At 68.6% G+C, this 57,671-nt stretch carries 50 protein-coding genes and 1 tRNA gene (1 of these 51 running past the window's edge); 26 read left to right on the top strand and 25 right to left on the bottom strand.

Annotation, left to right across the window (positions count from 1 at the left end; genetic code table 11):
• The 6 genes from L8H00_RS16350 to L8H00_RS16325 all read left to right on the top strand — a co-directional run.
• On the top strand, nucleotides 1–1,226 hold the 3' portion of the coding sequence (locus L8H00_RS16350) for an EAL domain-containing protein (RefSeq protein ID WP_242098372.1). Its footprint begins 1,066 nt before the window's first position; only the last 1,226 of its 2,292 coding nucleotides appear in the window; its start codon lies off the left edge, out of view; it ends in the stop codon at nucleotides 1,224–1,226.
• A gap of 351 nt (nucleotides 1,227–1,577) precedes the next feature.
• The gene (locus tag L8H00_RS16345; RefSeq protein ID WP_242098371.1) at nucleotides 1,578–2,069 is read left to right on the top strand and encodes a type VI secretion system tube protein Hcp; all 492 of its coding nucleotides are present in this window, start codon (nucleotides 1,578–1,580) and stop codon (nucleotides 2,067–2,069) included.
• Nucleotides 2,070–2,305: 236 nt separating this feature from the next.
• Nucleotides 2,306–3,472: a hypothetical protein gene (locus L8H00_RS16340; protein WP_242098370.1), complete on the top strand. Its 1,167-nt coding sequence runs from the start codon at nucleotides 2,306–2,308 to the stop codon at nucleotides 3,470–3,472.
• A 585-nt stretch (nucleotides 3,473–4,057) separates the two neighbouring features.
• Nucleotides 4,058–4,591, top strand: coding sequence for a DUF805 domain-containing protein (locus L8H00_RS16335; RefSeq protein ID WP_242098369.1), 534 nt, complete (start codon nucleotides 4,058–4,060; stop codon nucleotides 4,589–4,591).
• Nucleotides 4,592–4,794: 203 nt separating this feature from the next.
• Entirely contained in the window at nucleotides 4,795–5,574 is a 780-nt protein-coding gene (locus L8H00_RS16330; protein ID WP_242098368.1) for a hypothetical protein, read from the top strand.
• 57 nt (nucleotides 5,575–5,631) lie between these two features.
• Nucleotides 5,632–6,618: a hypothetical protein gene (locus L8H00_RS16325; RefSeq protein WP_242098367.1), complete on the top strand. Its 987-nt coding sequence runs from the start codon at nucleotides 5,632–5,634 to the stop codon at nucleotides 6,616–6,618.
• A gap of 136 nt (nucleotides 6,619–6,754) precedes the next feature.
• On the opposite strand, the gene L8H00_RS16320 is transcribed toward L8H00_RS16325, so the two are convergent.
• Nucleotides 6,755–6,831, bottom strand: a tRNA-Pro gene (locus tag L8H00_RS16320).
• A 214-nt stretch (nucleotides 6,832–7,045) separates the two neighbouring features.
• Between L8H00_RS16320 and yajC the strand changes: the two genes are divergently transcribed.
• From yajC to L8H00_RS16300, 4 genes are all read left to right on the top strand, one after another.
• Nucleotides 7,046–7,387, top strand: coding sequence for a preprotein translocase subunit YajC (gene yajC / locus L8H00_RS16315; RefSeq protein ID WP_242098366.1), 342 nt, complete (start codon nucleotides 7,046–7,048; stop codon nucleotides 7,385–7,387).
• Nucleotides 7,388–7,391: 4 nt separating this feature from the next.
• Nucleotides 7,392–8,990 (top strand): protein translocase subunit SecD, encoded by a 1,599-nt coding sequence (gene secD / locus L8H00_RS16310; RefSeq protein ID WP_242098365.1) that lies wholly within the window; start codon nucleotides 7,392–7,394, stop codon nucleotides 8,988–8,990.
• A 105-nt stretch (nucleotides 8,991–9,095) separates the two neighbouring features.
• Nucleotides 9,096–10,064: a protein translocase subunit SecF gene (gene secF / locus L8H00_RS16305; RefSeq protein ID WP_242098364.1), complete on the top strand. Its 969-nt coding sequence runs from the start codon at nucleotides 9,096–9,098 to the stop codon at nucleotides 10,062–10,064.
• A complete protein-coding gene (locus L8H00_RS16300; protein ID WP_242098363.1) occupies nucleotides 10,064–10,429 on the top strand; it encodes an Mth938-like domain-containing protein in 366 nt (121 codons plus the stop codon). Before secF ends, L8H00_RS16300 begins: the two co-directional genes overlap by 1 nt.
• Here the strand turns inward: L8H00_RS16300 and L8H00_RS16295 are convergent.
• The gene (locus L8H00_RS16295) at nucleotides 10,417–11,583 is read right to left on the bottom strand and encodes a glycosyltransferase (RefSeq protein ID WP_242098362.1); all 1,167 of its coding nucleotides are present in this window, start codon (nucleotides 11,581–11,583) and stop codon (nucleotides 10,417–10,419) included. The genes L8H00_RS16300 and L8H00_RS16295 overlap by 13 nt on opposite strands.
• An 84-nt stretch (nucleotides 11,584–11,667) precedes the next feature.
• Entirely contained in the window at nucleotides 11,668–12,492 is an 825-nt protein-coding gene (locus L8H00_RS16290; RefSeq protein WP_242098361.1) for a phosphoheptose isomerase, read from the bottom strand.
• Between the two features lie 173 nt (nucleotides 12,493–12,665).
• Between L8H00_RS16290 and bamD the strand changes: the two genes are divergently transcribed.
• The 4 genes from bamD to L8H00_RS16270 all read left to right on the top strand — a co-directional run bounded on the left by bamD (nucleotide 12,666) and on the right by L8H00_RS16270 (nucleotide 17,232).
• On the top strand, nucleotides 12,666–13,691 hold the full coding sequence (gene bamD / locus L8H00_RS16285) for an outer membrane protein assembly factor BamD (RefSeq protein ID WP_242098360.1): 1,026 nt from the start codon (nucleotides 12,666–12,668) through the stop codon (nucleotides 13,689–13,691).
• 265 nt (nucleotides 13,692–13,956) lie between these two features.
• The gene (recN, locus tag L8H00_RS16280; protein WP_242098359.1) at nucleotides 13,957–15,612 is read left to right on the top strand and encodes a DNA repair protein RecN; all 1,656 of its coding nucleotides are present in this window, start codon (nucleotides 13,957–13,959) and stop codon (nucleotides 15,610–15,612) included.
• Between the two features lie 246 nt (nucleotides 15,613–15,858).
• A complete protein-coding gene (locus L8H00_RS16275; RefSeq protein WP_242098358.1) occupies nucleotides 15,859–16,182 on the top strand; it encodes a hypothetical protein in 324 nt (107 codons plus the stop codon).
• 69 nt (nucleotides 16,183–16,251) lie between these two features.
• On the top strand, nucleotides 16,252–17,232 hold the full coding sequence (locus L8H00_RS16270) for a cation diffusion facilitator family transporter (RefSeq protein WP_242098357.1): 981 nt from the start codon (nucleotides 16,252–16,254) through the stop codon (nucleotides 17,230–17,232).
• 4 nt (nucleotides 17,233–17,236) lie between these two features.
• Here the strand turns inward: L8H00_RS16270 and L8H00_RS19015 are convergent, their stop codons facing one another.
• The 6 genes from L8H00_RS19015 to L8H00_RS16240 form a co-directional block, all read right to left on the bottom strand.
• Nucleotides 17,237–18,634, bottom strand: coding sequence for a sugar transferase (locus tag L8H00_RS19015; protein WP_242098356.1), 1,398 nt, complete (start codon nucleotides 18,632–18,634; stop codon nucleotides 17,237–17,239).
• Nucleotides 18,631–20,409, bottom strand: coding sequence for an alpha/beta fold hydrolase (locus L8H00_RS16260; protein WP_242098355.1), 1,779 nt, complete (start codon nucleotides 20,407–20,409; stop codon nucleotides 18,631–18,633). Before L8H00_RS16260 ends, L8H00_RS19015 begins: the two co-directional genes overlap by 4 nt.
• Before the next feature lie 25 nt (nucleotides 20,410–20,434).
• Nucleotides 20,435–21,346, bottom strand: a complete 912-nt coding sequence (locus L8H00_RS16255) for an amino acid--[acyl-carrier-protein] ligase (RefSeq protein WP_242098354.1) — start codon at nucleotides 21,344–21,346, stop codon at nucleotides 20,435–20,437.
• On the bottom strand, nucleotides 21,346–22,557 hold the full coding sequence (locus L8H00_RS16250; RefSeq protein ID WP_242098353.1) for an acyl-CoA dehydrogenase family protein: 1,212 nt from the start codon (nucleotides 22,555–22,557) through the stop codon (nucleotides 21,346–21,348). Before L8H00_RS16250 ends, L8H00_RS16255 begins: the two co-directional genes overlap by 1 nt.
• Complete coding sequence (locus L8H00_RS16245) at nucleotides 22,547–22,798, bottom strand: acyl carrier protein (protein ID WP_242098352.1); 252 nt, start codon at nucleotides 22,796–22,798, stop codon at nucleotides 22,547–22,549. Before L8H00_RS16245 ends, L8H00_RS16250 begins: the two co-directional genes overlap by 11 nt.
• Nucleotides 22,799–22,865: 67 nt before the next feature.
• Entirely contained in the window at nucleotides 22,866–23,648 is a 783-nt protein-coding gene (locus L8H00_RS16240) for a WecB/TagA/CpsF family glycosyltransferase (RefSeq protein ID WP_242098351.1), read from the bottom strand.
• 110 nt (nucleotides 23,649–23,758) lie between these two features.
• Between L8H00_RS16240 and L8H00_RS16235 the strand changes: the two genes are divergently transcribed.
• Nucleotides 23,759–25,411 (top strand): GMC family oxidoreductase, encoded by a 1,653-nt coding sequence (locus L8H00_RS16235; RefSeq protein WP_242098350.1) that lies wholly within the window; start codon nucleotides 23,759–23,761, stop codon nucleotides 25,409–25,411.
• The gene (locus L8H00_RS16230) at nucleotides 25,411–26,340 is read left to right on the top strand and encodes an NAD-dependent epimerase/dehydratase family protein (RefSeq protein ID WP_242098349.1); all 930 of its coding nucleotides are present in this window, start codon (nucleotides 25,411–25,413) and stop codon (nucleotides 26,338–26,340) included. The genes L8H00_RS16235 and L8H00_RS16230 overlap by 1 nt, the downstream gene beginning before the upstream one ends.
• Here the strand turns inward: L8H00_RS16230 and L8H00_RS16225 are convergent.
• Genes L8H00_RS16225 through L8H00_RS16210 form a run of 4 tightly spaced genes read right to left on the bottom strand, consistent with a single transcriptional unit; the run spans nucleotide 26,298 to nucleotide 31,265 of the window.
• Nucleotides 26,298–27,629, bottom strand: a complete 1,332-nt coding sequence (locus L8H00_RS16225) for an oligosaccharide flippase family protein (protein WP_242098348.1) — start codon at nucleotides 27,627–27,629, stop codon at nucleotides 26,298–26,300. The two genes, L8H00_RS16230 and L8H00_RS16225, sit on opposite strands and share 43 nt — an antisense overlap.
• Nucleotides 27,619–29,262, bottom strand: a complete 1,644-nt coding sequence (locus tag L8H00_RS16220) for a glycoside hydrolase family 44 protein (protein ID WP_242098347.1) — start codon at nucleotides 29,260–29,262, stop codon at nucleotides 27,619–27,621. The genes L8H00_RS16225 and L8H00_RS16220 overlap by 11 nt, the downstream gene beginning before the upstream one ends.
• Nucleotides 29,259–30,569, bottom strand: coding sequence for a hypothetical protein (locus L8H00_RS16215; protein ID WP_242098346.1), 1,311 nt, complete (start codon nucleotides 30,567–30,569; stop codon nucleotides 29,259–29,261). Before L8H00_RS16215 ends, L8H00_RS16220 begins: the two co-directional genes overlap by 4 nt.
• The gene (locus L8H00_RS16210) at nucleotides 30,570–31,265 is read right to left on the bottom strand and encodes a polysaccharide biosynthesis/export family protein (RefSeq protein WP_242098345.1); all 696 of its coding nucleotides are present in this window, start codon (nucleotides 31,263–31,265) and stop codon (nucleotides 30,570–30,572) included. It abuts the gene before it with no gap.
• A 129-nt stretch (nucleotides 31,266–31,394) separates the two neighbouring features.
• Between L8H00_RS16210 and L8H00_RS16205 the strand changes: the two genes are divergently transcribed.
• Complete coding sequence (locus tag L8H00_RS16205) at nucleotides 31,395–33,452, top strand: hypothetical protein (protein WP_242098344.1); 2,058 nt, start codon at nucleotides 31,395–31,397, stop codon at nucleotides 33,450–33,452.
• Nucleotides 33,453–33,455: 3 nt separating this feature from the next.
• Here L8H00_RS16205 and msrB read toward each other — a convergent pair whose 3' ends face one another.
• A complete protein-coding gene (gene msrB / locus L8H00_RS16200) occupies nucleotides 33,456–33,908 on the bottom strand; it encodes a peptide-methionine (R)-S-oxide reductase MsrB (RefSeq protein ID WP_242098343.1) in 453 nt (150 codons plus the stop codon).
• 244 nt (nucleotides 33,909–34,152) lie between these two features.
• Here msrB and L8H00_RS16195 point away from each other — a divergent pair, with 244 nt between their 5' ends.
• Both L8H00_RS16195 and L8H00_RS16190 read left to right on the top strand, forming a co-directional pair.
• Complete coding sequence (locus L8H00_RS16195) at nucleotides 34,153–34,974, top strand: ferredoxin--NADP reductase (RefSeq protein WP_242098342.1); 822 nt, start codon at nucleotides 34,153–34,155, stop codon at nucleotides 34,972–34,974.
• A 107-nt stretch (nucleotides 34,975–35,081) separates the two neighbouring features.
• Complete coding sequence (locus tag L8H00_RS16190; RefSeq protein WP_242098341.1) at nucleotides 35,082–36,839, top strand: aspartyl protease family protein; 1,758 nt, start codon at nucleotides 35,082–35,084, stop codon at nucleotides 36,837–36,839.
• Between the two features lie 321 nt (nucleotides 36,840–37,160).
• On the opposite strand, the gene L8H00_RS16185 is transcribed toward L8H00_RS16190, so the two are convergent.
• From L8H00_RS16185 to L8H00_RS16160, 6 genes are all read right to left on the bottom strand, one after another.
• A complete protein-coding gene (locus L8H00_RS16185; protein WP_242098340.1) occupies nucleotides 37,161–37,610 on the bottom strand; it encodes a PaaI family thioesterase in 450 nt (149 codons plus the stop codon).
• A 62-nt stretch (nucleotides 37,611–37,672) separates the two neighbouring features.
• On the bottom strand, nucleotides 37,673–39,469 hold the full coding sequence (locus tag L8H00_RS16180) for a YhjD/YihY/BrkB family envelope integrity protein (protein ID WP_242098339.1): 1,797 nt from the start codon (nucleotides 39,467–39,469) through the stop codon (nucleotides 37,673–37,675).
• 39 nt (nucleotides 39,470–39,508) lie between these two features.
• On the bottom strand, nucleotides 39,509–40,105 hold the full coding sequence (locus L8H00_RS16175) for a class I SAM-dependent methyltransferase (protein ID WP_242098338.1): 597 nt from the start codon (nucleotides 40,103–40,105) through the stop codon (nucleotides 39,509–39,511).
• Nucleotides 40,102–40,755, bottom strand: coding sequence for a PIG-L family deacetylase (locus L8H00_RS16170; protein WP_242098337.1), 654 nt, complete (start codon nucleotides 40,753–40,755; stop codon nucleotides 40,102–40,104). Before L8H00_RS16170 ends, L8H00_RS16175 begins: the two co-directional genes overlap by 4 nt.
• Nucleotides 40,752–41,744 carry an acyl-CoA dehydrogenase gene (locus tag L8H00_RS16165; protein ID WP_242098336.1) on the bottom strand — a complete coding sequence of 331 codons (993 nt, stop codon included), beginning with the start codon at nucleotides 41,742–41,744 and terminating at the stop codon, nucleotides 40,752–40,754. Before L8H00_RS16165 ends, L8H00_RS16170 begins: the two co-directional genes overlap by 4 nt.
• Nucleotides 41,741–42,751: a glycosyltransferase gene (locus L8H00_RS16160; protein WP_347340747.1), complete on the bottom strand. Its 1,011-nt coding sequence runs from the start codon at nucleotides 42,749–42,751 to the stop codon at nucleotides 41,741–41,743. The genes L8H00_RS16165 and L8H00_RS16160 overlap by 4 nt, the downstream gene beginning before the upstream one ends.
• Nucleotides 42,752–42,978: 227 nt before the next feature.
• Here L8H00_RS16160 and L8H00_RS16155 point away from each other — a divergent pair, with 227 nt between their 5' ends.
• Nucleotides 42,979–45,084 carry a M13-type metalloendopeptidase gene (locus tag L8H00_RS16155; protein WP_242098380.1) on the top strand — a complete coding sequence of 702 codons (2,106 nt, stop codon included), beginning with the start codon at nucleotides 42,979–42,981 and terminating at the stop codon, nucleotides 45,082–45,084.
• A 74-nt stretch (nucleotides 45,085–45,158) separates the two neighbouring features.
• A complete protein-coding gene (locus L8H00_RS16150; protein ID WP_242098379.1) occupies nucleotides 45,159–46,043 on the top strand; it encodes a TIGR00730 family Rossman fold protein in 885 nt (294 codons plus the stop codon).
• Nucleotides 46,044–46,091: 48 nt separating this feature from the next.
• Here L8H00_RS16150 and L8H00_RS16145 read toward each other — a convergent pair whose 3' ends face one another.
• On the bottom strand, nucleotides 46,092–46,805 hold the full coding sequence (locus L8H00_RS16145; RefSeq protein WP_242098334.1) for a cytochrome c family protein: 714 nt from the start codon (nucleotides 46,803–46,805) through the stop codon (nucleotides 46,092–46,094).
• Nucleotides 46,806–46,911: 106 nt separating this feature from the next.
• On the opposite strand from L8H00_RS16145, the gene L8H00_RS16140 reads away from it, so the two are divergent.
• On the top strand, nucleotides 46,912–47,802 hold the full coding sequence (locus L8H00_RS16140; protein WP_242098333.1) for a prephenate dehydratase: 891 nt from the start codon (nucleotides 46,912–46,914) through the stop codon (nucleotides 47,800–47,802).
• 100 nt (nucleotides 47,803–47,902) lie between these two features.
• Here the strand turns inward: L8H00_RS16140 and L8H00_RS16135 are convergent, their stop codons facing one another.
• From L8H00_RS16135 to L8H00_RS16120, 4 genes are all read right to left on the bottom strand, one after another.
• Nucleotides 47,903–51,073, bottom strand: a complete 3,171-nt coding sequence (locus tag L8H00_RS16135) for a TonB-dependent receptor (protein WP_242098332.1) — start codon at nucleotides 51,071–51,073, stop codon at nucleotides 47,903–47,905.
• A gap of 192 nt (nucleotides 51,074–51,265) precedes the next feature.
• Complete coding sequence (gene nudC / locus L8H00_RS16130; protein ID WP_242098331.1) at nucleotides 51,266–52,141, bottom strand: NAD(+) diphosphatase; 876 nt, start codon at nucleotides 52,139–52,141, stop codon at nucleotides 51,266–51,268.
• Nucleotides 52,138–53,463: a serine hydrolase domain-containing protein gene (locus L8H00_RS16125; protein WP_242098330.1), complete on the bottom strand. Its 1,326-nt coding sequence runs from the start codon at nucleotides 53,461–53,463 to the stop codon at nucleotides 52,138–52,140. The genes nudC and L8H00_RS16125 overlap by 4 nt, the downstream gene beginning before the upstream one ends.
• Nucleotides 53,460–54,497 carry an A/G-specific adenine glycosylase gene (locus tag L8H00_RS16120; RefSeq protein WP_242098329.1) on the bottom strand — a complete coding sequence of 346 codons (1,038 nt, stop codon included), beginning with the start codon at nucleotides 54,495–54,497 and terminating at the stop codon, nucleotides 53,460–53,462. The genes L8H00_RS16125 and L8H00_RS16120 overlap by 4 nt, the downstream gene beginning before the upstream one ends.
• Nucleotides 54,498–54,511: 14 nt before the next feature.
• On the opposite strand from L8H00_RS16120, the gene L8H00_RS16115 reads away from it, so the two are divergent.
• From L8H00_RS16115 to L8H00_RS16100, 4 genes are all read left to right on the top strand, one after another.
• The gene (locus L8H00_RS16115; RefSeq protein WP_242098328.1) at nucleotides 54,512–55,033 is read left to right on the top strand and encodes a DciA family protein; all 522 of its coding nucleotides are present in this window, start codon (nucleotides 54,512–54,514) and stop codon (nucleotides 55,031–55,033) included.
• 8 nt (nucleotides 55,034–55,041) lie between these two features.
• Nucleotides 55,042–55,710 (top strand): thioredoxin domain-containing protein, encoded by a 669-nt coding sequence (locus L8H00_RS16110; protein WP_242098327.1) that lies wholly within the window; start codon nucleotides 55,042–55,044, stop codon nucleotides 55,708–55,710.
• 20 nt (nucleotides 55,711–55,730) lie between these two features.
• A complete protein-coding gene (locus L8H00_RS16105) occupies nucleotides 55,731–56,462 on the top strand; it encodes a thioredoxin domain-containing protein (RefSeq protein WP_242098326.1) in 732 nt (243 codons plus the stop codon).
• A gap of 96 nt (nucleotides 56,463–56,558) precedes the next feature.
• The coding region (locus tag L8H00_RS16100; RefSeq protein WP_242098378.1) for an AAA family ATPase at nucleotides 56,559–57,671 on the top strand (1,113 nt) is incomplete at its 3' end.

Here is a 57,671-nt window from a genome sequence, read left to right as displayed (position 1 = left end):
TCGAGCAGGCGCTGGGCCGCGGAACAGGCCGGCGCAACCCGGTGGCAGTCCTGTGCCTCGACCTCGACGGGTTCAAGGGCGTCAATGATACGCTGGGCCATCCGGTCGGCGACGCGCTGCTGCGCGAGATCGGCGACATTCTGACCGCGCTGACGCCCGACTGCCTCGTCTCGCGGCTGGGCGGCGACGAATATGCGATTATCCTTTCGGGCGGGTTCGATGCCGATCGCCCCCGCATGCTTGCCCAGGCCATCATTGACCGCGTCGCCAAGCCGATGCAGGCCGAGGGCCACCAAGTCGCCACCGGGTTCAGCATTGGCATCGCGATCGGCCCCGACGACGGCCTCGATTCGGACCAGCTGCTGAAGAATGCCGATTTGGCGCTGTACCGCGCCAAGCGCGACGGGCGCGGCGTGTTTCGTTTCTTCGAACCCGCACTCGACGCGGCCGCGCGCCGCCGTCGCCAGCTGGAACTGGACTTACGCGAGGCGTTGCAGACCGGACAGTTCCGCCTGAATTTTCAGCCGATCTTCGACCTGAAGGCGGACCGGATCGGTGGATTTGAGGCGCTGCTGCGTTGGAACCACCCGACCCGCGGCGAGGTCGGCCCGACCGAATTCATCCCCGTCGCCGAGGATACCGGGCTGATCGTGGCGATCGGCGAATGGGTGATGCATGAGGCGTGCCGCCAGGCGACGGCGTGGCCCGAGCATATTCGCGTCGCGGTCAACGTCTCGCCGCTGCAATTCCGCAGTTCGGGGTTTCAGGCAGTGATTCTTCAGGCGCTGGCGCGGAGCGGCCTGCCCCCCAACCGGCTGGAAGTCGAGATCACCGAATCGGTGTTTCTAGACGGCGAGGCACCCGTCATCGCACTGCTCCATGGGCTGCGCGCTATGGGCGTGCGCGTGGCGCTCGACGATTTCGGCACGGGCTATTCCTCGCTCAGCTATCTCCGCAGCTTCCCGTTCGACAAGATCAAGATAGACCGATCGTTCGTCACGCACGTCGCAGAAGACAGCAGCAGCGCCGCGATTGTCCGCGCGATCGTCGACCTGGCGCATGCGCTGAACATGGAAACCACCGCGGAAGGCGTCGAAGACGGCGACCAGTTGGAACGGCTGCGCGGGCAAGGGTGCAGCAGCATCCAAGGCTATTTTTTCAGCCCCCCGGTCGAAGGATCGATAGTCGCGGCGCTGCTGGCTATGAACATGGCGAAAGCGGCCTGACGCCGACGCTGGGGCGGACCGCTCCCATGTTCCGTATCATTTCCCAGGGGTTCAGCGGCGATAGGCGGCGACGCCGAACGATGCGACGGGGCTGGAGGGGGTGATGTGACGCACTCGCAATCGACCGGCAGCTAACGCCCAGTTTTCGCCATTGTGGGCGCTCGGCGGCTTGCCCCGAAGCCGCCGCTCGTTCAGCTTGCTGTAGATAAAACGAGCGCTGCTGATCCTTTGATAATCGGTAGCAAGCGGTGTCGGGACAAACTAGTCGGCAGTGGCTTCATGTCCGCGCCGGTACGGCTCGTCGCCGAACGGCTGCTGGGTCTGATTGCATGATGTAAGGGAACCAGCGCCATGCCAGTGAACGTTTATCTGAAACTCACCGGACCGAACATCATCGGTGAATCGACCAGCCCGGAACATGTCGGCGAGATTCAGGTGCTGTCCTGGACTCATAGCTTCAACCAGCCGACCAAGGTGGCGCGTAGCAGCATCGGCGGCGGGGCAACCGACGAGGCGGTTCACGGCGATTTCAGTTTTTCCAAGTACCTCGACACCGCGACCGATGACCTGCTTAGATACTGCTGGAACGGCAAGCAGATAAGCAAGGGAACACTGACGTGCTACCGCTCTGACGGCGATGATGCCTCGATCCTCTATCTTCAGATCGATATGGAGGGAATTATCGTCTCCAACGTGAGTATTGGCGGGGGGCAAGGGGATCTCCCGACCGAGAACATCTCGCTGGCTTATGGCAAGGTGACCTACAGTTATAAGTCGCAGAAGCCCGACGCCGGCGGGGTGCAGCCCGTCTCGCACGACCTCATCAAGCAGGTGGTGACCTGAGCCGACCGTGACCGCCGGTAGCGGCAGCTAGGCTGGCCTTCCGCCGAAAGCTGCCCTTCCGCTTTCCACCACGTCGCGCCGTTCGTTATGGCTGAGGATGGTGGAAGCCGACATTCGGCAGCGGCGTCACCGACCTCACAAACGCGGAGCTAACGATAGCCGCTAGCCAAGATCAAAAAGCGGGACCAAGCTAGTCGTTGTGCAGCCCAAGGCACCGCCGATCGATGGAGAGAGAGATGCGCTGGCTCGTCGCCCTAGGGGCGATACTTCTGGTAAACGTAGGTGGAGCAGCGCGCGCAGACAGCTGGATACCACCAACGAGGCAGTCGTTCTTATCGCCGGGCAAGACGGCGCGCCTCACCGTTATCCCACGCGAGATCGCGAGCCCGCTCGCCTACTTCGACGATAAGGTGAAGGGTCGCGAGCCGGCCGGACAGGCTAGCGGCGGCGAGCGCCGAGCCCGAGGCATTGTCGAACGTCGCACATCCTCAGGATGGCTGACAGTTTGGCAAGGCCCGCTCGCTAATGAAGTGTCACCCGTCTCGGCGCTCGTGAGCGACGACGGCACCCACGTCGTCACCTTCGACAATTGGCACAGCATGGGTTTCGGTGTGAACGTGGTGGTGATCTACGGCGCGGACGGAACGGTGGTGCGGTCGCTCAGATTGGAGGATTTCCTGCCGGCGACGTACATCAGCGCGCTTCCCCGCTCGGTCAGCTCTCTCGAGTGGCACCGCGCGGACCGGCTAACACTTGATGGCCGACAAGTGCTGGTTGCAGTTGTGGTTCCAGCGGTAGGCCGAGCGCCGTTCGGCCCATCGGCAACGGTGGAGATGGCAGTTGATCTCGCGACGGGGGCGGTGACCCCGCCAGCTGGCCCTGCGTGGACGCGCGCACTCGCATCCGCCGCGCAGGTGAACGCGACCGACGCTGCGTATGAAGCCCATCGCAAGGCTGCCTTCGTTGCGCCTCTGCGCGCCCCAACTGGCACCAGCGAACCCGAGTGGCATGAATATTTGCGCGAGGCATTCCTCCGACTCGATCCCGATTGGAAGTCGCGCTCCGCTTCCACAACCGTGCTGCGGACGCCGGGTGCGAACGACTATGCTCCATCGGAAGGCTGGGTTCGCGACGACCTTAACCGCGGGTGGGAAGACGACGTAATGATGATGGCTGCGCCGGCGGCCCCCGGACGGCTGGCCGCGATTATAGTCGAAACGGCTCGGCAGCTAAAACCGGGAAGCCGGCACACGGTTCGCGTCTATGTCGCGGTGCCGGAGGTCCAGGCCGCCGCGATTCGCGCGGCTTTGGTCCCCAGCGGGGCAACCGTGGTGCGGATCGACACGGCAACTCCGATACCGCAGCGCCTAGCGCGGTTGCACGGTGAGGTGCCAGACGACTAAATGAACGTCCTAGAGGACAAGTGAGTTTCTCCTTTGCGTTGCCGGTAGTAGCCACAGTGGCGGCGCAATGTCCGTATCTGGGCGATTGCCGACAGGCAGCTTTGAGAAACAAAGGTGCGAGCGGCGGCGCCGGGAACGGCAGCTAACCGCTCGTTCGTCCTTAAACCTGCCGGTCCGCTAACGGCCAAAACACGCCACAGCGGCGGCAGACAATCAACGCCGCCTCGCTCCGATGAACCGCCGGATTAATGGCCTCGCGCTGGGCACAATTGCTCCCAGCGCCCATCTAGCCTATAATGGCGGCGCGCCGTGTGAAAGCCACGGCGTGGGGCTTAGTAACCTCTTTCGATGAACTCGGTCGCTGATCTCAGGGGCCGGGTGGCATGCGCGCATGTCCAGCCGGTTTCACCGGTAAAGGCGTATGCGCCTGCTCATCGAACAGGTTACTAACATCCGGCTTCGGCCGCTGCCCCGAGTGGACATAAGGGCGGCGTAGAGCGAAGCTTCCATCGTCGCCCCTCAATGCGGGGGACGTGCCATCGACATCGTTACGCGACCCCCGACCATGAACAGGGGGATCTACCGATGTTTCGAACGCTAACGCATATCTTCGACTATTCAAGCCGCTCAACGCGACGAGAATACTGGTCGTTCTTCGTCGGTCTAGCTATCCTCATCATCATAGCCGGCGCTTGGGTTGCCAATTATCAGAAGACTCACTTTGGCCTCTCGCCGCAGTTCAGCGATGATGACGCGGCAGGGTGGGGCTTCGCGCTGTTTATCTTTGTCGCGTTGCCTGGCCTTTCGCTGAAAGTACGCCGCTTTCACGACTTTGGCTGGTCGGGCTGGTCCGTGCTCTGGATCTTCGTACCGGTCGCGAACATCGTTTTTGAGCTGATGCTCCTATTTCGCGGCTCGGCCGGGACCACAGCGATCGACAGCCGCGCCGAGCCATCACAGATCACGATCTACAACACCCCCAGCGCCGGTGTCACCGACGCTAGCAGGGCCGCTACGTCGCACGTCGACGAGATCACGCGTCTGGCGGACCTTCATAGCCGGGGCATGCTGACGTCAACCGAGTTCGCGGCGGCCAAAGCTCAAGTTTTGCGCCGATAGTCGCGCCAGTCGTGGAAGACCCATCTTCCACGCCTACCCGCCTAACCCATCGCCGTAACAAGCCCTTCAAACATCATTGGAGACGTACCATGAGGTCACGACCGACATCGCGCACCTGTGCATTATCAACGCTTACGCTGATCACAGCGTCACTTGCGTTGGCCGGGTGCGACAAGCTGACGCCTAACGGTCAATCCGATACCATGACCCTCCTGAAGGCCGGCTCTGAGCGGGTTTGCATCGCACCGGACGTACAGAAAACGCTGCGGGGCCTCATCCTGCCCAAACCGGACACGAACAGCAGCGCTGACGATGCAAAAATGGTTGCCGACGCAGCGGCCTCCTTCGACATCACCTTCGAGCTGACGACACTGCAATCCGCCGACAAAAACGTTAACCGCGTCACGTGCAACACGAGCGCCAAGATGTCGGAGATGAATGGCGACACTCGCTCGTTCGCGATCACTTACGATATCAGTCCGTCCGCCGAACGCCCCGGCAGTTTCGTCATTACGGGCAATGTGGAGGAGGCACGGACATTCGCCAACAACGCCATCAATAACATCGTCGCACATCAACTCGCGGCAGAGCAGCAGGGGAAGGAAGCGGAAGAAGCTGAGCGGGCGCACCAGCAGCTTTTGGCGGTACTCACGCCTAAGTGGTTGGTGGGAACTTGGATCGGGATCGAGGCCGCCCCAACCGCTTGCGCGAACGGAATGGGCCTGACCCTTGCGGCAAATCATACGGCGCAGACTCGCATCCTAAACGCGCGGTGGGCGCTGACCAGCGACAAGCTTCACCTAATTGGCTCAACGCCTAGCGGCCCCTTCGATAAAACACTGACTATCACCGAGGCTGATGCCGATTCCTTCAAACATGAAGGTGACGAGCAGGGTGCCTTCCGTCGCTGCACGCGCGAGGAGATCAGCGATACCGGGCTTCCCGACGTGATCGCCCCGCCGCCCGAGACGCCGCCGAACTGAAGGCAGCCGTCTGCTCAGACAACCTCACTCGCTCGGAGACGATCGATGCGCCTTATCATGACCACAGCTGCCGTGCTCGCCGCTGCGCCCGTAATTGCCCAAGTCACTTCGCCCTTCGTTGGTCCCCTGCCGAACACCGTCATCCTAGACGGCGGCTGGCAGATGACGCCCCAAGCTAATCGCTGCATGCTGACGCATCGTGGATCTGGCCCTGGTCAGGACATGGCGATCATCGCGCCCCTACATAGCGACAAGATCGTCCTGGCGCTCGTGCTGCCAACCCGGGGCGCGTTCACCGCCCCGGTCCAAGTGACCGTGGTCGCGCAAGGTGACAGCGCAGAGCAGATCGGGAGGGTGACGTTCGACGCGACGAGCGGTGCGCTTGGCACGTTGCTCATGGCCGATTGGCCTGCCGACAGCCTGCTCCCACGCGTCGTTCAGGCGAAGCGGCTCAACTTCTACACGCCGGACCATCGTCTCATTCGATCAGTCATGCTGGATGGCAGTGCTGCGGCCGTTGACACGCTAAACGCGTGCCGCGGCGTGACCGCAAAACCTCAGAGCACAGCGCCCAACCCAAACCAACACCACGTCATCGATCTCGGCTGGGTGCCCGAGTTCGATCACGATGGCTGCGGCATCAGACGCATGACGCGTGACGGCAACGAATTTGGTCTGCGCTATACACGCCGTGACGGGATGGTGGCCGTGTACCGGATGCACAAGGGGCCACGCTACGATCAAGGCGAAGCCGTGCCGATCCGCTTCGGTTTCTGGCAGTCTGGCGGCAACGGTTCGCCGGTCGAGATCGCTGGTGCCACCTTGTCCGTCACCATGCACAGCACCAACCCAGGAGATGGCCCCGTGCTGTTTGCACCCGGCTCGAACCCGCTTCTTGGCAAGCTCCGGCTGCCCGACCTGAGCACACTCACCATCAGCAGTGCCCCTGCGCCGGCCGGTCGCGTCGATGATATCGTGAACCTCAGCGGATCGGTGAGCGCGACGCAGGGACTGGCGGTCTGCATGCGGATGCTGCCTAAGTGAATGACGCTCGACCCAGCTGCCCGACGCCACATGCGGCAAAGTGACATCCACCGACACGGTGCTTGCCCGGTGATTGCTGCTTGAAAGCAATCACCGGCACAGCTGTTGATTCATCACGCTAACATATTGATTTTGTTGGTCGGGGCGACAGGATTCGAACCTGCGACCCCCACACCCCCAGTGTGATGCGCTACCAGGCTGCGCTACGCCCCGACCGAGGGCAGGCCGACGCCGTCGAACCTGCCCGAGCGGCGCGCACTACGCGCAGGCACCGCGCGATGCAAGCCGTTCCGTTCGTCGGCGATCCCGTCCTCTTTCGCCCGATGCCCACGTCGCGGCAAACATTGCGCAGGCGACCAACCGATGATAGCGGGCGAGCCATCCGCGCGGGCGTAGGCCGTCCGCCGACCAGACACGTCGGGATCCCATGCTCATTTCCCCCGCCTACGCCCAAGCCACGGGCAGCACCGCCGCCGGCGGCGCCGCCGGCATGATCCAGTTGTTCGCGCCCTTCGCGCTGATCTTCGTGGTGTTCTATTTCCTGATGATCCGCCCGCAGCAGAAGCGGCAAAAGGCGTTCCAGGCGATGCTCGCCGCGGTGAAGAAGAACGACACGGTCGTCACCGCCGGCGGCATCGTCGGCAAGGTCACGCGCGTCGAGGATGCGCATGTCGAGGTGGAGATCGCCCCCAACACGCGCGTCCGCGTGGTGAAGGCGACGCTGACCGACATCGTCGGCGCCAATTCCGCCAAGCCGGCGAACGACTGAACCGATGCTCGATTTCCCCCGCTGGAAGGTCGCGTCCATCATCGGCCTGCTGGCCGTGCTGTGCGCGCTTGCGATCCCGAGCTTCCTGCCCGAATCGGTCACGAACCGCTGGCCGGTCCACCCGCGGATCAACCTGGGGCTCGATCTGGCGGGCGGCAGCTATCTGCTGCTCGAGGCGGATACGAACGATCTCGCCAACGCGCGGATCGAGACTATGCGCGAGCAGATCGCGACCGAGATGCACCGCGGCACGCCCGACATCGCGATCGGCGACATCTCGACGCGCGGCGGCCAGCTCTCTTTCCTGCTGCGTGACCCCGGCCAGGTGGATGCGGCGCGCGAGCGGTTGCTGACGATCACCGGCAGCGGCGCGGGCATGTCGGGCCAGCGCGAATGGGACATCAGCGTCGTCGACAGCTCGCGCTTCGTGCTGCGCCCCACCGCGGTGGGGCTGACCCAGGCGATCGAGACCGCGATGAAGGACGCGACCGAGGTCGTCCGCCGCCGCATCGACGAACTCGGCACGCGCGAGCCGACGATCGTCCAGCAGGGCACCGACCGGATCGTCGTCCAGGTGCCGGGCCTGCAGAACCCGCAGGCGCTGAAGGACCTGCTCGGCAAGACCGCGAAGCTCGAATTCAAGCTGGTCGACCAGAGCGCCGATCCCGCGCAGCTCGCCAAGGGCATCGCCCCGATCGGCAGCCAGGTGCTGCCTTATCCCGGCAACCCGCAGGGCATTCCCTTCATCGCGGTGAAGCGCGCGACGATCATCTCGGGCGACCAGTTGACCGATGCGCGGCAGGAGTTCGAGCCGCAGACCAATGCGCCGCAAGTGTCGATCACCTTCAACAGCCAGGGCGGCAGCCGCTTCGCGCGGGTGACGCAGGCGAATACGGGCAAGCCGTTCGCGATCATCCTCGACAACAAGGTGATCTCGGCGCCCAACATCAACGAGCCCATCCTCGGCGGCCGCGCCTCGATCTCGGGCAACTTCACGGTCGAGAGCGCGAACCAGCTCGCGATCGCGCTTCGCTCGGGCAAGCTGCCGATCGCGCTGAAGGTGATCGAGGAATCGACCGTCGGCCCCGATCTCGGCGCGGATTCGATCCATGCCGGCATCCTCGCCTCCGCGGTCGCGGTGGCGCTGGTGGTGGCGTTCATGCTCGTCACCTATGGCCGGTTCGGCGTCTATGCGAACCTCGCGGTCGTCATCAACGTCTTCGTGATCCTGGGCGTGCTGGCGCTGCTGAACGGCACGCTGACGCTGCCGGGCATAGCCGGCTTCGTGCTGACGATCGGCACCGCGGTGGACGCCAACGTGCTCATCAACGAGCGCATCCGCGAGGAACGGCGCCGCGGGCGCAGCGTGATCCAGGCGGTGGAGCTGGGCTACAAGGAGGCGTCGCGCACGATCTTCGAGGCGAACGTCACGCATGCGATCTCGGGCGTCATCATGCTGGTGCTCGGCTCGGGGCCGGTGAAGGGCTTCGCGGTCGTGCTGCTGATCGGCATCGCCACCAGCGTGTTCACGGCCGTCACCTTCACGCGCATGATGGTCGTGCTGTGGATCCGCAAGAACAAGCCGAAGACGATCAACATATGACCGTCTTCTCCCCCGTCATTCCCGCGCACGCGGGAATCCCGCTTCTCTCCATCCGCGCGAACAGCGGGACCCCCGCCTGCGCGGGGGTGACGGAAGGCTAGACCGATGCGCCTGCTCAAACTCGTTCCCGACGACACCAACATCGATTTCGTCCGCCTGCGGAAAATGGCGTTCGCGCTCACGCTCGCGCTGTCGATCGCGGCGATCGCGCTGGTGTTCGCGCGCGGCCTGAACTTCGGCGTCGATTTCGCCGGCGGCCTGATGATCGAGGAAAAATTCGCCAGCCCGCCCTCGGTGGACGCGGTGCGCAGCGCGGTCGACCGGCTGGGCGTGGGCGAGGCCTCGCTCCAGCAGCTCGGCGGCAACAATTCGGTCACCATCCGCCTGCCGACGCAGAAGAGCGCGGACGAGGGCGCGACCAACGCCGTCGTCAAGAAGGTGGAGACCGCGCTCGCGCAGCAATTCCCCGGCGCCACCTTCTCGCGCTATTCGACCGTATCGGGCAAGGTTTCGGGCGAGCTGGTGCAGCACGGCCTGCTTGCGGTGTTCCTCGCGATCCTGGGCATCGGCCTGTTCGCGATCTTCCGCTTCGAATGGCAGTTCGGCGTGTCGACCATCGTCGCGATCATCCACGATCTGCTGATGACGCTCGGCTTCTTTGCGCTGACGCACCTCGAATTCGACCTCAACATCGTGGCCGCGGTGCTGACGATCATCGGCTATTCGATCAACGACAAGATCGTGATCGACGACCGGATCCGCGAGAATATGCGCCGCTATCGCAAGATGGACATGCGCCAGATCATCAACCTGTCGGTGAACGAGACGCTGCCGCGTACCGTCATGACCTCGGCGACGATCCTGCTGGCGCTGGTCGCGCTGCTGCTGCTCGGCGGCCATGTGCTGCGCGGGTTCACCGCGGCGATGATCCTGGGCATCTTCGTCGGCACCTATTCGTCGATCTACGTCTCGTCGTCGCTGCTCATCACCCTGGGCCTGCGCGCCGAGCCGAACCGTGCCAAGCCGGGCACGCTCGACAATGCGGAGCGCGTGGGGCCGCGCGAGAAGCGCTGATGCGGATGGAGCGGGGCCCCCGCACCGACGGCCCGATGATCCAGGCGATCGGGCCGCAGGGGTTCAAGGTGGACGAGGGCTATTATCCCGCGCTGCTGCTGACGCCGACGCGCGCCGACGGGTGGACGCCGCCGCCGATCGCCGCGCTCGAGATCGCCGCGCTCGAACCGATCCTCGGCGCATCGCCCGAATTCGTCCTGCTCGGCACCGGGCGCACGCTCGTCCAGCCGGCACCCGCGCTCCGCCGGGCGCTGGAGGCGCGCGGGATCGGGATCGAGGCGATGGACAGCCGCGCCGCCGCGCGCGCCTGGGGCGTGTTGCGCAGCGAAGGCCGCGGGATCGCGGCGGCGCTCTACCCGCTCTGACGCGCGGCCATCAGGCCGGCGAGATGCGCGTGGAGCCCGGCCGCATTCGCCGCCCAGGAATAACCCGCCGCTGCCGCCTTCACGGCCTCGGTGCGGGGCGGCGCGCGTAGCAGATCGGCGATCGCCGCGGCGAAGGCCGCCGGGTCGCGCGCGACCACGCGCCCCGCCTGCTCGTCGCTCAGCAGCTCGCGTGCGCCGCCGGCATCGGTGACGACGATCGGCGTCCCCGCCGCCAGCGCCTCGACCCAGGCATTGGCCAACCCCTCCGAGGCCGACGCCAGCGCCATCACATCCGCCGCCGCCAGCAGTCGCGGCAGATCGTCATGCGCGACGCCGCCGAGCAGCTGCACCCGGTCGCCGATCCCGGCGCGGGCGATGTGAGCCTCAAAACGGCCGCGCTCCGGCCCCTCGCCCGCTATCCACAGGGCGACGCCCGGCAGCCGCGCCACCGCGTCGATCACCACATCATGCCCCTTGCGCGGGATCAGCGCGCCGACCGCGACGATCAGCGGCCCCGTCACGCCGAGCGCCGCGCGCGCCGCCGTGCGGTCGACCGCGCCGAACCGCGCATGATCCACCCCGGTGCGGTGAACCCGGATCGCGTCGGCGGGCATGCCCAGCGCGATCATGTCGCCCCGCATCGCCGCCGACACCGCGAGCAGCCCGTCCGCGCCCTGCCCCGCCTGCGCCACCTGCCGCGCGGTGGCCGGTGCGCGGCCCCAATGATGGACATCCGCGCCGCGCGCCTTGATCGACACCGGCACGCCGTAGCGCCGGCCCAGCCGCACCGCCGCCACGCCGTCCGGGAAGAAAAAGGAGGCGTCGATCACGTCGAACGCCAGCGCATCGAGCACGGGCACGATCGCACGTTCCATTGCCCGCGCGTGGAAGCGACCGCCGGTGAACGGCAGCGCGGCGAAGCGCGGCCGATAGACGTCGAGGCCATGCCACCGCTCGCGCAACGGCAATCGCCCGAGTGCGGCATGACGGTCGCCGCGCGACAGCGGCCAGGGCGGCATGCCGATCGGGGCGACCATCGTGACGGCAACGCCCGGCAGCGCGGCGAGCGCCGCCGTCTGCCGCTCGACGAAGACGCCGAAATTGGGCCGCGTCGCGTCGGGAAACAGCGTCGAGAGGGTCAGCACGCGGAGCATGATGCGCGGGGCTAGCGGGAAAGGGTAAAGGACGCGCCTATTTCACCCCTCCCCGACTATTATCCGCGCGCCCGCATGACCGATTTAGATCCGCTTCGTGCCGAGATAAGCGAACAGCATGTCCGCGTCGTCGCTGGCGCTCACCGTTTCGCGGCCCGTCACGGTCGCGCATTCGCCGGCTTTCACGCTCACGCCGGCGACCTCGCCCGATCCCTTGATCGGCACGATCCAGCCCGTATTGCCCTCGGGCAGGCTTACCGCGTGGCTGCCGCCCGTCCAGCGTTCCAGCACGAACTTGGGCCCTTCCACCAGCACAGTGCGCTCGGCATCCACCCGGCCGGGCGACACGATCGGTACATAGGGCACCGGGTTCGCCACCGCGATGCCGTCGTCGAGGTGAAGCTCGCGGTCACTGCCGTAATCGTAGAGGCGGTACGTCGTCTCGGAATTCTGCTGCACCTCGATGCAGGTGATGCCGCCGCCGATCGCGTGGATCGTGCCGCTGGCGCAGTACATGAAATCGCCCGCCTTCACCGGGTGCCAGTCCAGCAGATCCTCGATGCTGCCATCCTCGGCCGCCTTGCGCAGCGCGTCGCGTTCCACCGGCTGCTTGGTGCCCACCGCGATCTTCGCATCGGGCGTGGCGGCCAGGATCGTCCAGCATTCGTCCTTGCCGCGCGGCAGGCCGCGGGCATGCGCCTGGTCGTCGTCGGGATGGACCTGCACCGACAGCTTCTCGCCGGTGAACAGATATTTGATGAGCAGATCGGGCGTGGTGTCGCCCGGCTCCTGGAACCACACCTCGCCCACGGGCGGCGCGTCCTTCGCCGGATCGGGGAAGCCCGGCCACAGATCGTGGCGGCCCCAGGGTTTTTCGACGCGGTGGGTGTGGAGCAGCGTGGCGGGCATGCGGGATCCTCGGAAAATGGGTGATGGCGAACAACGCCAACGCCCCACCCTGCCCCCGCGATCCCTCCGGCGTAAAGGGGCCGACGCCTGTTTGAAGGGGCCAAGGCGGGTGAGGCGCCAAGCTGCGTAAGGGGATTGTTCGTGGGCGGGCGCTTACGCTAAGGAGCGATCCGATGCGTATCCCCCAGTCTCGCGCGATCACCCTCGCGCTCCTCGCCGCGCTTGCGCTCCCCGTCGCCGGCTGTGCGCGCAACAAGGCGAAGGGCGACACGCCCTACATCGCGCGCGATGTGGGAACGCTCTATTCCACCGCCAAGAAGCGGCTGGATCAGGGGCGTTACAAGGAGGCAGCGGTGCTGTTCGACGAGGTCGAGCGCCAGCACCCCTATTCGATCTGGGCGCGCCGCGCGCAGCTCATGAGCGCGTACAGCTATTATCTCGATCGCAGCTACAGCGAATCGATTCAGTCGGCGCAGCGCTTCCTGGCGGTTCACCCCGGCAACCACGACGCGCCCTATGCCTATTATCTGATCGCGCTCGGCTATTACGAGCAGATCAAGGACGTGACACGCGACCAGAAGATCACCCGCCAGGCGCTCGACGCGCTGGGCGAGCTGACGCGCCGCTATCCCGACACGCGCTATGCGGCGGATGCGCGGCTCAAGATCGATCTGGTCAACGATCACCTCGCGGGCAAGGAGATGGAGGTCGGCCGTTTCTACGAACGGCGCGGGCAGTGGCTCGCCGCGACGCTGCGCTTCCGCACCGTGATCGACACCTATCAGCAGACGACGCACACGCCCGAGGCGCTGATGCGGCTGACCGAGACCTATCTGTCGCTGGGCGTGCCCGGCGAGGCGGAGAAGGCGGCGGCGGTGCTGGCGCGCAACTATCCGGGCAGCGACTGGTACGGCCGCGCCTACAAGCTGATGCAGGCGCATCCGTTCAAGCCGGTGCCGCCGCTCGCGCCGGGCCAGCTGATCGTGCCGCCGGGAACGCCGGGGTCAGTCGCCGCGGGCGCGCCGGGCTCGACGCCCGCCACTCCCACCCCGGCCAAGGCCGATGCGCCGGCCACGCCCAAGGCGGAAGCGCCGGGCACGCCGACGCCCGCCTCGCCGGGATCGGCCGTGCCGGGTTCGCCGGGTGGCGGCACGACGGGCACGCCGACGCCGACCACGACGGGATCGACGCCGGGCTGATCCGACCTTTCAAAAGGTATAGGTTCCCGCACCGGTGGCAGGCGTGATCTCCGCGCTTCCCACCTGTCGCTCCCCGGCGGAGGCCGGGGTCCAGTTGGGGAATGATGGCAAGGAGCGCTGCGCGTCGTCACATGGGTTCTCCCAACCGAGCCCCGACCTTCGCCGGGGAACGGGAAGTGGGTAATCTGCGCGAGCTTCCCGCCGATCGGCGAACACCACCCGCTACCCATTTGAGCCGGACCGGTTTTGTTCTAAGGGAACGGCCATGCTGACCGCTCTCTCCATTCGCGACGTGGTGCTGATCGAGGCGCTGGATCTCGATTTCCGCGCCGGGCTGGGCGTGTTGACCGGGGAGACGGGCGCGGGCAAGTCGATCCTGCTCGACGCGCTGGGACTGGCGCTGGGCGCGCGCGGGGACAGCGGGCTGGTGCGGCACGGCGCGGCACAGGCCGCGGTGACGGCCACCTTCGATCCGCCGCCGCCGCCGCTCGCCGCGCTGCTCGACGAGAATGGTTATGAGGTGGAGCCCGGCGAGCCGCTGATCGTGCGCCGCATCGTGAAGGCCGATGGCGGTAGCCGCGGCTTCGTGAACAGCCAGCCGGCATCCGCCGCGCTGCTGCGCGAGATCGCGCCACAACTGGTGGAGATCCACGGCCAGCACGACGATCGCGGCCTGCTGGCGCCCGCCGGCCACCGCGCGCTGCTCGACATGTTCGGGCGCATCGACTCGGCCGAGGCGGCGCGCGCCTGGGCGGTGCTGCGCGAGGCGGAGGCGGCGCTGGCGGCGGCGCGTGCGGAGATCGACGCCGCCGCGCGCGACCGCGAATGGCTCGAACACACCGTCGGCGAACTCACCGCGCTAGCCCCCCAGCCGGGCGAGGAGGAGACGCTCGCCGACACGCGCCGGTCGATGCAGCGCGCCGAAAAGGTGGCATCCGAGCTGACCGCGATCGACGATTATCTCGACGGCTCCGACGGCGGTCTCGCGCGGCTGCGCCAGGCGGCGCGCGTGCTCGAGCGGATCGCCGGGGAGCATGACGGGCTGGCAGAGGCGCTCGCCGCGATCGATCGCGCGGTGATCGAGGCGGCGGTCGCCGAGGAGCGGCTGCGCGATGCACGCGCCGCGCTCGCTTATGATCCCCGCGCGCTGGAAGAGGACGAGGCGCGGCTGTTCGAGCTGCGCGCCATGGCCCGCAAGCACCGCGTCCAGCCCGACGATCTCGCCGCGCTCGCGCAGGAGCTGCAGGAGCGGCTGGAGCGGCTCGAGGCGGGCGAAGGCGGCATCGCGCTGATCGAGGCGCGCGTCGCCGCTGCACGCGCCGATTACGACGCCGCTGCCGGGATGCTGAGCGAACGCCGCCGCGCCGCCGCCGCGCGGCTCGACGCCGCCGTGGCGGACGAACTCGCGCCGCTGAAGCTCGATGCGGCCCGCTTCCGCACCGATATCGGCCCGCTTGGCGCGGAAGGCTGGTCGGGCGCGGGCAAGGACCGGGTCGAGTTCGCGATCTCCACCAATCCCGGCGCGCCGTTCGCGCCGCTCGCCAAGATCGCCAGCGGCGGCGAGCTGTCGCGCTTCATCCTCGCGCTGAAGGTGGCGCTCGCCGAGACCGGCGGCGCGGCGACGATGATCTTCGACGAGATCGATCGCGGCGTGGGCGGCGCGGTGGCCAGCGCGATCGGCGACCGGCTCGCGCGGCTGGCCGATCGCACGCAGTTGCTGGTCGTCACGCACAGCCCGCAAGTGGCCGCGCGCGGGCGGCAGCATCTGCTGATCGCCAAGGCGCATGACGGCATCGTGACCCGCACCGGCGTCCGCACGCTGGACGAGGCGGAGCGGCGCGAGGAGATCGCGCGCATGCTGTCCGGCGCCACCGTGACCGACGAGGCGCGCGCGCAGGCGGCCCGGCTGCTGGTGGACTGAGCGAGACGACGTTGGTTCGTCCGATCTTCGAAGCCGTTCGCGCCCGACCCTGCCGAAGCACGCTCGCCGCAGTCGACCTTGGCGGCGGAAAAGGCCCTTCGACAAGCTCAGGGCGAACGGAGCGACCTAAGGTCATAAGCCTTTAAACCCGCGTGCATCCCGCCCAAAGCCGAGCGACAAGCGGCCTGGGCGCGGCTATGCTGGGGGCGCCCGTTCGGATCGGGCGCGGAACACAGGAGAGCGACGATGGGCTTGTTCGACGGATTGCTCGGCCAGATCGCCGGAAGCACGGACGTGGCGAATCTCGCGGCCAAGGTGGGGCTCACCCCCGAACAGGTCGAACAGGCGATCGCCGCACTCGGCCAGCAGCACACCGCCCCCGGCGACACGGTCGCGGGTGCGGCGGATCAGACCGGATTGCCCACCGATACGCTGCAACAGATCCTCGGCCATCTCGGTGGCGAGGGTGCGCTCGGCAAGGTCGCGGCCATTCTCGGCGGCGGCGAACGGGGTGGCGCGGAACAGGGCGGCATCGGCGGGATCCTGGGCGGGCTGTTCGGCAAATCCTGAGCCGTCCGCGTCCTAGTATCTCACGCGCAGGCCGGTGTAGGCGGCGCGGATGATTCGAAGGAACGCGCGATGACCGGCCACGCCCACCATCATGGCCATCAGCATGACGGTCACGACCACGCCCATGGCCATGGGCATTCGCACGGGCATGGCCATTCGCACGGCCACGGCCATGTCCATGCCCCCGCCAATTTCGATCGCGCCTTCCTGATCGGGATCTCGCTCAACATCGCCTATGTGCTGGGCGAGACGATCGTCGGCCTGCACGTCTCGTCGGTCGCGCTGCTGGCGGATGCGGGGCACAATCTGTCCGACGTGCTGGGGCTCGCGGTCGCCTGGGCGGGCGCGACGCTGGCGCGCTCGGCGCCGTCCAAGCGCTTCACCTATGGGCTGAAGGGTTCGACGATCCTCGCCGCGCTGATGAACGGGCTGCTCCTGCTGGTTGCGCTGGGCGCGATCGTGCTGGAGGCGGCGCAGCGGATCGGCGACCCGCATCCGACGGCGGGGCTCACCGTCTCGGTGGTCGCTGCGGTGGGCATCGCGGTCAATCTGGGCACCGCGCTGCTGTTCGCGCGCGGGCGCAAGGGCGATGTGAACGTGCGCGCGGCGTTCCTCCACATGGCGGGCGATGCCGCGGTGTCGGCGGGCGTGGTGATCGCCGGCATCGTCATCTGGCGGACGGGGCTCGGCTGGATCGATCCGGTCGTCAGCATCGTCATCGCGGTGCTGATCTTCTGGCAGACCTGGGGGCTGCTGCGCGAGACGGTGGAGATGACGCTGGCCGCGGTGCCGCGCGGCATCGATTTCGACCGCGTCGAGGGCGCGCTTGCTGCCCTGGCGGGCGTGGACCGCGTCCACGATCTCCACATCTGGCCGATGAGCACCACCGAACCCGTGCTCACCGCGCATCTGGTGATGCCCGCCGGCCATCCCGGCGACGATTTCCTGCGCGCGGCCGAGGCGCTGCTGCACGATCGCTTCGGGATCGGCCATGCGACGATCCAGGTCGAATGCGGCGACTGCGCGCTGGCGGCGCCCGGCACCGTCTGAGCCGTCAGAAGGCGTTGCGGTGGAACACGACCCCCGCCGTGCCGATCAGGATCCGGATGTCGCGCCAGATCGACCAGCCGCGCATATAGGCGACGTCGGCGCGCAGGCGGTTCTGCAGATCGCGTTCGGCGACGGTGGCGCCGCGAAAGCCGTGGACCTGCGCGAGGCCGGTGATGCCGGGCTTGATGGCGTGCCGATCCCAGTAATGCGGATCGACCTCCCAGAACAACCGATCGCCCGCCAGGCTGCCCAGCGCATGCGGCCGGGGGCCGACGATGCTCATGTCGCCGATCACGACGTTCAGCAACTGCGGCAGTTCGTCGATGCTGGTCGCGCGGATGATCCGGCCGACGCGGGTGATCCGCGGGTCGCCGCGCTCGGTCGATCGGTCGCCCGCGCGGTCGCACAGATCGTCGCGCATGCTTCGGAATTTCAGGATCGCGAACAGCCCGTTGCCGCGGCCCATGCGCGGCTGGCGGAAGAGGATCGGCCCCGGGCTGTCGATCCGGATCGCGACGGCGACCACGAGCAGCAGCGGCCACAGCAGCGCCAGCGCGGCAAGCGCGACGGTCAAGTCGAACGCGCGCTTCAGCAGGCGGTTCATCGTGTCGAGCGGGCCGAGCGATACCACCGCCGTCGCGCATTCGCCGAAGCGCGAGGCGCGCAGCATGCCGATCGCGGCGAGTTCGGGCAGCACGATCTCGCCCTGCACGTTCGCGCCCTTCAGCGCCGCGGCCCAGGCTTCGCGCCGCGCGGGCGGGCATGCCACCACCACGCGCTCGGCGCCGCCGATCGCCGCGCACAGCCGGTCGAGCGCATGAGGATCCTTCAGATCGGCGCGCAGATCGTAGAGCGCGGCGTCGATCACCGGCGATCCCGCGGGCGCGTCGATCGCGACGCCATCGACGAGCATCATGGTGGCGATCGGCGGCCCGCTGGCGATCGCCTCGGCCAGTCGGCGGAGGGCCCAACGGCTGGCCACGAGCAGGACGCAACCGAACGGACCGGCAAGCGGCACCACGCTGCGCGAGATCGGCGTTTCGGCATGGATGTACACCGCCACGAACATCGCGACCGCGATGGCGGTCACGAACGCGGTGATCGAATCGCGTGCGGTGCGGCGCCAGTCGAGAAAGAAGCGCGCGCTGTACGGCTTTCGCTGGACGACGATGCCGTAATAGATCGGCAGCATCACCACCAGGCTGATGAGCGCCGAGGGGTCGACCACCGGACCGAACCGAACAAGATCGCCGAGCAGAAAGGCGAGCGCGAGCGCGAACCCGTCGCCGAGTGCGAGCAGCGCGTAGATCGCGATGCGCCGCGTTCGCGGCGCGGAGCCGCGCCTGGTGGGATAGGACAACGCCACCGCATCGACGGTGGTAGGCGGCCGATCGGGTCTCACGCGGCGGCCCGGCACGACGGTGCGACGCGGGGCGGCAGCGGGCTCGGCGCGCAGGCGCGCTCGCCATGCGCGTCGATCGCGGCCTTCATCACGGCGACGCTGAGATCGGCATGGCGGCGACGCACCGACACGCCGTTGAAATGATGATCCGCGCAGTCGAGCAGCACCATTCGCGCGGGCGCGAACGCCGCCAGCCGACGCGCCTTGCGGCCGAACTTCATGCTCATCTCAGGGAGGCCCGGATCCTCGTCGCTGAAGACGAGCGTGGAATGCACGCCACGCTCGGCCAGCGTGCGCATCTGCGCGCGGACGATCGCGATCTCCGAGTCGGGCGCAGGCGGCAACAGGCTGCGGAGCGCGTGCGCCGCCCGCAGAGCACCGCGCTTGGCGAGCACGCGCGCGATTCCCTTCAGGTCCGCCTCGCCCGACAGCGCGCGGCGCCATTCGCCGGGATTGCGCATCGCGCGCAGATACGCCTTCAACGAGCGCTTGTTGTCGCGCACCGCGACGCGGATGTCATCGCCATAATGCCAGACGAACTTCTGGAGGTTGACCACGAAATTGCCGACGACGCGGCGGTCCGCCAGCGTCACCTGCAAGGCGGTGTGCGCACCCGAGCACAGCCCGAACGCCACCACGCCGGCAAAGCCCGCCTCCGCCAGCCGGTCGATCCCGGCGACGCCCTCGGCGATCCGCTCGGGGTCGTAATGGGGGTGGCGGGCATTGTCGCCGGCCGGGCTGTCGCCCATCCCTGTCAGGTCCATGCGCAGCGAGGCGGTCCCCTCCCCTGCCATCCGCCGCGCGAGCGCGACATAGGCGCCGCCATTGCCGATATGATGCGTGCTGCCCTCGTGCAGCAGCAGCGCGGCGATCGAGGCCGCCGGCGCGGCGCGCGGCCGGCACAGGATGCCGAACAGCACGCCGTCCGCACCGAAACGCACCGGCTCCTCGACGAAGTCATCCGCCTCGAGCACCGGGGTGACGGCGACGGGCGCAGCGCTGCGGCCGGACGACACCGGCAGGGCATGCTCCACCAGCCACGCCGCGATCGCGGCGAAGCTCGCCTGCGGGATCTGGCTGGTGGTGGGATCCTGCATCCAGCCTTCGTAATCGGCGAACGGCCGCTCGGTGACGGCCGTGCCCGCCGCGCGCCATGATTCGGCGAGCCTGGCGGTACGGCGGTCGCCGCGTGCCGGGTTCATCATCACCGGGCAGGCGGGCGGGGCCTGAAGGTCGATCGCGGCGACCGCGCGCTGGAACGCGGCGGGCCAGTGAAAGCCGTTGGTGTTGAGCGCGTGGTCGCTTTCGATCGGCATCACCGGATCGAGCCCCGACAGGCTCGCGACCGCGGCCGCCGCGCGCGTCTCGCGCAGAAAGGCCTGGCCCGACAGCACCGGCGCCATCAGCACCAGCGCGCTCGCCTCGCCCATCCGCTCCGCCGCCAGCGTCGCCACTGCCGCACCGAGGCGCAGGCCGACCATCGCGACCGCCTCCACGCCGCAGCGCTGGCGCAGGCAATCGGCCGCGCGGACCGCGTCGTCCACCAGCCCGTCGAGCGTCGCTTCGGCCGCCACGCTGTCGCCGGTGCCGCGCGGATCGAAGCGGAGCGTGGGGAAACCCGCCGCCGCCAGCCGTTCGGCCAGCGCCATCATCCCGTAATGGGTGCACACCTCTTCCTGCGCGAAGGCGGGGCACAGCACCACGCCGGGACGCGCGGCACCGCCCTGCGCTTCGTGCAGCCAGCCGAAACAGCCGTCGAAATAGATCGGGGTCACAGCGCCACGCCCGCGCCGGCCCGGATCAGTCGAGCCCAAGCGTCGCGCGGACGCTTGCGGGCCAGTCGGACAGGTCGAAGCCATGATGGCGCAGCATCGCGAGCACCAGCCGCTCCATCCCGAACGCGCAGCAGGCGGTCTGCGCCGGCTGCCCGTCGAGCGTGCGGATATCCCAGGTGTCGCCGAAATAGCTCATATGATAGTTGAAGCTGAGGCACGCGGTCGGCCCCGCGCCGTCGTTCACCGGCACCAGCAGCTCGAATTTCAGGTTCTGCATGCGCTGGCTGTCGGCCATCAGCTTGCCCGCGCGGCCGAAGAACGGATCGTTCGCCACGTCCACCTCGAACGGCAGCCCCAGCGAGCGCGCGAACGCCTGACCGCGCTCCATCCAGTCCTCGCGAAAGGCGAGCACCTGTTCGGGCGTGCCGATGCGGACATATTCGCGCATCCGGAAAAGCTGGAGCCGGGTCGGCTCCAGCGACGGTTCGTGGCGGAAGCAATAGGAGGCGACATCGACCAGATGCCCCTCCGTCGCCAGCACGCCGCGCTGCGCCACGATCGGATAGACCGAGTAGCAGGCGGCCGGCGTCAGCACGAGATCGGCGGGCTGCTGATTGCCCATCCAGTCCTCGCCGCGCTCCATCTGGCCGAGCAGCGCGTGGTGCGCGCGGTCGTCGCCGCAGAAGCAATGCACCGTCCCCGCGAAATGCGGGAAATTCTTCATATAGCCGCTCTTCTCGAACGTCTTCTGCGCCATGGCGGGCGGAAAACGCATCACCTCGGGCGCATCGGCGAGCCCCGCGCGCGTGATCGCGCGATCGATCCCGTCATGGATCGCCTCGAAGACGCCGTTGCGCCCCCACAGCCCGTCCACCCCGGTCGGAAACAGGATACCCGCCGCGACCAGCCGCGATCGGAAACTCGTCTGCATATCCATCACAAGGTCCCCAATTCGGTGCGTTGCGCGAGCAGCAGCGTGCCGGTGTTCGCGGCAATCCGGTCGTTCGAGATCATGAGCTGCGCCGACAGGATGTCGCGCAGCATGCGGCCGATGCTGAATTCGGTGCCGTTCTTGTACCCGGCCATGCCGCAGATCAGCAGCGCCTGGAGCACCACCTGGTGGCACATCTCCGACACGTCGTGCTTCAGCGTGTTGAGCGTGGCGGCGCGCGCCATGCCGGCCGGCCATCCCGCCTCGTCCGCGCCGACGACCGTGCGCTCGCTGCCGAGCGTATGACAGGCATCGAAGCGGCCGATCAGATCGTGGAGCCGCGCCTGCATCAGATCGAGCTGCCCTGCCGCGCGCATCAGCCGCGCCGCACCCGGCAGGACGACGCCCGGCTGGCGCCGCGCCTGCGCGCGCAGGAACTGGCGCGCGCGCGACAGCGCCTCGACCGCGATCCCGGTCCACACCGCGCCCCAGAGCAGATGCGAGACGGGCACCATCGAATCGGCGGCGATCTCGGCAAACGGCACGGGCAGGATCTGCGCCGCCACGCCGTCGCCGGCGAAGGTGAAGGCCGTGCTGCATGTGCCGCGCATACCGAGCGCATCCCAGTTGCCGGTCGCCTCGACGCGGCTCTGCGCCTTGAGGATGGTGACGAGCACCTGATCCGAGGCGGGCGCCTCCGCATCGCGGCGTGCGGTGACCAGATAGGCATCGGCCTGCTCGCCATAGGAGACGGTCGGCGCCTGTTTGACGATCGCCACGCGGCCATCGACGGCGGGCGCCGCGCACAGGCTAGAGCGCATGTCGCCGCCGATCCCCACTTCGGAGGTGATCGAAGCCAGCAGCAATCCCTCGGCGGCGATCCGGCCGGCGAAGTCGCGGTGCCAGGGCTGGTCCAGACCGTGCGCGACGATGCACGCCACCTGGATCTGGTGCATCGCATAGATCATCGCACTGGACGAACAGGCGCGGCCGAGCCGCTGCGCCTGATGCGCGATCGTCGCGAGCGTGGCGCCATGGCCGCCCAGATGCACCGGCACCATCGCGCCGAGCAGCCCCTCCTCGCGCAACGCCGCGATCGCCTCGGCCGGGAAGCGCCCTTCGCGATCCACCGCATCGGCATGGTCCGCGGCGATCCGCGCCACGCGCTCGATCCCCGTCAGCGGCACTTGCCCGGGCAGACGCGTGTCATGCAGCACGCGACTGGGCTCCCAGACCCGCGATCACGGCAGAGAGCGAAGCGATGCTCTGAAAGGTGGAGCGCACCAGCAGCGCATCGGGAAAGGCGACATCGAATTCATCCTCGATCGCCAGCATCACGCCCACCGTCGCGAACGAGGTGAGCCCCGCGGCGAACAGGTCGTCGCGCGGCGCGAGATCGGCCGCCGGCCTCGACAATCCCGCCACTTCGTCGAGGATCGTGCGCAGTTGCTGTTCCAATGGACTATCCTCAAGGCTCGGTCGGCGCCCGGATTAGGGGCGTCGGGGTTAAGATCGGGTAAGGAGGTCAGCGGCCGCGCAAATCGGCGACCGCCGCGCGCAGGAAGCCGAAGGCGCTGGGGCCGTAGCGGCGCAGCATCCGCTTGGGCTCCAGCGCGATGCGCCACAGCCATTCGAGGTTCAGCCGCACCATCAGCGCGGGCGGCGGGGTCGTCTGGCCAAGGATCAGCCGGAACGACTGGCCGACGCACAGCGCCCAGCAGGGCGGCAGCAGCGCGCGGTGGCGGTGCACGAACAACTCGCTCTTGGGCGCGCCGATGCACAGGAACAACAGGCTGGCGTCGAAGCTGCGGATCGCGTCGGCGAGACCGATGCCATAGGCCAAGTCGCGGTCGAAGCCGAACGGCGGCACATGAGTCTCGCACGCAAAGCCCGGCAGCGTTTCGGCCGCCCAGGCGGCGATCGCCGCCGCGCTATCGGCGCTGTCGACCACGAAGAAGCCGCGATGCCCGATTAGCGCGGCGGGATTGGCGAACATCGCCTCCACCACCTCGCGCCCCGTCACCCGGCCGGGCAGATCGAGCCCGCGCAGCCGGGCGAAGCGATAGACCGGAAAGCCGTCGGCCACGACGATCTGCGCCCCGCGCAGCGCGGCGGAGAATTCGGGATCGGCGTTCGCCAGCGCGACGTGCTGGATATTGGGGGTGGCGAACAGCCCGACGCCCTCGGCCGCGCTGCGCCGGACGGACAGCATGCGCTGTGCGCTCTGCGCGACGTCGAGATCGCCGATCCGCATCCCGAACACGGGCTTGCGCCGCCGCCGTTCGAGGCCGCCGTGCTGGAGGTCCATGCCGTTTCGTCTCCTCAGCCGCCGGCTACCCGCTCGGCGTTAACATCCCCTCACCGCGAAACTGCGCGTGCGTTAACCGACGTGAAGCGCTTGGCCGCTATGCCCGGCGCGTGATCCTGAGCGCGCAAGACCTAACCGGCCCCGAGCCCCTGTCCGCCGACATCTGCATCGTGGGCGCGGGCGCGGCGGGCATCGCGCTCGCGCTCGCGCTCGGTGATGCAGGCCGCGACGTGCTGCTGGTGGAGGCGGGCGGCACGCGGCACGACGCCGCGGTGCAGGACGCCTATCGCGGCACCGTGACCGATCCCGCGCTTCACCCGCCGCTCGACGAATATCGCGAACGCCGGCTTGGCGGCAGCACCACGATCTGGGGCGGGCGCTGCATGCCGCTCGACCCGATCGATTTCGAACCGCGCAACTGGATTCCCGAAAGCGGTTGGCCGATCGGGCCCGAGGCGCTGGCGCCCTATTACCCGAAAGCCAACGCGCTGTGCGAGGCGGGCGCGTTCGATTATCGCGCCGACACCGCGCTGCGCCCTGGCGCACGGCCGATGATCGCAGGCTTTCGCGGCACGCATTTCTCGACCGACCGGCTCGAACGCTTCAGTTGCCCGACCGATTTCGGCACGCGCTACCGCGACCGACTCGCCGCATCGCCGCGCATCCGCCTGCTGCTGGATGCCGCGGTCGCCGATATCCGGCTCGATCCGGACGGCACTTGGGTGGAAGCGCTCGACCTGCACCGCCGCGACGGCACGCCGATCGCCGTATCGGCACGGCAGTTCGTGCTCTGCGCCGGCGGACTGGAGACCGCGCGGCTGCTGCTCGCCAGCCGCACCGTTCACCCGAACGGAATCGGCAACCATCATGACGTGCTAGGCCGCTATTATATGAGCCATCTGGCGGGCACGATCGGCAGCTTCGCGCCCGCGGGCGGCCGCGATGCGGTCTGGCACGGCTATGACGTGGCCGAGGACGGCACCTATTGCCGCCGCCGCCTTGCGCTCGCCGAGAATGCGCAGCGCGCGCACCGCATCGGCAATTTCGTCGCGCGCCTCCACCATCCGCGCATCGCCGATCCGTCGCACGGCACCGGGCCGCTGTCGGCGCTGATGCTTGGGAAGGCACTCGTGCCCCGCCGCTACCGCGCGCGGCTGGCAGACGATGACGGGGACGCAGGCCTCGGCCGGCTGCTGCACCACGCGCTCAACGTCGCTCGCCAGCCGCTGGCGGTGGCGCGCTTCGCGACCACCATGCTCGTCGGCCGCCGGTTCGCGACTCGCAAATATCCGTCCGTTGTGGTGGTGCCGCGCAACGGGCGCTACAGCCTCGACTTCCATGCCGAACAACAGCCGAACCGCGACAGCCGGGTGTATCTGGGCACCGATCGCGACGCATGGGGCATGCCGCGGCTCGTCGCCGACTGGCGCCATGCGCCGGGCGATATCGAGACCGTGCGCGTGGCGCTCGCACTGCTCGCCGAGGATCTCGAACGCTCGGGCTGCGGGCGCTTCACCTATGATCCCGATAGCGTCGCGGCGGAGGTGATGCGGTACGGCGCCTATCCCGGCCACCATATCGGCACCGCACGGATGGGCACCGATCCGCGCACGAGCATGGTGGACGGCGACGGCCGGGTCCACGGGATCGCCAATCTCCACCTCGCCGGCGCAGCGGTCTTCCCCACCTCGAGCCAGGCCAATCCGACGCTCACCGCGGTCGCGCTGGCGCTGCGGCTGGCGGATCGACTGGCGGCGGCGTGATGCGCGTGCTGGTGCTGGGTGCGGACGGATTCGTCGGGCGCCGCGTCGTCGCCGCGCTGGCGCTGGCGGACTGGGCGACGCCGATCGCGGGCGTGCGCCGCGACGGATCCGCCACCCGCCGCGTGCTCGACGCCACCGACGAAGCCGCGATCGCGGGCGTGCTGCCGGGGATCGATGCGGTGGTGAACTGCGTCACCGGCGACCGCCGCACGATCGTCCGCAACGCCGCCGCGCTGTTCGCCGCGGCGCGCGATCGCCGGATCGTGCATCTCAGTTCGATGGCGGTCTATGGCGCGGCGACCGGCCGGATCGACGAAGACACCCCGCTTTGCGGCCGATCGGACGGCTATGCCGCGGCCAAGATCGCGGCGGAACGGCTGGCGCGCGGCGTACCCGACACCGTCCTGCTGCGCCCCGGCTGCATCTATGGCGCGGGCAGCACACAATGGTCGCTGCGCATCGCGCGGCTGCTCGCCGCGGGGCGGATCGGCGATCTGGGCGCGGGTGGCGACGGCTGCAGCAACATCGTCCATGTCAACGACGTGGTGGCCGCGATCCTCGCGGCGCTGGCCGACGCCGAGCAGCGCGGGCCGTTCAACCTGGCGATGCCCGACGCGCCGCGCTGGAACGGCTATTTCCGCGCCTTCGCGCACGCGCTCGGCACGGTGCCGATCCGCCGCATCCCGGCGTGGCGGCTCGATGTGGAGGCCAGAGCGCTCGCGGTGCCGCTGAAGCTCGCCGAGTCGCTCACCCGCCGCGCCCCGCCCCCCATCCCGCCCTCGCTGGTGCGGTTCTGGCGGCGCGACGCGACGCTCGATTCCGCCCGCGCCACGCGCGCGCTGGGGATCGGCTGGACGCCGCTCGACACCGGCGTCGCGGAGGCGGCCTATTGGTGCGCGACGCGGCTCGGGCGGCGCCACGCACCGTAGAGCGCGCCGAGCGGCACGAACCCCAGCTCGCGGCGGCACACGAGGGTCACGCCGATCGCGTTCACCACCATCGTCGCCGCAGTCGCCAGCGCGGCGCCGTTCGCTCCCAGCGGCCGTGCGAAGCAGACCAGCCCCGCGATCAACGTGAAGAGCGCCAGCGCGTTGATCCGCAACAGCGATCGCGCATAGCCGGTCATGCCGAGCAGTTCGGGCGTGGTGGTCGTCAGCGTCGCGGCGAGCTGCCCCACCAGCAGGATGCGCAAGGCGGGCGCGGCCGGCTCGAACTGGCTGCCGAACAGCATGAGGATGCGCGCGGGCTCCAGCGTGACGAGCAGGATGGGGACGATCGCCAGCGTCAGCGCAAAGCCGATCGCGCGGCCCGCCTCGCGCACCAGCCCGGCGCGATCCTCCAGCACATAGAGGCGGGCGAAACGCGGCGACACCATCGAGGCCACGCCGCTGACGAACATGTAGATCACCAGCACCACGCGCCACGCGATCGCATACAGGCCCACCTGCTCGGCCGACGACAACGCGCCGAGCACGAAGGGCGGCGCCGCGCTGATCGCGAGCTGCACCAGCTCCAGGCTGAACAGCGACAGGCCGGTGGCGAGCAGCGGCGTCGGAGCGGGCTCGGCCTGCCCGGCCACGCCGTTGCGCCGTGGCAGATCGCGGACGAGCATGATGCCGCCGATCAGCGTCGCCAGCGTCATTGCGACCGCCACCGCCGCCAGCGCGTGCGCCGCGCTCAGCGGCAGCAGGAAGGCGGTGACGCAGAACAGGCCGGGCCACAGCCAGGTATAGACAATCTGGCTCTGCGTGACGCGGTGCAGCCCCGCCAGCGCGCCGGCGATCGCATTGCCCATGTTCTGCGGCACGATCAGCAGCGCGCCGATCAGGAACAGCGGAACCATGTCGGGCTTGTGCATCACCCACATCGCCAGCGGCCAGGCGGCGGCGGCGGCGATCGCGGTCAGCCCCAGCGACAGCGCCAGCACCACCGCGAACGCACGGATCATCGACGCGCGGGCGGAGGCGGCATCGCCGCCCGCCAGCACGCGTGCCATCTCGCGGGTGAGCGCGCGGTCGATGCCCAGCCGCCCCAGTCCCGACAGCAGCAGCATCGTGCCGAAGACGATGTAGAAGGCCCCGACCTGCGCCAGCGGCAGGCGCAACGCGATCATCAGGTGCATGCCGTATCGGCACGGCACGTCGATCAGCCGCGTGCCGGTGGTGACGAGCGACCCGCCATATTGGCGGCGCAGCCGGCCCAGACGATCAGCGCGCATCGGGGTTCAACGCGAACAGCGTGACGCTCTGCGGCGGCAGGACCGCATCGGCATGGCCGCCGGCATAACGGGCCGGTGCGAGCGGAGCGAGCCGCCCGGCGGCGAGCCGCGTCCCCGACAGCGTGCCGGACGCGCCCAGATGGGTCAGCGCCAGCGTCACCGGCGCCGCCGCATCCGCGCGCTTGTTGATCGCGATCACCGTCAGCACCCGGCCGCGCAACGCGGCGAAGGCGGAGACGGTGTCGGGATCGGGCACCCGCGCCGCGACGCTCGTGTCACCGAAGCCGCCGCCGCGTCCGTCCGGATTGCGGAAGAGCTTCATCGCCAGATAGACGGGACTGCCCGGCGGCGGCGTCATCCAGCGCGCCGCCATATCGAGCCCCTCGCGCCCGAAGATGCCCAGGATATCGGCTTCCGCCGTCGCGCCGTTCATGTGGTTCGGCGCCCCCCAGTCGTATTCGGTAATCGCGATCGGCGTGCCCGGATCATAATAGCGCGTCACCCATCCGCGCAGCCGCGGGATCAGCGCGACGCGATCCTTGATCCAGCTTTCGTCGACATAATCGGGGTCCCAGAGCGACCGGGTCGAGCGGTTGCGCCGCGCCTGCATCGCGGGCGACACATCGTCGTCGCCACCACCGCGAAACTCGCCGCCCTGCGGATAGACATGCACGCTGACCACGTCGACCGGGTGACCGGCGCGCTTCCACTGCATCAGCAGCCACGGGATCAGGTCCATGCCGCCGGTCTCGCGCGTCCGGTCGGGCAGGTTCGCATAGCCATGCGCGTCGCCCGCCTGCTGGTCGAAGCCGCTATAGCGATAGCCGCCCCAGCCCCAGGCCTCGGGTGCGACCGTCTTCGCGGACGGGTCGATCGCCTTCACCATCCGCGCATAGTCGATCGTCAGTCGCGCCTGCTCGCTGGCGTGCAGCCCCACGGGATGAACGTCGCGGTGGATGTCATGCCAGCGCGTCGGCTCGTTATCCATCAGGTAGAAGGGAATGCCGCCCCGCGAGGCGGGGCCGAAGCGGGCGACGAGGCCGCGCACCCATTCGCGCCGTTCGTCGATCCCGGCCGGGCGTGCGGCGTCGCGCGGATCGTTGCCGGCGACGGGCGTTCCGTCCGCGCGCACGCCATTGCCCGCATCGGACAAGCCCGCCGCGTCATGGTCCGCCTGCGCGCCGTAACGCGAGACCGCGAACGCCGCCTGCTTGCCGCCGCGGGGCGCGAGCGCCGCGGCCCAGCCGATCATCGGCACGCTGACCATCGGCGCGGCGCCGCCTGCCCGCGCGACCTCGACGAAGCGCGCACCATATTGGGCGGGTTCGTCGGCGCCGATCGGCATGCTTTCGAAATACCAGTCGCGCCCGGCGCCCCGCGCCTCGGTGCGCGGATCGTAGAGCGAGGCGCTGTTGCCGCCCGATCGGTCGAGCGCGAGGCGCAGGTCGCGCGCCGCCGCCGGGCCGGCGAAGCTCGCGCCATAGATCAGCGGACTGATCGGGTGACGGTCCGCGCCGGCGTCGATCGCGATCCGGACGACCCCGTCGCCAGGCGCGGGCGAACCCGCCAGCGCTGCCAGCGACAGCGCGCCCGCACCCACGACGGCGATGCCGAGAAGAAGCGCGTGCCTCACCACCGGACTGCCCGCGATGCGGTGGCCTCTAGCCGCAGATCGGCCAGCCGGTGGGCACCGACCGCCAGGATCAGCGCGAGTTCGCCCGGCGCCATTGTCATGGGAAACATCTCCGAGATCAGGATCGCATAGACCAGATAATCCTGCAGCGCGGCGACGAAGGGGTCGTCGCGCATCCGTCGCAGCACCGCGAAGATCAGGATCCCGCGCACCGGGATCGCGAGGATCAGAAGCGCCCCCACCAGCCCGAATTCGAATAGGATCCCCATCCAGGTGATGTCGGCCAGGAAGAAGAAATGGTTGAAATAGGTCATCATGCCCGCCGGATCGACCGGGCTGATCGAGCCCACGCCGAAGATCCAGCGGAGCGGATCGGTGCCGAGGAACGCGATCGCCTTGACGGTGGATATCCAGCGCACGTCGAAGGCGAATGCCTTGTCGGTGCTGAAGATCGACGCCATGAACGGCACCGAAAACACCGCGGCGACGGCAAACGGCAGCAAGCCGACCAGGATGATCTTCATCCGCGGGCTCGCCGCCAGGAAGATGTTGATCGTCGCCATCAGCATCAGCCCGAAGATGATCGACCGCATCCGCACCAGCGCGAAGATCAGGCCGAACCCCGCGCCCCAGGCCGCCAGCCAGCCCGGCCGCCAGTGCGCGAGGAAGCGGCGATAGGCGTAGAGCAGCCCGACGATCCCGAAGAACATCGGCAGGCGGATGCGGTTGCCGCGATTGTCGGCGCCGAGCAGGGGCGCGTCGCCCGCCACGTAATGCGCGGCATAGGCCGATTGCGGCGCGAGCGCCCAGATCACCAGCAACAGGACGAAGCTGACGACCGCGCAGACCAGGAAGCCGGCGGCGAGTTCGCGCATCGTCGGCCGCAGCCAGCGCAGCAGCCCCAGGAACGAGAAGAAATATAGCAGAGGCAGCAGCTTCACCTGCGAGGTGAGCGCGACGAAGAAGGTCTGCTGAAACGTGCCGAGCGCGATGAACGTCGGCACCAGCGCCAGCCACAGGAAGCTCAGCAGCATCTGCCGCGCGCCCACCGGCCGCGCGCCGGTGAACAGGAACAGCGCGAGCGGCAGCGAGATGATCGGAAACGCCTTGGACATCGCCCACAGCGCCGGCACCGTCTTCACATAATGGAAGCTCTGCCCGAACAGCGGCAGCAGCAGCGTGAACACCAGCACCCGCATCCAGCGCAACTCGCGTAGCGCCTGCCACGCGCGGCGTACCGGCGCGGACGCGAGGTCAGGCGCGGCGGCGGCGGGTCGCAGCGGACCGGACGCGATCCGCGTTGCCACCTAGCGCCCGATGACCGCGTTGGTGCCGAGGCTGTAGTTGAGGCTGCGGCTGAACGGCAGCAGCTTGTTGATATGCTGGTCGATCCACAGATCGGCCTCGGCGATCGAGGAGCGCGGCACGAACACGATGTCCTGCGGCCGAAGCGCGATCCCGGTCCCTACGCCGCCATGCGCATAGGCGCGCAGATCGGCATAGGATTGGACGATCGTGCCGTCGGAGTTGCGATGGATGACGACGATCCGCTTCGACTTGGCGGTCTCGAGCGCACCGCCCGCGCTGATGACCGCCTGCAGCGGATCGAGCGAGCCATTGAGCTTCACCGCGCCCGGCGTCTTCACCTCGCCACCGACATAGACCACCGCGCCATATTGGCGGATCGCGACGGTCGGCCGCGCATCCTCGACCACGCCCTCGCGGCGCAGCGTCGCGGAGATCAGCGCCGCGGTCTCGTCGATCGTCCGGCCGCCCAGCGCCACGTTGCCGACGATCGGGATCGCGAACCGGCCGTCCGGCCCCACCGGCCCGGCATGATCGAGTTCGGGATTATAGGGAAAGGTGACGGACACCTCGTCGCCCGGGCCGATGCGATACGCGTCGCCCGCCTGCGCACCCGCTGACCCGGCGCAGGCCAGCAGCGCGGCGGCACCGGCGATCCGCACCTTCGCCATCATCGCTGTCGTCGCGCCGTTCGGCATCGCGGGTTCCTGTCCGTGGTTCGATGATCTGCGCCTAACTCCCAAGCCTTAATGGAACGGTAAGAGCATCGGCGGATAAGCGGCGCCACGCCACGATCGGTGCGCGGACATGGGGACGGTGCAACCGCGATGCTCGATTTCACCGCCCGAACGGCGGCACATGACGGCACGATCGCGACGGGCCCGTTCGCGTTGCGCGACCTGCTGAACGGCCTGTTCTATTACCGGCGCGCCGCTGCGATCGTGGCCGGCACGATCGTCGCGATCGGCGTCCTCGCCGCCCTGCTGATGCCGCCGACCTATAGCGCGGAGGCGCGGCTGCTGCCGCTGAGCGCTGGGATCTACAACGTGACGGACGCAGGCGCCGCGCCGCAGCCGGGCCAGGTGCTCGACCCCGCCGCGGTGGTGAACGTCGAATTGCAGCTCCTCGACAGCCTCGAACTCCACCGCAACGTCGTCCGCCGCCAGCTCGGCCCCGCCGCCACGCCGGCGCAGGTGAACGCCGCGCTCGATTCGTTCGAACGCCATCTGCACGTCACCAAGGCGAACGAGGCGAACGTCATCGAGCTGACGTTCACCGCCAACGACCCGACCGTCGCGGCGAACGCGCTCCACGATCTGATCGGCCAGTATTTCGAGAGCCGCGCAAACGTCCTCACCTCGGGCCGCGTCGCTTTCCTCCAGGAGCAGCGCGACAAGGTGAAGGCGCAGCTCGACCGCGCGAACGCCGCGATCGCCGCCTTCCAGCAGCAGAACGGCGTGCTCGACATCGCAGCGCAGGTGGCCGGCGCGGTGGCGCAGGACGATCTGCTCCACCGTAACAGGCTCGAGACCGAGGCGACCTTGGCCGATGGCCGCAAGAGCCTCGCCACGCTCGGTAGCGAAGCGCATGGCGTGCCGAGCGACGTCGTCCTCTACAGCGACAATACCGAGGCCGCGCGCGCGCTGGGCGAGATGCAGACGCAGTTGCTGACGCTGCAGGCCAAGCGCGCCGATCTCGCCTCGCGCTTCATGAAGACCTCGCCGCAGGTGGGTCAGGCGGACCGCCAGATCGCTGCGTTGCAGGCGACGATCCGCCAGCAGCAGGGCACGCTTGTCACCACGCGGCGCACCGGGCGCAACCAATTCTTCGATTCGACGCGCGACCGGCTGGCGCAGGCCCGCGCCGGGGTGGAGGGCGCCGCCGCACGCCGCGCCGAACTCGATGCCCAGATCGCCGCCTCGGGCGCGCGGCTGAAGCAGCTGACCGCGGTGGCGGATCAGCTCGCCGCCATGAAGCTCGATCGCGACGTGCTCGCCGACAGCTTCAAGTCGCTCTCGGCCCAGGTCGAGCAGGCGCGCGTGCAGCTCAACCAGACCACCGATGCGGGCAGCCCCAACGTCCGCATCATCGAGGCGCCGACGCCGCCCGCCAAGCGCAGCAACCCGCCGCTGCTGCTGATCGCCGGCAGCATCGTCGCCGCGCTGCTGATCGCGGGCGCGACGCTGTTCGTGCTCGACAGCCTGCGCGAGGTGTTCCTGTCGCCGGTCGAGACCGAGCGCGCGCTGGGGGTTCCCGTGCTGTCCGCGCCGCTGGAGGATCCGGACGACGGCGGCGGGATCAGCGCTTCGACGCGGCGCGAATATGGCCGGATGATCGCCGCGATCGATTCTAGCGGCGTCGGCGGCACGCATGGCGGCCGCGCCGTCCTGCTGCTCGCCCCCAATTCGCGGATGAGCCTGCAAAAGGCGGCGCTGGGCCTGGGCCGCGCGATCGAACGGCGGGGGATCGGCCGCGCGGTGCTCGTCCGCTTCGGCGACGACGCCCCCCTCCCCGCGCCCGACGGCACGATTGCGATCGAATATCTGGGCGAACTGGCGACGACGGTGATCGCGATGGCTGCCGCGCGCGGCATACCCGGCGAAACCGATCCGATCGCCGCGCTCCGGTCGCATTACGACTATGTCGTCATCACCGCCCCGCCGACATCCGAAGGCTATGAGAGCATCGAGCTGGCCACGCTGGTCGACCTCGTCGCGCCCGTCGTGGAAGCCGAGCGCACCCGCCGTCCCGTCATACGCAGCCTGTTGAAGCAACTGGACGAGATCGGCGCGCGGACGCTGGGGCTCGTGCTACTGGAGCGCCGGTCGCACATTCCGGGGTGGCTCTACCGGCTCCTCATCGAACGGCGCTTCGCCCGAAGCTGAGCATCAGGCGCCGACATCCTCCACCTGCGCCACGTAATCGCCATAACCCTGCGCCGCCATCTCGTCGCGCGGCACGAAGCGGAGCGAGGCCGAATTGATGCAGTAGCGCAGACCGCCACGATCGCGCGGGCCGTCGTCGAACACATGCCCCAGATGGCTGTCGCCATGTTTCGAGCGCACCTCGGTGCGCGTCATGAACAGCGAGCGATCGGTGAGTTCGGCCACGTTGGCCGGCTCGATCGGCTTGGTGAAGCTCGGCCAGCCGCAGCCCGATTCATATTTGTCGGCGCTGGCGAACAGCGGTTCGCCCGAGACGATGTCGACATAGATGCCGGGCGCCTTGTTGCCCAGCAGTGCGCCGGTGCCGGGGCGTTCGGTGCCGTTCTGCTGGGTCACGCGGCGCTGCTCGGGCGTCAACGCGGCGATGGCTTCGTCGGTCTTGCGATAAATGGTCATGATGTTCTCCGGTTCGCCCGGAGATGGGGAGCGCGGCCCGCACTGTCGAGGCCGGTGCCACGACGGTTGACATCGCAGGCCTGCTGACTAACGAGGCCGGTTCGCAAACCCCAATACCCCTATGGCGCGACATCGGCGCTCCGCCGGCTCGCCGGCGCGGGTCGAACGGCGGCAGGGCTCGCCCGGACAGGATGCCGGACACGATGCCCGCTGACGCTGCGACCAAGGATTTCGAGGACCGTTCATGACCATGACCAGCCGAACCCCGACCCGCATCCCGGAACAGGCGGCGTTTCAGACGGTGGAGGTGCGCTGGGTGCGTCACTGGAACGAGCATCTCTTCAGCTTCGCCGTCGAGCGGCCGGCGAGCTTCCGCTTCCGTTCGGGCGAGTTCGTCATGATCGGCCTGCCGGGCGAAGGCGACGGCAAGCCGCTGATGCGCGCCTATTCGATCGCCAGCCCCGCCTGGTCGGACGAGATCGAGTTCCTGTCGATCAAGGTGCCCGATGGCCCGCTGACGTCGCGCCTCCAGGGCGTGCAGGCCGGCGACCAACTCTATATGGGCCGCAAGCCGACGGGAACGCTGGTGCTCGACGCGCTGCTCGGCGGGCGGCGGCTGTTCCTGCTGTCGACCGGCACGGGCCTGGCGCCCTTTCTCAGCCTCGCGCGCGATCCCGATGCCTATGCGCGCTTCTCGCAGGTGGTGATCGTCCATTCGGTGCGCCGGGTGAGCGATCTGGCCTATCATGACGAGCTCGCCGCGCAACTGGCGGACGATCCGCTGGTGTCCGAACAGGCGCTGGAGCAGTTCCACTATGTGCCCACCGTCACCCGCGAGCCGTTCCGCACCACCGGGCGGATCGAGGCGCTGATCGCGGACGGCCGGCTCTTCGCGCCGCCCGTGGTGGGCGAACCCCGCTTCGATCCCGAGCATGACCGGGTGATGCTCTGCGGCAGCACCGCGATGATCCGCGAAACCGCCGAGATGCTCGACGCGCGCGGCTTCACCGAGGGATCGAACGCCAATCCCGGCCAATATGTGATCGAGCGCGCCTTCGTCGGCTAGCGGCGCCGTCGCCGTCGCCGTCCCCGCCCAAGGGCTCTTGCAGGAGAGCCGGCGCCGTGGAATCATCCTCCGGGGAACGATGTTCGGGGGGACGAGGGATGGCACGCGTGGCACGAAACGCATTCAGGGCAGCCGTGCTCGCCGCCGCTGCGCTGAGCCTCGTACCCACCGCGACGCATGCGGCGCAGTGTCATCTGTCGAAATATGTCGACATTCCGGTGACGATGGCCGGGCGGCGGCCGGTCGTCACCACCCAGATCAACGGGCGCGACGCGCGCTTCATCCTCGACAGCGGCGCGTTCTTCAGCACGATCGCCAAGGCCAACGCGCTGGAATACGGCCTGAGCATCCGCGAGCTCGGCGGCGGTGGCGCGCGGCTGAAGGGCATCGGTGGCGACAGTTCGCTGGGCGTGACCACCGCCAAGGAGTTCCGGATCGCGAACATCCCCATTCCCCGGATCGAGTTCGCGGTGGGCGGCAGCGACACCGGCTATGCCGGGCTGATCGGCCAGAACATCCTGGGCCTCGCCGACGTCGAATATGATCTGCCGCACGGCTTCGTCCGGCTGATGAAGGGGCAAGGCTGCCGCGGCGAAGCGATGGCTTATTGGGCGGGCACCAAACCGATGACGCTCGTCCAGCTCGAGCCGATGGGCGTCGGCCAGCACCACACGATCGGCACCGTCCATATCGACGGCAAGCCGATCCGCGCCGTATTCGATACCGGCGCCGAGGGATCGATGCTGACCCTGGCGGCGGCCAAGCGCCTCGGCATGGCGCCGGGCGACGACGCCCATGGCTATTCCTACGGCCTGGGACAGAAGCGCGTCCGTTCCTGGCGGATGCGCTTCGCCTCGATCGACATCGGCGGCGAGGCCATCGCCAAGCCGTGGATCGAGGTGGCCGACGACACGCTGGACGGGCCCGACATGCTGATCGGCATCGACTTCTTCCTCACCCACCGGATCTATGTCGACAACCAGAACCACCGGATGTTCATCACCTACGAGGGCGGCCCGATGTTCGGCCTCAACCCGAAAGGCGCGGTCGACAACAAGGGCAAGGGGCTGGACCTGACCGACCATAGCGGCGAGCCGACCACGGCTCTGGGCTACAGCCAGCGCGGCGCGATTCTCGCCACCAACGGCCGCTTCGACAACGCCATCGCCGATTTCGACAAGGCCGTGGCGCTCGCGCCGGCGGACCCGCATTATCTCTACCAGCGCGCGATGGCGCGGCTCGGCAACCACCAGCCGTTGCTGGGCGCGGCCGATCTCGACCGGGCGATCGCGCTCGTGCCCAACGATGCGGAGGCGCACCTCGCGCGCGCGCGGCTGCGGCTCGGCGCACACGATCAGGATGGCGCGATGGCGGATCTGAAGGTGGCCGACGCCGCGCTCGCGCCCTCTTCGGACATGCGCAAAGGGCTGGCATCGATGTACGACGCCGCCGGGGTGCCCGAAGCCGGGCTGGCGAGCTGGGACGCATGGCTGAAGAGCCATCCCGAGGATAACGGCCGCGCCACCGCCTTCAACGGCCGATGCTGGGCGCGCGCGCTGATGAACACCGCGCTCGACAAGGCGCTGGCCGATTGCGACTCGGCGCTGCGCCTCCATCCCGGCGAGGCGGCGTATCTCGACAGCCGTGCGCTCGTCCGGCTGCGTCGCGGCGAGTGGGATCGCGCACTGGCGGATTACGACGCCGCGCTGGCGGTGCAGCCGCGCAACGCCTGGTCGCTTTATGCCCGTGCCATCGTCGAACAAAAATTGGGTAAGGCCGCGCAGGCCGACAGCGATCGCGCCAAGGCGTTCGCAATCGATCCGCATGTGGAGGATCGCGCCAAACGCTACCATGTCGGGGCATGAAGCGGTTGATTGCAAAAACTGCAATCGCGGATGTCGGTCTTTGCAGTTGCGAGAGTTCGTGATGCAGTGCAAAAAAACTGTGCCTTTCAGGCATCCTCTCCTAAAAACTTATCGGCCGGTCTCTGACCGGCCTTTTTTTGTGCCCCGTCTTCGGGCATGCCGCTCGCGTTGACGTCGCCGGGCATAAAGATATGCGCAGGAGCGGAGCCGCCGGTCGAACCGGCACCCGGTCGGCGGTTGCGTTGGGGGATCGAGCGGGCATCGCTCTCCCCCAATTGCCGTTAGCCCGCACCCGCCGCTTCGGCCTTCAGGGCCATCGAGTCATTCGCGCCGTTCGAAGACCAGCAGCGTCGAGGTGGCCGAGGCGCACAGCCGCCCCCCGCCATCGAACAGCTTCGCTTCGGCAAAGGCCACCCGGCGGCCCATCGTGACGACGACGCCCTCGGCCCGGACGCGTCCGCTCCGGTCGCTCAAGCCGCGATGATAGGCCACTTTGAGTTCGAGCGTCGTATAGCCCTGCCCCACCGCGAGCCGCGAATGCACCGCGATCCCGCACGCGCTGTCGAGCAGCGTCGCGGCATAGCCGCCATGGACCGACCCGATCGGGTTGTAGACGCTGCGCCCCGGCTCGCCTTCGAACACCGCGCGGCCAAGCTCCACTTCGGCCAGTACGAAGCCAAGCGTTTCCCCGATCGGCGGCTGCCGCCCCGATGCCTGCATCGCACGGAGTTGCGCCAATCCATCGAGCGCGGCGAAATCGCTGTCGGTCATGGCATCACTCCGGGGCTTGCAAAGGTTGGATCGCGGTGAACCCACCGATACGCTGCCATCGATCAGCGGGCCAGCGGCGACGCGTCATACTCGGCCAGCAACGCTGCGACACCGTCATAGATCGCCACGGCACCGGCCAGCGCCTCGTCCGAAAAGCCGCCCGACCGAACCGCGATCGTCGCCGCGCCGGCCTTGGCCGCGGCCTCCACGTCATAAGGCGTATCGCCGACCGCGAGCACCGCCGCGGGCGGGATCGACCCCAATTTGGCGATGGCAGCCGCGAAGATGTCGCCCGCGGGCTTCGACGTGGCGACGTCGTCGATGCTCGTCTGCGCATCGAGGATGTCGGCGATGCCCAGCAGCCGGGCATAATGTTTCAGCTCGCGGCGCTCGGCGGAGGAGGCCAGCACCACGCGCTGCCCGGCATCGTGCACCCGCCGCACCAGCGCCGATGCCCCCGGAAACGGACGGACCCGATCGAGATAGCGGGTGTGGAAGATCTCGCCATGCGCCTTGGCGATCGCCTGCTGCACCGCCTCGGGCGCATGGGGCAGGAGCGCGGGGACGAGCAGGTCGCCGCCCTTGCCGATCTGGCCGCGGATCACCGCACGGTCGATCGGGTGATCGGCATCGCGAAACGCCTCGTCCCAAGCCTCGACATGATAGTCGTTGCTGTCGACCAGCGTGCCGTCAAGATCGAACAGCACGGCCTGGATCCGGCCCGGCGCCGGCGTGCGCTGGCGGGTGAGCCACGCCGCACCCGCCGCGCAGGCCAGCAGCGCCATCCCCGCACGCGCGCGGCCGCGGCGGCGGATGAGCGCCAGGCCGATCGTCGCCACGCCGGTTTGCAGCATCCCGGCCTCGCGCAAGCCCGCGACTCGTGCCGTCACCCGGCCGGCGGCATAATCCGCCGCCAGGGAGTGACGGGGCTTCGCGGCTTCGGGCACGATCCCGGGAGCGTTGGGCGCAGGCGTCTTCTGCACTTCGAATTCGGCATTCAGTTCGGCGCCGAACAGCAGGATATAGCTGGAAAGATACAGCCAGGTGAGCAACACCACGACCGCGCCCAAAGACCCATAGGTCGCGTTGTAATTGCCGAAATTGGCGACGTAGATGCCGAAACCGAGCGTCAGCCCAAGCCAGAGCAGCGCGGCGAGCGCCGATCCGGGCGTCAGCCACACCCAGCGCGTCTCGGCGCGCGACGGGCCATAGCGGTAGAGCGTGGCCGCGCCCGCCGCCGCCGCCAATGTGAGCACCACATAGGAGATCACCTTGCCGATCGCGATCAGCACAGCCGGAGCGCCCGGTACCAGCGCGCGCAGATGCCCGAGCGACGCGACCGCGACCAGCGCGAGGATCGCGATCATCACCGCCACCGCAGTGATCGCCAGCGCGAGCAGGTTCACGCGCACGAAGCTGCGCGTCTCCGTCTCGTCATAGGCGATGTTGAGCGCGGTGACGACCGCCCCCGCGCCGTTGCGCGCCCCGAACAGCGCGAGCGCGAGCGCAAGCAACAGCCCCAGCCCTTTCTTGCCGTCCGAAGTGTGGACCACGTTCAGCAATTGTTCGCCGATCAACCCGGCGGCGGCGTGCGGCATGATGGCGGTGAGCGCGGTTACGTCGTGCACCACGGTGGCGGGTTCGGCGACCAGCCCGTAGATGAGCACGATGGCGCCGAGCAGCGGCACGAGCGCGAGGAAGCCGTAGAAGGCGACGCCCGAAGCGATGAGGCCGATATTGTCCTTGCCGGTGTCGTTCCACGCGCCGACGAACGCGGTCTTCCACGCCGCGAGGCCGAGCGACCAGGGATTGGATGCCCCATGCGGGCCCGATGCGCGTCGATCGATGGCGTTGGTCATGCGGCGTGCCCCCTTGCGGCGACGATGGCGCGCGCGAACCTAACCCGCCGGGGGCGAAGGCGTTCCGATCCGCACCGCCTCGACGATCCACGACGCCGTCCGCCGCCCCTCGCCCACCGCGAACTCGCGGCCGATCCCGGCCAGGAACCGGCCATGGATGCCGGCGGCGTGCTGCGCGAAATCATAATAATCGATCCGGTGATGCGCCAGGACGAGGCGGCCGCCCGGCCGCAACGCGCGCCCGACATCCGCCGCGAGCGCGGCCATCGCACGCGGCGTCAGATAATAGAGCAACTCCGCCACCACGATCGCGTCATAAGTGACGCGCGGAAACCGCCCGGGCAGCGCCAGCACCGAGGCGCACGCACGGGGCCAGCGCGCGACCGCGCGCGCGGTGAGGCGCGTGCCCTCCTCGGTGCCCTCGGTCGCGTCGAGCCGCAGTGCGCGTGGCGCGATCGCGGCGCTGTTCGACCCGTTGCCGCTCGCCAGTTCCAGCACGCGGCCGATCGGACCGGGGCCGAGCGCATGCAGGATCGCCGCGCGCTTCGTCGCTTCGTCGCGACCCGCGAACGTGTCCCAGGGATCCCCGTCCGCCGCGAATTTGGCGGCGAAGCCATCGAGTCCGATCGCCGTCATGCCCGCACCACCGCGAACCGCTCGACCGGGCGCGCGAAGGCGGCGAACTCATGGACCGCTATCGCGAAGCCCGCCGGGTCGTCGGCGATCGCGCCCATTTGCGTCCGGTAGCCGCGGATGATCGAGGCGCGCGCCAGCCGGGCATGCGGATGCGGCAGCAGCCGGTCGCCCGGCGCGCCCGTCCGCGTCGGTGGCCAGACGCGATAGGCGAGCCGCCGCCCGGCAAAGGGGGCCGCCGCCAGCGCCTGCGCCACCATGCGGTGATCGGGATGCGCGTCGTCCGCGACCGGTCCGACCAAGAGGTCCAGCCGCGGCCGGCGAGCGACCGCGCGCCGGATCGCGGACCGGCAGGCGGCCGGCGATGTGGACAGCGCACCGTCAGGCAGCCCCAGGAAATGCACCCGCGTCGTCGTCAGCCCCAGCCGGCGCATCGCCCGGCGCGTCTCGCGGCGCCGTTCCGCGACGAGGTGCGCGCGTGGCCAGCGAAGGCTGTTCGGATGCGACGCCGCGCCGTCGGAGACGACCAGCACGTCGACGCGCACGCCGCCCCGCCGCAGCGCGCCGATCAGCCCGAACGCGCCGATCGCCTCGTCATCGGGATGCGGCGCCACCACCAAGGCCGCGCGCGGATGGCCGATCCCGAGCCTCACAGGTCGACCGTCAGCGCGCCGTCCGCCACCGCCGCGCCGACGCGCAGCCGCTGCGCATCGGGCCCGGGCTGGCGCAGATACACCGCGAGATCGGACAGTATCGCCGCCAGCGGGTGCGCGACGAACATCCCGCTCAGGCCCACCGCTTCGCGCGCGATCGTCAGCGCGCGCTCGGCCGCATCGAGCACCGCCAGCCGGGCCGCCGCCACCCCCGACAGGCGAGTCGCATCGGGCGTGGCGAACCACCCCGACGCGGTGTCGCGCACCACCCCCGCCGCCCGCGCCGCCAGCATGTGGAGCTCGGCCAGCCGCGCGGCCTGAAACGGATCGGCGGCGCGCCCCGTCTGGCCGAGATGATCGCGCGTGCGGTCGAGCAACGCCGCGACGCCGCCCGCCTGCACCGCCACGAAGCGGAGAGCACCACCGCTGAACCACGGCTCGCGCGCATAGTCGCCCGGCTGCCCGATGCAGTCGCCGGGTTCGATCGCGGCATCGTGCCAGCGCACCAGATGCGTCTCGGAGCGCTGCATCCCCGTCATCCGCCACCAGGTCCGATCGATCGCGGGCACCACGCGGTCGAGCGGCAGGAGCAGCAACTGCGCACCCGCGCCGCCGTCGGCCGTGACCAGCGCATGGGTCAACACGCCAGCGCCCGAGGCATAGGCCTTGCCCCCCGACAGCCGATCGCCACCGAGGCGCAGCGGCTCGCCCGGCAGCCCGGCATTCCACACCCCGAGCATCGCGCCCGCACCGATCGCTGCCGCAAGCCCGGCACGTTGCGACGCATCGCCATAACGATGGACGATCTGCACCGCATCGACATGCCCCTCCAGCAAGCGCCCGAGCGGCAGGTCGACGCGCCCCGTCGCGTAGAGCGCGCGAAGCAGCGCGTGCAGGTCGTCGCCGTTCGATGGATCCGCCATGCCGATCCCCGATGCGCCCAGCCGCACGATGGCGGCACGCAGATCGGTCGCCATGTCCAGGCTCATGCCGCTTCCTCCATCGGCGCGCGCTCCAGCACCGCAAGCGCCTGCTCGGCGACGCCCAACGGCACCGGACGCTCGCCTGCGGGGCAGGCCGGCACGATCCGCATCGCGAAGGCCTCGGCATTGGGGCAATCGCGCGCGACGCCCAGCACGTGATCGCCCGACAGGCCGATCATCCGCCCGAAGCCCGACCGCGTCGCGGCCGAGGCCCGTCGGGCGAACGCCCGGCGCGCGGCGGCGTGCGCACGATATTGCCACGCCGCGCCTTCGGGATGCGCGACCACCGTCTCGCCGCCATCATCGGCCCGCCGCAGATCATGCGCCAGACCGCCCGGCGCGCGCCCGATCCGGCGCGACGACGTCTCCACCACCATCGCGCGCTCGCGCCGCACCCGCATCCCCGCGCGCCCCGCCGCGTCGATCAGCGCGGCATCCTCGCCCGAGGGGAGCGGCGCACATCCGCCAAGCGCGGCATAGCCGTCGGCACGCATGGCGAGATTGGCACCCCCGGTGAAATGATGCCCCTCGTCCGGCTCCCACACGACCGGATCGATCCGCCGCCGCAGTCGATAGAGCCGGTCGTAATAGGCCTCGATCCGGTCCTGCGGCGCGTCGCGCGCATCGCCCGGCCGCACGATCAATCCCGCGGCGATCTCCACCGCGCCGAGCGCGGCGGCGGCGGCGCGCACCCAATCGGGCGCGGGCATGCTGTCGGCATCGGTGGTGAGCAGCAGCGCGCCCGGTGCGCCGGCGACGCGCTCCAGCCCGATCGCCAGCGCATCCCGCCGGGCGGCGCCCGCATTGCTGGGCCGCACCGCCGTGCTGCGCGCAACTGACCATGGCAAGTGCGACCCGCCAAGCGTGTTTTCGATCACCGCCCCGCTGTCGTCTGTGCAACTGTCGAGAAAGAAACAGGCGTGAAAAGGCGGGGCCGCCTCCTGCGCCAGCAGCGCGCGGAGCAGACATGGCAGGACAGCCTGTTCGTTCCGAACGGGCACGCAGACGGCAATGACCGGATTAGGCAGCCCAGTCTCCCTTCGAACCCTGTTCTCGTCGGACCACCGACCCTAGCATGGTGAAAGGCCGCCGCCTTGCGCTCGATCAATCGCCGGGTCGCAGCGCCGGTAGCACGCCGTGGCCGCCGATCCATCCCGATTGCGGCGCGCCCGCGCTTGGTGCACATGGTCAGAATCGCTTACCCTTACCGCCGTTCGGCCCTGGAGACCTGCCTGTGACGATGCGCCTCGTGCTGATGACCTCCGTGTTCGCGCTGGGCGCGGCGATGCCGCTCGCCGCGCATGAACCGCATGCCTGCCTCGACGATGGCTGCACCGTGCAGTCGATCGTGCCGCAGGACGCAGGTGCCGGCGCCGATGCCGCCACGGCGACCCATTATGGCCGCTGGGGCTTCGACCTGACGGGCATGGACCGCAGCGTGAAGCCCGGCGACGACTGGTTCGATTATGTGAACGGCACATGGGCGAAGAACACGAAGATCCCGGCCGACCGATCCTCCTATGGCGCGTTCGCGGTGCTGCGCGACTTGTCCGAAACGCGGTTGCGCACGTTGATCGGGGGCTATCGCACCGACGATGCCGCGCACCCCGATCGCGCCAAGGTGGCGACGCTGTACGACGGCTTCATGGACACGGGGACGATCGAGCGGCTCGACGCGGCACCGCTGACGCAGCGCCTCGCGGCGGTGAAGGCGGTGACGACCAAGGACGAGATGGCCGCGCTGATGGGCCGGTCGATCGGCGGCTTCGGCGCGAGCTTCTTCGGATCGGGCGTCAGCGACGATGCCAAGCAGCCCGATATCTATGCGCTCTATCTGCGCCAGTCGGGCCTGGGGCTCGGCGACCGCGACCTGTATCTCGACGCCAAGTTCCACCCGCAGGTGGTGCGTTATCAGCAATATGTCGCGCAAATGCTGGGGATGGCGGGCTGGCTCGACCCCGAGGGTGCCGCCGCGAAGATCGTCGCGATGGAAACGCGCATCGCCGAGGCGCATTGGACGCGCGCGCAAAGCCGCGATCGCGACAAGACCTATAATCTCATGACGCTCGCACAGTTGCAGGCGCAGGCGCCGGGCTTCCCCTGGGCGACCTTCTGGAACGCCGCCGGCATCGCCAAGGCCGAGCGCGCGATCGTGGCGCAGAACACCGCCTTCCCCAAGATCGCCGCGGTGTTCGCCGCGACCGATCTCGACACGCTAAAGGCCTGGGAGGCGTTCCGCACCGCCGACGACATCGCGCCGCTGCTGTCGAAGCGCTTCGTCGACGCGCATTTCGATTTCCGCAGCAAGTTCCTGAACGGCCAGCCGCAGCAGCGCGACCGCTGGAAGCGCGGCGTGGCCTATGCCGAAGGCGCGATGGGCGAGGCGATCGGCCGCGATTATGTCGCGCTCTATTTCCCGCCCTCGTCCAAGGCCAAGATGGACCAGCTCGTCGGCAATCTGCGCATCGCGCTCGGCGGGCGCATCCGCAATCTCGAATGGATGGGCCCCGCGACCAAGCAGGAGGCGCTGGCCAAGCTCGCCAACTTCAACGTCAAGATCGGCTATCCCGACAAGTGGCGCGACTATAGCGCGCTGCAGGTGGTGCCCGGCGACGTCGTCGGCAACGAGGAACGTGCGCAGCGGTTCGAATGGGATTATCACCGCAACCGTATGGGCAACCGCGTCGACAAGGCCGAATGGGGCATGACGCCGCAGACCGTGAACGCCTATTACAACTCGGTGAAGAACGAGATCGTCTTCCCCGCCGCGATCCTGCAGCCGCCCTTCTTCGATCCCGATGCCGATCCCGCGATCAACTATGGCAGCATCGGCGGCGTGATCGGGCACGAGATCAGCCATGGCTTCGACGATCAGGGCCGCAAATCGGACGGTCACGGCGTGTTGCGCGACTGGTGGACGCAAGCCGATGCCGCCAAGTTCGAGGTGCAGGCGACGAAGCTCGGCGCGCAATACGAAGCCTACAGCTTCGAGGGGCTGCCCGGCGTCCACATCAACGGTCGTGCGTCGATGGGCGAGAATATCGGCGATCTGGGCGGCGTGCTGATCGCGCTCGACGCCTATCACACCTCGCTCGGCGGCAAGCCCGCGCCGGTGATCGACGGCTTCACCGGCGACCAGCGCTTCTTCCTCGGCTGGGGCCAGGTGTGGCGCACGCTGTTCCGCAACGAGGCGCTGCGCCAGCAGCTCGTCAGCGATCCGCATTCGCCGGGGCAGATCCGCGCGGTCAACCCGCTGCGCAACGTCGATGCCTGGTACAAGGCGTTCGACGTGAAGCCGGGCGACAAGCAATATGTCGCGCCCGAGGACCGCGTGCGCATCTGGTGAACGGCCGGCCGGATCGGTGCCCCCGCGCGCCGATCCGGCTGGAACTGCCGCGCCACTTCGCCTATCCGCCCCGGATGACCGACCCCCGCGTACCAAGCCGCGTCTTCCCGCGCGCCGCCGAGGATGCCCAGTCCGCCAAGGACTCGGTTTCCACGCCCCAGACCGAAAATCCGGCCTATCGGCTGGCGTTTCAGGACATGGATTTCCTGCTGCGCGAAGACCTGCGCCCGGTGCGTTTCCAGCTCGAATTGCTGAAGACGCAGTTGCTGCTGGACGAGGCGAACATCGCCTCCACCTTCGTCTTCTACGGTTCCGCGCGCATCCCCGAGCCCGCCAAGGCGCAGGCGATGTTCGAGCTCGCCACCGACGACAAGAGCCGGCGCATCGCCGAGCGGCTGGTCGAGAAATCTCGCTATTACGACGTCGCGCGCGAACTCGCGAGCAAGGTCAGCGTGCTGCCGCGCGACGAGGCGGGCAAGCGCCAGTTCGTGGTGTGTTCGGGCGGCGGCCCGTCGATCATGGAGGCGGCCAATCGCGGCGCACACGATGTCGGCCAGGAATCGATCGGGCTCAACATCGTCCTGCCGCACGAGCAGGCGCCCAACCCCTATGTCACGCCCGCGCTGTCGATGCAGTTCCACTATTTCGCGCTACGCAAGATGCACTTCCTGCTCCACGCGCGCGCACTCGCGGCGTTTCCGGGCGGGTTCGGCACGTTCGACGAGCTGTTCGAACTGCTGACGCTGATCCAGACGGGCAAGATCGATCCGATCCCCGTCCTGCTCGTCGGCCGCGCCTTCTGGGACCGGGTGGTGAATTTCCAGGCGCTGGTCGAAGAGGGCGTGGTGAGCGAGCGCGACCTCGGCATCTTCACCTATGTCGAGACGGCCGACGAGGCGTGGGACGCGGTGCAGCGCTTCTACCGCGAGCGCGCCGCCAAGGAAGACGCCGCGGGCTGATGGTCCGTCCCGCCGCCATCCCGCACGATGGGGATGGCGGCTAACGGCTTATTTCGTCGTGCTGCGCGCGCCCTTGCGGGCGGCTTCGGGATCGACCGACGGCGCGCCCGATGCGGGCGTGCCGGTGTTGGCGATGTTGTTGGTCGGCGCGCCCTTCGTCGCGGCGGCAGCGGCGGCATTGGCGGTGGCCGGCTGGCCCTTGGCGCCCGTGGCGGCGGGCGCGGCTCCGGCGGCGGGTGCCTTGGGCAGCGGCAGGTTGGAGCCCTGCTGGTTGAGATAGAGGATCACGTTCGCGCGGTCCTGCGCGTTCGACAGGCCGGCAAAAGTCATCTTGGTGCCGGGCGCGAACTTGCGCGGCGAGGTCAGCCAGGCGTTCAGCTTGTCGAAGTCCCAGGTGCCGCCCACCGCCTTCAGCGCATCGGAGAAGGCGAAGCCGCCCTTGCCCTGCGCGATCCCCTCGCCGACCGTGGCGTACAGATTGGGGCCGATGCCGTTCGGGCCGCCCTGCGCGATGGTGTGGCAGGCGGCGCATTTCTTGAAGACCTCGGCGCCCTTGGCCGCGTCGGCGGTGGGCAGCAGGGTCGCGATCGGCACCGCGGCCGCCTCGCCGCCGCCCGCCGCATCCTCGACGCCCTCGATCGCATAGCCCATCTTTTCGGGGCGATGGCCCTCGAACACCATGCCGCCGACGATCGAAAGCCCGAGCGCCGCGCCGCATCCGGCGAGCACCCAGCCGGCGATCGTGTTGGTCCGATTGTCCATGATGCGACCCGCCCCCGACTTATGATTGCCCCTGCAATAGAATAAGCCGGCCACCCTCTGCAAGCACGCTTGCCGAAGCCCCCTGCGCGATCCTATCGCAGCCGCCATGCAAGCCTTCGCCGCCCCCGCCCAGGCGCTCGTCGCCCGGATGACCGCCGCCGCCGCCGCCGAACCGCACCGCGCCGTCGCCTTCCAGGGCGCGCCCGGCGCCAACAGCCATGTCGCGGCGAACGAGGCGTTTCCCGACGGCCTGCCGCTACCCTGTTTCGATTTCGCCGACGCGATCGACGCGGTGAAGGACGGCCGTGCCGATTGCGCGATCATCCCGATCGAGAATTCGCTCCACGGCCGGGTGGCCGACATCCACTTCCTGCTGCCCGAATCCGGCCTCGTCATCACCGGCGAACATTTCCTCACCATCCGCCACGCGCTGATGGGCACGGGTACGCGCGACGCGGTACGCGAGGCCATGAGCCACCCCCAGGCGCTGGGCCAATGCCGCCACTGGCTGCGCGCGCACGGCATCCGCCCGGTGAACTATCCCGACACCGCGGGCGCCGCGGCACTGGCGGCGGAACGCGGCGATCCCGCCGTCGCCGCGCTCGCCCCGCCGGGCGCCGCCGCGCTCTATGGCCTCAACCTGCTGGCCACCGACATCGCGGATGCGGACCACAACACCACCCGCTTCGTAACGCTGGCGCGTGGCGGCCGGCCGCCGGTCGGGCCGGGGCCGTGGATGACGACGCTGATCTTCGCGGTGAAGAACGTGCCCGCCGCGCTCTACAAGGCGATGGGCGGCTTTGCGACCAACGGCGTCAACATGACCAAGCTGGAAAGCTACCAGGCCGGTGCCAGCTTCGCCGCGACCGAATTCTATGCCGATGTGGAAGGCAAGCCCGGCGATCCCGGCCTCGACCGCGCGATCGAGGAACTCGGCTTCCACGCAAAATGGGTCCGCGTGCTCGGCACCTACGCCCGCGCGCGCGAGCGGGGCTGAGGCCGCCGCTCGACTCGACCGACTACAGCCTTCGCCCTCTACTGATGCGAAAGGCAGGGAGGACGATGTCCACCCTGCCCTCCTTTCACTCTGTAGCCAATCAGAACCGCGCCACGACACCTGCATAGATGAAGCGACCCAGAACGTCGTATTGACCACTACCCCCGCCGAGGCCCGTGAGGTCGAGCGGCGGCGTCTTGTCTGCCACGTTGGTCACGCCCATGTAGAAGTTAAACTTGCTGGTCGCATCGATCCCAACGCGAAGATCATGATAAGCCACGACCGGGTAGAACTTGTAGTTTGCGTAATAGGGATCAGTGGGCGAGTTGCCGTTAAGCGAATTGTAGAATGCGTAATCACCTACATACTGCTTACCGTACCAGCGAACCTTGTATCCGAACGTGAACGGACCGGTCTTGAACTCGGTATTGATAGTGAACCGATCGCTTGGCGTGCCGAGATTATCCTTGTCGCGCGTTACATAGCCCGGCGTCGTGGGATCGGTATAATCGTCGCGCTGGAAGACATGCGTATAGTTCGCGCGCATCGAGATGCGGCCGTAACTGCCGATCTGATGGTTATAGGCGATCTCGGCATCGATACCGCGCGCACGAAGTTGAGCGAAGTTGACACCACCCGAGATCAGCGAACCCTCCAAGATCTGGAACGGAACCTCACCACGCGGGCCGCCGCTGGCACCCGCACGCTGGAAGAGCGAGCAGAACTGGTTGCTGAGCGAAGAAAGATCGTAGCACTGGTTGATAATCGTCTGCGCGTCGACCGAGGCAATCGCCTGATTGACCTTGATGCTGTAATAGTCAGCCGTGATCGACAGGCCGGGCACCCAATGCGGCTGCAGCACGCCGCCAACCGTGTAGGAGTCGGACGTCTCCGCCGCCAGGTTGGGATTTCCACCACTGCGGAACAGCAATGTCTGCGAATAGACGAAGTTATAGCCAGCCGGACGACCTGCTGCCGCGCAATTCGCCTGTCGGTTCGTGGGATTGACCCCCTTGGTGATGTTGTCCGCCGAGCAAGGATCGGCGACCGAAGCATAGTTGGCACCAAACGGCGTGTAGAGTTCGCCGAGATTCGGTGCACGAACGGCGCGGGCATAGCTTCCACGCAGCGTGAGGTCGCTGATCGGACGCCAGATCGCGCTGGCATTGTAGGACCAGACGGTGCCGGCACTGGTGTTGTAGTTCGAGACGCGACCGGCGCCGTTGATCGTCAACTCCTTGATAAAGGGCAGATCCTTTAGAAGCGGGATGCTGATTTCGCCATAGGCTTCCTTGACCTGCAATGCCGGCGCGATAAACGCGGGAATCGAGTTATAGAAGGTATAGCCTTCCGTTACGAGCGGATCCTGCACGTACGAGTTCGTTTCGCGGCGATATTCACCACCGAGCGAGAAGCCGATCGGGCCACCGGGGAGCGAGAACAACTGCCCAAGATCGCCCGAGACGAAACCGCTCGCGTCGAACTGCGTGATCTTGCCGACAGAGCTGGTGTTCTGAAGAACATAATTCTTCTGCGCTTGGGTGAACTGGCCACCCAGGACGTTAATCGGCACGCATGCGGCGACGTCGCTGGCGAGCACCGACGCCGCATTTGGATCGGTGACTCCGGCATAGCCATAGGCCGCAGCGGAATTGACCTGCGAGCGGCAGACGACCTGGCCTGCGGCATTCCGCGTCGTGTCGTTTGCGAGCAGGAAGCGCTGGATGTTGAGATTGCCTAGGATGTTCGTCTTTTCCTGGAACTCGCCGTAATTGGCCGAGACCTCGTAACGCCAGTTGCCGTTGAACGTCCCGCGCACGCCGGCGACTGCACGATAGGTATCGCGGTAGGAACGCTCCGCACGATTGCCGAGGCCTTCCATGACCTCGCGCACGGCGAACTGCGTCGCTGCAGTTGTAGCGAGACCAGCGGCCGTTCGATTGGCTAGGATCGTCGCGCGCGCTTGGTCCGTGAGGTAGGGATTGTCGAAGCGGATCAGTTCGCGATTGCGGGCACTTCCCCCAGGATCGCTGTCGCCAAAGGTGGTGCCGCTGAGGAACGCCGGCCCGCTCGATCCGGAGCCGAAGACGGTGGTGTGCGAGTATGTCGCCTCCACGAACGGCTCGAAGGCATCAGCGAACGTGTAATGGCCGACGAGGCTGACGTTCACACGATCGAGCTGAGGCTGAACCTGGAACTCGTCGCCGCTGCGGAAATTGCTGCCATTGCCGCCGATGAACGATCCATTGGGGCCGTAGCCCACACGCTGCCCGGTGAGCGGCACGAGGTTGCCCTGCGGCGTGAATTGGTAGGGAACATAATAGAAGACCCCGTTCGGTCCCGTCCCGGCGTTCAGTAAGGCGTTACCGCCGAAGCGGACCACACCCGTTTCGCTGTACGATGCGTTGCGCACGTCGTTGAACAGAACGTTCTCGGGATTGCCGGCACTGCCGGTCGGGTTGACCTGGAGGAACGAAGTCTGGCTGGCGAGGTTCGGACGATCGCTACCGAAATATTGGCTCTGATGTGCGTATTCGACGTTGACCGCGATGTTCCCGCGCCCTTCGTTGAAATTCTTGCCGCCAAGAATGCTCGCGAACTGCGCGGCCCCATCACCATAGGGGCTGACGCCGCTTTGCGCGCGTCCTTCGAGCCCTTGGAAATGATCCTTCAGCACGAAGTTCACGACGCCTGCAATCGCGTCCGAGCCATAAACCGCCGACTCGCCCCCGGTGACCACGTCGACGCGCTCGATCAGATCCGTTGGGATGGTGTTGACGTCGACCGACGTCCCCGAATTGAGGATGTCGCCCGCGACATGTCGGCGACCATTGACCAGTACCAGCGTGCGTTGCGTGCCGAGGTTGCGCAAATCGAGCAGGCTTAGGCCCGCAGTGCCGAGGAAACGGGTGGAGTTGGACTGACTGAACGTCGATGCCAGCTGGGGGAGCTGGTTGAGCTGATCGCCGATGGATACCTGCCCGGTCTGGAAGAACTCTTCGCCTTGCACGCTGGTGATAGGATTGGGCGAAGCGAGGTTCGGCCGCGCGATGCGCGAACCCGTCACGACGACGTCGCCGCCGCCGCCGGCCGCTTCGCTCCCGCCACCGGCATTGCCAGCGGTGTCGACACCGCCGGTCTGGTTCGGGGTCGCGCCCGGGCCGGTCGAATCCGGCGACGTGGTGGGCGTGGCCTGCGCGCTTGCCGTCGTGGGCAGTGCGATGATCGCTCCAAGAACGACGGACGCGCTAAGCAGATAATGGAATTTCATGCTTCCCCCTTGAGCCGCCCTGATCTGGCGAATACCAAATCGTGACGGGCTTATGACGAAAGCGCAATAACCGGTCAGCTTACGTTCACAGTTTCTCCACAGCGTAGCAATTTTGCAACATACTGCATAGTCGGTGGAGATGCCGCCAGCATGACAAAAACTTAATAATCGGCAAAACCGTTGTTTATCTTCTCACCCCTCCCCCACCCAAGCGTTCAGCAGCGTATAGGCGATGGCGTAGGGCGGGGGTGGCACGAACGGGCCCTCGCCGCCCGCCAGCACCTGGGCCACGATCGCGCGGGGCACCCAGATCGCATCCTCCAGCTCGTTGGTGTCGAGCGTGATCGCGTCGTCCTCCGCCTCGGCGATGCAGGCCAGCATCAACTGGGCGTGGGGAAAGGGCCAAGGCTGGCTCGCGACATAGCGCACGCCGCCGACGCGCACGCCGGTTTCCTCGGCCACTTCGCGCGCGACCGCCTCCTCGATCGATTCGCCCGGTTCGAGAAAGCCCGCTAGCGCCGAATAGCGGCCCGCGGGCCAGCCCTTGCCGCGGCCGATCAGCGCGCGGCCGTCATTTTCGGCGATCATGATGACGACCGGGTCGACGCGGGGGAAATGCTCGGCATGGCAGTGCGGGCATCGGCGGCCCCAGCCGGCACGGAAGAGCGCGGTGGGCGTGCCGCAATTGGCGCAGTGGCCGTGGCGCGCATGCCAGTGAAGCACGCTGCGCGCCGCCGCATAGATCGCCGCCTCGCCCGGCGCCAAGGCGGCGAGCGCCGCCATCAGCGCGGGGCTGCGCATCGCCGGCGCGGTGTCGGTGCGCAGGCCGGGAATCGCCGCCGCGAAACAGGGCCGGCCATCGTCGAGCCCGAGCAGCACAGGCTCGGCACCGTCAGGCAGGTCGGCCATGCTCGTCCAGGCGAGGCGGCCGTCGTCGGTCGTGCCGGGCATCAGCCCGTCCAGCCGCAGCAGCCGGGCGCGCCAGTCGACCGTCGCGGCGGCGAGCGCCGCGGCATCGTGGCGCAGCGCATCGGCGCGGTCGAGCGGGTTTCCGGTGAAGCCGATCACCGGGCGCGTGCCCGGTCGCGGCGCAGGGCGGCGGGGATCTCGGTGCGAAGCGGCCATTGGTTGGCGGGAAAATAATTCACCATCACCGTGCCGCGGGTTCGAAGACCGGGATTGACCCAGGCGAGCGTGCCCGCCGCGCCGGACCATCCATAGGTGCCCTTGGGCGCGCCGCCGGGCGTGTCCGCCAGGACGACCGATCCGCCCGCGCCGAACCCCATCGGCGCCGTGGCGTCCGGGCTGCCGAAGGTGACGCCCGCCGGCAAGAGGTTGGACGTCATCAGCGCGATCGTCGCGGGGCTGGCGATCCGCACGCCGCCCAGGCTGCCCCCGTTCTGGATCATGTGCAGGAACCGGTCGTAATCGCGCGCCGACGATACGAGGCCGGCGCCGCCATAAGGGAAGCTCGGCCGCTGGAGGAACACCGATGTCGCGGCGGGATCGAGCGGGGTGCGCGTGCTGCCGACGATCGCGTAGTTGCTCGCCAGCCGCGAGGCGGCATCGGCGGGCACCTGCCAATAGCTGGACGTCATCCCGAGCGGTGCGAAGATGCGCGTATTTACAAACCGGTCGAACGGCTGACCCGACGCCACCTCGATCACGCGGCCCATCACGTCGAGCCCGATCGAATAGCTCCATTTGGTGCCCGGATCGGCGACCAGCGGCAGCGTCGCCACCCGATCGGCAAAGGCCGCCAGCGTCGCGGGGCGCACCTTGCGCATCTGCACCTCCAGCGGCGCGTTCACCGCCGCGGGCAGGATGCCGAGCCGCTCATATTCCTTCAGAAGCGGCCCCTTGGTCACGATGTTGTAGCCCAAGCCCGCGGTGTGCGTCAGCAGGTTGCGGATCGTGATCGGGCGCGCGGCAGGGCGGCTGGCCAGGCTGTTGTCGGGATCGGTCAGCACGCGCATGTTGGCGAAGGCCGGGATATAGTTCGAAACCGGATCGTCGAGCCGGATCCGGCCTTCCTCGATCAGGATCATCGCCGCCATCGCCGTCACCGGCTTGGTCATCGAATAGACCCGCCAGAGCGAATCGGCGCCGGCGGCAGGCGCGTTCGGCTCGTCGCCGATCCGGCCGGCGGCGACGAACAGCGTGGGCCCGTCGCCGAACCCGAAGGCGCCGACGATCCCCGGCATCTTGCCGCTCGTGACATAGGAATCGAACAAGGCCTGCGTGTTCGGCAGCAACGCCGATACCGGAATCGGCATCCGGGGAGAGGAACGCAGCGTCGGCTGCGCTTGGGGTGCCGGCTGGCTCTGCGCCGCGAGACCGGTGGCGAGCCCGGCGAGCGCAACGGCGCAAACGAGAGAGACGCGCTTCATGAACTGCTCCGTATCGCGGCGGCGGCCTTGGCGAACAGCGTCGGCAGCCCGGCCGAGGCGAGGTCCGCGATCGGCCACCATGAGCCGGGGTGATGCGCGTCCACGCGCGCTACCGCAAGCGCGAGTTCGAGGTCCATATGCGTGAAGCCGTGCGTGACGGTCGTCGCGAGCAGCCGCCAGTCGGCCTGGACGGGCGCGCCTTCCAACCCTGGTGCCTGCGTCTCCCAGGGCCCGGTCGGCAGCGCGCGCATGCCGCCCAGCAGCCCGCTGTCGGGCCGGCGGACGAGCAGCACGTCGTCGCCGCGCTCCAGCCAGAAGATCGTGCCGTAGCGCTGCTTGCGCGCCGCCTTCTTCGCCTTCACCGGAAACATCTCGGGCGCACCGGTCGCGAAGCCGGCGCAATCCATGCGCAGGGGGCAAAGCAGGCATTTGGGCGCGCGCACGGTGCACAGCCCCGATCCCAGATCCATCATCGCCTGCGCGAAGTCGCCCGCCCGTTCGTCGGGGGTGATCGTGTCCGCCGCCGCGCGGATCATGGGCCGCGCGGCCGGCAGCGGCGTGTCGATCGCGAACAGCCGCGCGACGACGCGTTCGACATTGGCGTCGACCACCACCGCGCGCCGCCCGAACGCGATCGCCGCCACCGCCGCGGCGGTATAGGCGCCGAGCCCCGGCAGCGCGCGCAATTGGGCTTCGGTGTCGGGAAAGCGCCCGCCATGGTCCGCGGCGACGACGCGCGCGGTGGCGACCAGGTTGCGCGCGCGGGCATAATAGCCGAGCCCCGCCCAGGCCGCCATCACGTCCGCCTCGTCCGCCGCCGCCAGGCTCGAGAAATCGGGCCAGCGCGCCGTCCAGGCGGCGAAGCGCGGCGCGACCGCGGCCACCGTGGTCTGCTGGAGCATCACCTCGGACAGCCACACGCGATAGGGATCGGCGGGCGTGCCCGGCGGCGCGCGCCACGGCAGCGCGCGGGCGTGCACGTCGTACCAGCCGAGCAGCCGGTCGGCGACGGTCGAAGAGCGCTTGGCGTCCATGGGCGCGCTATGCCATGGAGGGCGCCATGAGCAAGCGCGGCCGCGCCCCCGAAGAACCCCAGCGTGCGAACCGGTCCCGTGCCGTCGCCGAGCTGCTGCCCGCGATCGGCGGCGCGGCGTTCCGGCGATTCGGCTTCGTGCAGGGCGCGATCGTCAGCCGCTGGCGCGAGATCGTCGGCGAACGCTATGCCGCGGTCAGCACGCCCGAATCGATCCGCTTTCCGGTGGGGCGCAAACAGGACGGCACGCTGACGCTGACGGTGGCGGGCGCACACGCCCCGATGATGCAGCATATCGCGCCCGAGATCGTCGAGCGCGTGAACCGATTCTTCGGCTATGCCGCGATCGTCCGCGTGACGATCCGCCAGGGCGAGGTCGCCACCCCCGCGCCGCGCCGTGCGCCGCCCTCGATCCGCACCGTGCCCCATGAACTCGGCCAAAGCCTGAAGACGATCGCCGATCCCGAGCTGAAGGCGGTGCTCGAATCGCTTGCCGCCGGTGTCGCGGCGACGCGCGGGCTGCCCCGGATAGGATGACGATCCCGATGATCCGCCCCCTTCTCGCCCTGATCGGCATCGTGCTGCTGACCGCCGCCGCGCCGGTGCGCGACTGGTCGTCAGTGGTCACGCGGACGCCCGCGGGCACGTTCCTGATCGGCAACCCCGCCGCGCGCGTGAAGCTGGTCGAATATGCGAGCTACACCTGCCCCCATTGCGCTGCCTTCGCCAAGGAATCGGAGCCGGTGCTGAAGGCGCAGATGATCCGCTCGGGCTCGACCAGCCTCGAATTCCGCAACCTGATCCGCGACCGGCTCGATCTCGCCGCGGCGCTGCTTGCGCGGTGCACGGGCGTGCACGGTTTCGCCGGCACCAACGCCGCGATCTTCGCCGCGCAGGGGCAGTGGCTCGAACGCGGCTTCGACTATCAGGAAAGCAACGGCGCACGGCTCGGCATGTATCCGGTGCTCGCACAGCTTCGCGCCTATGCCGACGGCGCGGGGCTGACCGCCCTGGTCCAGGCACGCGGCCTGTCGCCCAAGGCGATCGACGCGTGCTTCGCCGACCAGGCCGAGGTCGACCGCATCCTCGCCATCTCGTCTGCGGTGCCCGCCGGCGTCGCGGGCACGCCCGCCTTCTTCGTCAACGGCAAGGCCATCCCCACCGCGGCATGGGCCGGGCTCGAACCCGCGCTGCGCACCGCCGGCGCCAAGTGATTCCTATGGAGACCTCCCCCATGAAAGCGTTTCTCGCCCTGCTGGCCCTTCCGCTCGCCCTCGCCGCCTGTTCGAAGGGCGATACCGGCGGCAATGCCGCACCGGCCGCCCCCGTCGCCGCGGCAGCGGCACCGGCGGGCCAGGACTGGACGCAGACCGTCTCGATGACGCCCGAGCATGGCTATGTGATGGGCAACCCCAATGCGCCGATCAAGCTGGTCGAATATGGCTCGCGGCTGTGCCCCACCTGCGGCGCCTTTGCGAACACGGGCATGAAGCCGCTCGAGAACAGCTATGTGAAGAGCGGCAAGGTCTCGTACGAATTTCGCGACTTCATGGTGCACGGCGCGCCCGATTTCGCGCCCGCGCTGCTCGGCCGCTGTGCCGGCACCGCACCGTTCTTCCCGTTGCTCGAACAGATGTTCGCCGCGCAGCCGACGATCCTGCCCAAGCTGGAGAATGCGCAGAGCTTCAACGCCTCGCTGCAGGGCAAGCCGCCGACCCAGGTGTCGACCGCCTGGGCCGAATATCTCGGCTTCATCGATTTCGTGAAACAGCGCGGCATCCCCGAGGCGCAGGCGCGTGCGTGCCTGGGCGACATGAAGCAGAACGAACTGCTCGCCACGATGACCGACGAGGCCGGCCGCGAGAAGAACGTGACCGGCACGCCCAGCTTCTTCCTCAACGGCCGCAAGCTCGACGCGGTATCGTGGCCCGATGTCGAGGCGCAGTTGAAGCAGGCCGGCGCCTGATCCGCCGCTGCGCCGGGCGGCCGATCCCGTCTTGGGAGGAATGCGGTGCGCGGTGACGTGACCGGGGCGGAGGATACCGGGCCCGGCGCCGCGGGCATGCAGATCAAGCGGCTCCGGATCACCGGGTTCAAGAGCTTCGTCGAGCCCGCCGATCTTCGCATCGAGCCGGGCCTGACGGGCGTCGTCGGTCCCAATGGCTGCGGCAAGTCCAACCTGCTCGAGGCGCTGCGCTGGACGATGGGCGAAGGCAGCGCCAAATCGCTGCGTGGCGCCGGGATGGACGATGTGATCTTCGCCGGCACCGCGACGCGGCCGCCGCGCGATTTCGCCGAAGTGTCGATCCTGGCCGAGGTGAACGGCGACGAGACCGAGATCGTCCGCCGGATCGAGCGCGGCGCCGGCTCCGCCTACCGGATCGACGGGCGCGACGTGCGCGCAAAGGACGTGGGGCTGCTCTTTGCCGATGCCGCCACCGGCGCGCATTCCCCGGCCCTCGTCAGCCAGGGTCGGATCGGCGCGGTGATCGCCGCCAAGCCCGCCGACCGGCGCGCGATGCTCGAAGAGGCGGCGGGGATCGCCGGCCTCCACGTCCGCCGCCGCGACGCCGAGCAGCGGCTCCACGCGACCGAGGCCAATCTCGCGCGGCTGGGCGAATTGATCGCCGAACAGGATGTCCGCGCCGCCGCGCTGCGCCGCCAAGCCCGCGCCGCCGATCGCTATCGCACGCTGTCCGAGCAGATCCGGGTCGCGGAGGCCCGGATGATCTTTGCGCGCTGGCGCGAAGCTGCCGCTGCGTCCGATATCGCCAAGGCCGAGGCGAAGGCGACCGAAGCGGGCGTCGTCGCGGCCACCGCCGCCAAACGCGTCGCCGCCGAGGCGCAGGCACACGCGGTCGAGCGGGTGGCCGCCGCCCGCGCCGCCGCCCGAACCGCGCGCGACCGCGCCGGCGAAGCCGGGCACGCACTGGCCGCGCTGCGCACCGAACGCGCCAATGCGGTGCGCCGCCAGACCGACCTCGCCGCCACCGCCGCGCGGATCGTTGACGATCGCGCGCGCGAAGACCGGCTGGCGCGCGACGCCGCCGACGCCATTTTGCGGCTGGGCGCGGAGGCGAGCGCGCTGGCCGCGGCGATCGAGACCGCGAGCGGCGCGGCGCCTGCGCTCGACCGGACGCTGACCGACGCGGAGCGCCGCGCGCGCGATGCCGAA

Origin of the sequence: Sphingomonas sp. CROZ-RG-20F-R02-07 (genome assembly GCF_022662335.1) — a bacterium.
Lineage (GTDB): Bacteria > Pseudomonadota > Alphaproteobacteria > Sphingomonadales > Sphingomonadaceae > Sphingomonas.
This window is presented reverse-complemented; position numbering and strand designations above follow the sequence as displayed.

Coding starts and splice junctions, on each gene's coding strand:
- L8H00_RS16145 (WP_242098334.1), bottom strand. CDS start 46,805: ATGGACAATCGGACCAACACGATCGCCGGCTGGGTGCTCGCCGGATGC.
- L8H00_RS16225 (WP_242098348.1), bottom strand. CDS start 27,629: ATGCGCGCTGATCGTCTGGGCCGGCTGCGCCGCCAATATGGCGGGTCG.
- L8H00_RS16195 (WP_242098342.1), top strand. CDS start 34,153: ATGACCATGACCAGCCGAACCCCGACCCGCATCCCGGAACAGGCGGCG.
- L8H00_RS16140 (WP_242098333.1), top strand. CDS start 46,912: ATGCAAGCCTTCGCCGCCCCCGCCCAGGCGCTCGTCGCCCGGATGACC.
- L8H00_RS16205 (WP_242098344.1), top strand. CDS start 31,395: ATGCTCGATTTCACCGCCCGAACGGCGGCACATGACGGCACGATCGCG.
- secF (WP_242098364.1), top strand. CDS start 9,096: ATGCGCCTGCTCAAACTCGTTCCCGACGACACCAACATCGATTTCGTC.
- secD (WP_242098365.1), top strand. CDS start 7,392: ATGCTCGATTTCCCCCGCTGGAAGGTCGCGTCCATCATCGGCCTGCTG.
- L8H00_RS16340 (WP_242098370.1), top strand. CDS start 2,306: ATGCGCTGGCTCGTCGCCCTAGGGGCGATACTTCTGGTAAACGTAGGT.
- L8H00_RS16155 (WP_242098380.1), top strand. CDS start 42,979: ATGCGCCTCGTGCTGATGACCTCCGTGTTCGCGCTGGGCGCGGCGATG.
- L8H00_RS16110 (WP_242098327.1), top strand. CDS start 55,042: ATGATCCGCCCCCTTCTCGCCCTGATCGGCATCGTGCTGCTGACCGCC.
- L8H00_RS16165 (WP_242098336.1), bottom strand. CDS start 41,744: ATGAGCCTGGACATGGCGACCGATCTGCGTGCCGCCATCGTGCGGCTG.
- msrB (WP_242098343.1), bottom strand. CDS start 33,908: ATGACCATTTATCGCAAGACCGACGAAGCCATCGCCGCGTTGACGCCC.
- L8H00_RS16325 (WP_242098367.1), top strand. CDS start 5,632: ATGACCACAGCTGCCGTGCTCGCCGCTGCGCCCGTAATTGCCCAAGTC.
- L8H00_RS16290 (WP_242098361.1), bottom strand. CDS start 12,492: ATGCCCGCCACGCTGCTCCACACCCACCGCGTCGAAAAACCCTGGGGC.
- L8H00_RS16275 (WP_242098358.1), top strand. CDS start 15,859: ATGGGCTTGTTCGACGGATTGCTCGGCCAGATCGCCGGAAGCACGGAC.
- L8H00_RS16330 (WP_242098368.1), top strand. CDS start 4,795: ATGACCCTCCTGAAGGCCGGCTCTGAGCGGGTTTGCATCGCACCGGAC.
- L8H00_RS16115 (WP_242098328.1), top strand. CDS start 54,512: ATGGAGGGCGCCATGAGCAAGCGCGGCCGCGCCCCCGAAGAACCCCAG.
- L8H00_RS16270 (WP_242098357.1), top strand. CDS start 16,252: ATGACCGGCCACGCCCACCATCATGGCCATCAGCATGACGGTCACGAC.
- L8H00_RS16295 (WP_242098362.1), bottom strand. CDS start 11,583: ATGCTCCGCGTGCTGACCCTCTCGACGCTGTTTCCCGACGCGACGCGG.
- L8H00_RS16185 (WP_242098340.1), bottom strand. CDS start 37,610: ATGACCGACAGCGATTTCGCCGCGCTCGATGGATTGGCGCAACTCCGT.
- bamD (WP_242098360.1), top strand. CDS start 12,666: ATGCGTATCCCCCAGTCTCGCGCGATCACCCTCGCGCTCCTCGCCGCG.
- L8H00_RS16300 (WP_242098363.1), top strand. CDS start 10,064: ATGCGGATGGAGCGGGGCCCCCGCACCGACGGCCCGATGATCCAGGCG.
- L8H00_RS16180 (WP_242098339.1), bottom strand. CDS start 39,469: ATGACCAACGCCATCGATCGACGCGCATCGGGCCCGCATGGGGCATCC.
- L8H00_RS16105 (WP_242098326.1), top strand. CDS start 55,731: ATGAAAGCGTTTCTCGCCCTGCTGGCCCTTCCGCTCGCCCTCGCCGCC.
- L8H00_RS16210 (WP_242098345.1), bottom strand. CDS start 31,265: ATGCCGAACGGCGCGACGACAGCGATGATGGCGAAGGTGCGGATCGCC.
- L8H00_RS16175 (WP_242098338.1), bottom strand. CDS start 40,105: ATGACGGCGATCGGACTCGATGGCTTCGCCGCCAAATTCGCGGCGGAC.
- L8H00_RS16135 (WP_242098332.1), bottom strand. CDS start 51,073: ATGAAATTCCATTATCTGCTTAGCGCGTCCGTCGTTCTTGGAGCGATC.
- L8H00_RS16125 (WP_242098330.1), bottom strand. CDS start 53,463: ATGAAGCGCGTCTCTCTCGTTTGCGCCGTTGCGCTCGCCGGGCTCGCC.
- L8H00_RS16255 (WP_242098354.1), bottom strand. CDS start 21,346: ATGGATATGCAGACGAGTTTCCGATCGCGGCTGGTCGCGGCGGGTATC.
- yajC (WP_242098366.1), top strand. CDS start 7,046: ATGCTCATTTCCCCCGCCTACGCCCAAGCCACGGGCAGCACCGCCGCC.
- L8H00_RS16345 (WP_242098371.1), top strand. CDS start 1,578: ATGCCAGTGAACGTTTATCTGAAACTCACCGGACCGAACATCATCGGT.
- L8H00_RS16150 (WP_242098379.1), top strand. CDS start 45,159: ATGACCGACCCCCGCGTACCAAGCCGCGTCTTCCCGCGCGCCGCCGAG.
- L8H00_RS16335 (WP_242098369.1), top strand. CDS start 4,058: ATGTTTCGAACGCTAACGCATATCTTCGACTATTCAAGCCGCTCAACG.
- L8H00_RS16120 (WP_242098329.1), bottom strand. CDS start 54,497: ATGGACGCCAAGCGCTCTTCGACCGTCGCCGACCGGCTGCTCGGCTGG.
- recN (WP_242098359.1), top strand. CDS start 13,957: ATGCTGACCGCTCTCTCCATTCGCGACGTGGTGCTGATCGAGGCGCTG.
- L8H00_RS16240 (WP_242098351.1), bottom strand. CDS start 23,648: ATGGACCTCCAGCACGGCGGCCTCGAACGGCGGCGGCGCAAGCCCGTG.
- L8H00_RS16230 (WP_242098349.1), top strand. CDS start 25,411: ATGCGCGTGCTGGTGCTGGGTGCGGACGGATTCGTCGGGCGCCGCGTC.